This is a genomic window from Gracilibacillus thailandensis (assembly GCF_010994055.1).
Lineage (GTDB): Bacteria > Bacillota > Bacilli > Bacillales > Amphibacillaceae > Gracilibacillus > Gracilibacillus lacisalsi.
Genome location: NZ_WJID01000040.1, coordinates 1 through 57671 on the forward strand (window position 1 = coordinate 1; position 57671 = coordinate 57671).

The window sequence follows — 57671 nt, forward strand, 5'->3', positions numbered from 1 at the left end:
AATTAAAACCGCCGGTTCTACCGGCGGATACTTACTTCCAGGGAAATAGTCACTCGGTCGAAACGTCTACCTCTATATAAGAATTCTCTCCTTCCTTTAGTTCAACATTTCCACTAGTCAAATCTGTTATCCAGTCTGAGAAACCAGCTTCTTCACCAACTAAAGTACGGACGTGAAAGGTTACTTTGTCTAAATATTCCGTTTCTTCTAATAAATAATCAGATTGGCGTAATTCATTTTCCAATTTACCTAATAAAGTATAGTCAACTGTTACAAAAAACTTCTTCATTCGTTTTCGCTCGACAACACCTGTCGTATTGATCGCCAATGAGGTTGTACTGGAATATGCGCGAATCAGCCCACCAGCCCCTAGCTTAATCCCGCCAAAATATCTGGTAACTACGACTGCCGTGTCTTTTAGTTGTCGTTTCTTTAATACCTCTAATATGGGAACACCAGCAGTACCATTCGGTTCGCCGTCATCATTAGCTTTCTGAATTTGGTCATGTTCGCCAATCATATAGGCAGAGCAGTTATGGGTAGCATCAGCATGCTTTTTTTTGATAGCTTGAATAAATTGTTGGGCCTCATCTTCAGTTGTTACGCGTTTCACATATCCTATAAATCTAGATTTTTGAATGACCTGTTCATCAGATCCTTCTAGTTTTACAGTAAAATAGTGGTTAAGCATATATAAATCCTCCTAAATACGAATAAATTTGTGTTCATGAAATAAATACGTGTAAAATAATTGTAATAGGGAATAAAGAATATTATGATAACCCCCTAAAAAAGAACTATATATTTCGTATGGTATAAAATGAAACTAGGTGGTGAGGTTTAGTATATGAAACATACAGATCGTACATTAGATTATATAATAGACGAGATGATAGATACAGTAAAAAACAGCAAGGATGAAATCTTTGAAATCGCCGAAGATTCTCGTAAGGAATATCAAACATTAGAGCAAGAATTAGCCGTGTTAAAAGAAGATGTAGCAGTCGTTATTGATGAAGGGGATGCCCTTGAAAAGAAAGTAAAACTAGCTAGAAAAAAACTAGCGGAAGTAAGTAAAAACTTCAAAGAATATTCAGAAGAAAAAATTAGGGAAGTATACGACCAAGCCCATCAGCTTCAAACAGATTTAGTGGTGACACGTGATAAGGAAAAAGTGCTAAGGGATAGACGAGATGAAATTGAATTACGGCTTAAATCAATCGAACAAATGGTCGAACGGGCAGAAGGATTAGTAGGGAAAATTTCGATTGTCTTGAATTATTTAAATGAGGATTTTCAAGAAGTTTCTGATTTGATTAGTGATGCTTATGAAAAACAAGAATTTGGTTTGAAAATTATTGAAGCACAAGAAGAAGAACGTCGTCGCCTTTCAAGAGAAATGCATGATGGCCCAGCACAGATGCTAGCAAACATTATGTTGCGTTCAGAAATAGTCGATCGTACTTTTAAGAAAGGTGATGTTGATAGCGCAGTTCGAGAAATGCGTAATGTTAGAGTAATGATTCGTGATTCTTTATATGAAGTAAGGCGGATTATCTATGATTTACGCCCAATGGCTCTGGATGATTTAGGATTAATACCAACTATTAAAAAGTACATAAGAACATTAGAAGATCAACACCCTAACATTCGCTTCCAGTATCAATCGTCTGACGAGCGATTACATAGTCATTACGAAGTTGCTTTATTCCGTTTAATCCAAGAGTCGATTCAAAACGCAATAAAACATGCGGAAGCTAAACTGATTTTGGTGGAGTTAGACATTTCTTGTGATAGAGTAGTCGCTACCATCACGGATAATGGCAAGGGTTTCGAACAATCCGAGAAAAAAGATAAATCTTTTGGTATAATAGGCATGCACGAGCGAGTCGATATTCTCGGTGGAGACTTAGACATTACCAGTAAACAAGGGGCTGGCACAAGAGTTAACATCACAATCCCTCTTGAGCATGACAATAATACTGCAAATTAACCTGAATCAGGTATAATGGTAGGGATAGGAGTTAATCGCACTATTACATCGATGATGATATCAAAAAATAAATAAAATAGTATATAGGAACTTGAGGAGGAGTAATCATGTCAACTAACATTGTATTAATCGATGATCACAAATTGTTTCGCGAAGGGGTTAAAAGGATATTAGAATTAGAGGATGGTTTTAATGTTTTAGCAGAAGGTGACGATGGTTCCATGGCTGCAGAGCTTGTGAAAAAATACAAGCCTGATGTAGTACTAATGGATATCAACATGCCTGGTGTTAATGGGGTAGAGGCAACAGCTGAGCTATTGGAACGTTACCCTGGCGTAAAAGTCATCATCTTATCGATTCATGATGATGAAAATTATGTTACCCACGCTTTGAAATCTGGTGCACAAGGTTACTTACTAAAAGAAATGGATTCTGATGCACTAATTGATGCCATTTCTGTTGTATCAGAAGGTGGTTCTTATTTACACCCGAAAGTAACCCATAATTTGGTGAAAGAATATCGCAGGTTAGTGACAGAAGAAGATGCATTATATGATTCTGACACTTCCCTTTCCAAATTAAAAGAAGTAGAGCATCGTAAACCACTTCACTTACTGACACGACGTGAATGCCAAGTGTTGCAATTACTGGCAGAAGGTAAAAGTAACAAAGGGATTTCAGAATCTCTTTATATAAGTGAAAAAACCGTAAAAAACCACGTAAGCAGTATTTTACAGAAAATGAAAGTAAAAGACCGTACCCAAGCTGTTGTTATAGCTATTAAAAAAGGTTGGGTAGAAATCTTATAAGTTTTATCCTGAAGCGGACATTTAATCCTCTATTTTTGTACATAAACGATAATGGTTAGGTTTAACGGACATTTGATCCTCTATTTCACCTATTTTATGCTTTTTAATAAGAAATAGTATGAAATAACGGAATAGATGTCCGCGAAAGTTACCAAACAATCGTTTTTGATACAAATAACGGAATCAATGTCCGTTCGTTTGTCTGGAGACGTTCATGATCGATCAGGGACTTGTATTTCTTTCCATAAACCTTTCTCAACTTAAGACTATGCAACGAACATAATATTAGGTAAAATAAAATATAGTAATCTAAAAACTAGTAGAAAGGTTAGATATAAATATGAGAGTTGCTGTCATTACCGATAGTACGGCATATATTCCAGATTCGTATAGAGAAGAAAAAAATATACATATGGTCCCTCTTAATGTGGTAATTGGGAACGACTCCTACCAGGAAGAAATCGATATCTCTACTGAAGAATTTTATCAGAAAGTAAGAGAGGTAGAAGATTTCCCCAAGACTTCACAACCATCTATCGGCCTCATAACGGAAAAATTAAACGAACTCGCCAAAGATTATGATCAAGCCATTTTTATTACATTATCCAGCGGTATTAGTGGTACTTTTCAATCTATTGTTACAGCACAATCAATGGTAGAAGGAATGGAAATCTTTCCATTTGATTCTGAAATAAGTTGTATGGCGCAAGGATTCTATGTGCTGGAAGCAGCAGATTTGGCACAGAATGGCGAAGATGCCCAAACCATTATGTCACGCTTGCATGAGATAAAAGAATCACTTCGAGCATATTTCATGGTAGACGATTTAAGTCACCTTCATCGCGGCGGCAGATTGAATGGTGCTCAAGCTTTGCTTGGTAGCATGCTTCAAGTCAAACCCATTCTGCATTTTGAAGATACTAAGATCGTGCCATATGAAAAGATTCGTACTAAGAAAAAGGCATTAAAGCGAATTTTCGAATTATTCGAAGAAGATGCTTCAACAGGCGTACCGATTCGAGCAACTGTTATACACGCCAATCGTGAGGCTGAAGCTGAGGAAATTAAACAGGAATTAGAAACACGTTTTGACAATGTAGAAATATCCGTAAGTTACTTCGGACCAGTTATCGGCACACATCTCGGTGAAGGATCACTAGGGATGGGATGGTATAAGAAAAGCGGAAGCGCCCGGTAAGCGACGAATGGACTGGACTGAGTCGTAGGAGATAAAGGAAACACGATGAGCTAGAAAGCGAATCGATGTTGACTTATCGTACGAAGGCGATGGAAGTCACACTAGTCGTTGGGCGCTGGAGCTGAACACAAGATATAATATGGTGGGGCTTGTCCCCACCAATCATACAGGAGGCTTGCCATGAATTTTTCCCAACTCCTCGCAGGAAAGCTTATGTTAACCTCGGAACTTCCACTTACCAAGCCAACAATTGATTATCTACTCCGCACTGATCAAGTAAAACAACTTCCAAGTATAACGACCAAATATGGACGTCACCAATGTAACCGCTGTGGCAATAAAAATCAACAGTTGTTTGCCAATATACTCTGTGCAAGGTGTAATCACACCCATCTATACTGCCGTCATTGTCTCCAGACAGGTAGGGTGCTCCAATGTGATACCCTGATTACATGGAATGGGACAACTCCGTCTTGGCCACTTCAAACACAGCCATGTCATTGGATAGGCACATTAACTCCTCCTCAACAAAGAGCAGCACAGGCAATTGTACAAGCAATCAGCACCCAACAGAAAGAACTACTGATTTGGGCTGTATGTGGTTCTGGTAAAACAGAAATGCTCTTCCCAGCGATAACGAAAGCAATTAAAGAAAGGAAACGAATCTGCATTGCCACGCCAAGAGCAGATGTAGTAAGAGAACTGTTTCCTCGTCTTCAACAAGCTTTTCCAGAGTCAGAAATCGAAGCGTTGTATGCAGATTCTCCAGATCGAACCGATAAAGGACAGCTGATCATCAGCACTACCCATCAATTAATCCGTTACTACCAAGCTTTCGATGTCATGATTATCGATGAGATTGACGCGTTTCCTTTTCATCATGACAAAACATTACCCTTTTTAACCGATCGAGCTTGCAAACAGGACGCCACCTCGATTTATTTAACCGCAACTCCGAGACCAGAGCATAAACGAAAAATCCACCAAAGGAAATTACCTGTCCAATTTGTACCGATTCGCTTTCATGGCCATCCACTGCCAATCCCCAAACTCAAGATCGAAATAAACTTACGGAAAAAACTCCAACAAGGAACAGAGCCAAAAGCTCTACAACAATTCCTCACTAAAAGATCAACTTCCCGCCAGTTATTACTGTTTGTCTCAACGATCGCTTTACTAAAGAAAGTCGCCGATCACTATCAGGCAGTTGCTGTACATGCCGAAGATCCAGATAGAAAAGAAAAAGTGGAACAATTCCGTCAAAAAAAGATCAACACCCTCGTTACCACAACGATTCTTGAACGAGGCGTAACCTTTCCTTCGGTAGATGTCGTGATTCTTGATGCTGGACACCATGTCTTTGATGAAGCAGCATTAGTCCAAATTGCAGGAAGAGCAGGAAGAAGTCCGGATGACCCCGATGGAAATGTCCTGTTTATCCACCAAGGCAAAACCAATGCGATGGAAGATGCCATAGCGCAAATCAAAATGATGAATAAGAAAGGAAAGAAGCTATGACATATTGTTTAAAATGTCAGGATTGGATTAATCAGCCTGTTACTTGGGGCACGCTTTTTCTTCCAAGCGAACAGAAGAACTTATGTGATAACTGTACTTCACAGTTGGCTAGAATTAATGGTACTATTTGTGAAAGGTGTGGAAGACAAATGCCGGAGAAAACGATATGTGATGATTGCAAAAAGTGGAAATCCAGCGCAAAGTTTCGCGATGTATTACAGTATAATCGATCGCTTTTTTCTTACACTCCGTTTATGCAAGAAGTCGTTACCCAGTGGAAATATCGTGGTGATTATCAACTGAAAGAAATATTCACACCGTACATCCAAAAAGAGATGAGAAACTTTTATCCGATCGAATCCCTAACAATTGTACCAATTCCACTAACAGATGAAAGACTGCAGGAGCGAGCATTTAATCAAGCAACAGCTATTGCTGAAGTGATTGCTAAGCACACTAAAAACTTGGTGATAGCCGCACTTTCAAGAAAGCCAAGTCAATCAGAAAAACAATCCAAGAAATCAAGGCAACAGCGAATATCAACGAAAAATCCATTTTTCTTGACCAAATCACTTGAAACTGATGTCTTACTTGTCGATGATATATATACAACTGGTATGACGATTCATCATGCGGCAACTTTACTTAAAGAGGCAGGATGTCCTAATATATACAGTTTTACATTGATTAGATAGTCTATCAAATAAAGAGAAAGAGGTGCTAGCAATGGGAGAATTAGCAAATTGTGCAAGGTGTGATAAAGTTTTTGTCAAAACTACAAGATCGATTTGTTCTGATTGTGTGAAAGAGGATGAAAAACAATTTCAAATCGTCTATGACTTTCTTAAAAAACGTGAAAACAGACGAGCAACCATTCCTGAAATTGTCGAGGCTACAGGTGTGAATGAAGATGTTATCCTACAATTTGTAAAAGATAAGCGGCTACGATCTACTCAATTCCCTAACTTAAGCTATCCATGCGAACGTTGCGGGGAGCCGATAGCCAGAGGGAAAATTTGTGTAAACTGTACGGATGAAATATCTTCAGACCTGCGTCATCAACAGGAAGTAGAACAAGTTAAACGAAGAAACGAACAAGAAGAAAAACAAAAAGCACAAACGTACTATACGAGAAGTCGCAAAAACTAAAACCTCCATATTTAGGAGGTTTTTCAAATTATGGTTAATCCATAAGACCCAAATCTACAACTTTAGACATCTTCTCAATGGCTCCTCAAACCGATATACTAAAAGAATATTAAACATTTCAAAGAACCGTCCGATATAGATAATAAATACGTATGCACGAGAAAAAGGAAAGAGGTGAAAGGTCTTGAAAATACATGGACCCAACCATTCAAATATGAATCCCTATCAAAAACAACAACATATCCAACAGAAAACAGCATCCAAGTCCCGTTCACTGAAGCCCGATCAATTAGAAATTTCAGATAAAGCATTAAAAATGCAACAAAAGGAGTCTCGCCAGACTTATGTGAACGAAATTAAACAACAAGTAGATAATGGCGAATATCAAGTCAACAACAAAGAAACAGCGAAGAAGCTGTTAAACTACTGGAGAGCCTAATACTATGTAAGAAAAAAGGAGCAAAGCCCTTATGTCCGTTCAGCCTATTATCCAACAACTAAATAAATTGATTGAGTTACATGACAGTCTACTGCAGGTTTCAAAACAAAAAACAGAAATTTTAAAGGAAAATAAAACAGATGCATTGCAAAAGTTACTGGTCAAAGAGCAGAAACACGTACAAGCAATCAACCAGATCGAGGAAAAGCGAATTGAAGCAGTAGCAAGCTGGGCAACCACACAGAATCTAGACCCAACAACTGTCACGGTTTCAACAATCATTGAAGAACATACAACTGGAGCGGAACAAAAGCAATTGAAAGAAGTAACCTTACAATTAGCGGAACAATTAGTAGAATTACGTAGCCAAGAGGATTTAAATAAACAATTAACCCAGCAGTCCTTACAATTTGTTCAGCTGTCATTAGACATGATGCAGCCAACCATGAAAAATTTAAATTATGGAAATAACAAGCATCAATCAAAGCCGTCTGCACCAAGGCGTTCGGCATTTGATTCGAAAGCGTAAGTAGGAGGAACAAACATGCCATCAACTTTTAACGGATTAGAAGTAGCAAAACGAGCACTTCATACGCAACAGACAGCATTGTATACAACTGGTCATAACATTGCCAATGCCAATACGGAAGGTTATACTAGACAACGAGTGAATATGACCGCAACGGCGCCATACCCAGCTGCATCGAGAAATAGGCCGGAAATTCCTGGTCAAATTGGAAGTGGAGTTGAAGCGGGTTCGATCGAACGAATTCGTGACAGTTTCATCGATAAGCAATATCGCCAGGAAAATTCTAAAGTTGGTTTCTATGAATCAAAAGCGGACACGATGTCCAAACTAGAGTCGATTCTGAACGAACCAACAGATCAGGGACTATCGCAAACGTTAGATTTATTCTGGAAATCGTTACAGGATTTATCAGTAAACCCAGAGGATTCAGGTGCGCGTTCCGTTGTAAAAGAACGCGCTAACGCCTTAGCTGATGCTTTTCAATATATACATGGTTCTCTACAAGATGTGAGAGCTAATTTAAAAAATGAAATAGGTGTTGATAACACGAAAGTTAACTCATTAATTGATCAAATTAATCAGCTAAATGGTCAAATAAACAAAATTGAGCCTCATGGCTATGTGCCCAATGACCTCTATGATGAACGTGATCGGTTAATTGATGAGTTATCAGGCTACGCCGATATTAAAGTAGATTACCGTAAAAGTTCAGGTCAACCGAGCCCAATTGCGCAAGGTATCGCAACGATTACACTGATTACCGATAATGAAGATGTCGAAAATGGAAATGACGAACCAATTAAACTAGTAGACGGCAGTGTAGATGTTCAACCTGGAAGTGAGGAAGCGGTAAAACATATTTTTGCTGACTTTGATGATGATAATAATTTGAAAGCAATGTTTTTCGCTCAACCGGATCGTGATTTAACAGTAGAAGAACAAACTGATAATTTAGTAGCAAATTATAGTGATGAGATTCATATTTACGCATCTAATTATGACGTACAAGGGAAATTAAATGCGTTAATCGATGGATCTGGTTACTTAAAAGATTTTGAATATGGCACAGGTGATGAAGAGGGAACAGCAGCTGGTGAAATTAACGAAATGCTAGCCGATTTAGATAAAATGGTGGAGCACTTTGTTACAGAATTTAATGCAGTACACCAGAATGGTTACACCTTATCAGATGATCAACCACAAGGTGGGGAGTTTTTTACGGGAACAACAGCAGATACCATTGCACTTTCAGAAGCTATTGCCAATGATGTTGACTTAATTGCAGCTAGTTCTTCTGGAGCAGCAGGTGATGGTGAAAATGCCACAGAACTTGCGAATGTTTACACGAAACGTGTTGAACAATTTTTGTCCTATGATGATACCGATCCAGATCAACTTGATGATAAAGCAACCATAAAAAGTTACTTCGAATCGATAATTGGTGAAATGGGCGTTGTCGCAGAGGAATCCAATCGAATGAAAAACAACTCTGGCATTCTTCGTCAGCAAGTTGAGGAATCTCGCCAAGCGATTAGTTCAGTATCATTAGATGAAGAAATGACTAACTTAATTCAATATCAGCATGCCTACAATGCAGCAGCGAGGAATATGACAGCAGTAGACGAAATGCTTGATCGAATTATTAATAATATGGGCTTAGTAGGGAGGTAAGTAAGATAAATGCGTGTTACTCAAAGTATGTTAACCAACAATATGCTGCGTAATTTAAGCAGCAGTTATCAAAGTTTAGGTAAATACATGGATCAACTATCAACCGGTAAAAAGATCAATCGACCCTCTGATGATCCTGTAGTCGCCATGAAAGGAATGGACTACCGTACTCAAGTAAACCAAGTCGAACAATTTAAACGTAATATTGGCGAAGTACATAACTGGATGGATAACTCAGATTCAGCACTTGAGAAGGTACAAAAAGGGTTGGAACGTCTTCGTGAATTAGCTGTCCAAGGCGCCAATGGTACGTATGAAGAAGGGCAAAGAGGCAATATTGCTTCAGAGGTTGAACAAATAAAAGAGCATATGTTGGAATTGGCTAATACAAAAGTAAACAACAAATTCATTTTTAGCGGGGCAGAAACAACTGGTAATGCTGGTGATCCACCATATGAATTAAATGATGACGGTACTTTTGTAAACCCGATAAACAATGATGATGTGCGAATTGAAGTTTCAAGTGGAACAAAAATCAGAGTCAATGTAGAACCAGACAGTATATTTAATGAAGAACTATTTACAGACCTTACCGAGTTTGCCGAAACTTTACGAGATGGCACAGATGATGAGGCTATTGGTGAGTTTATCGAAAGAATCGATACACATATTGATAACAATGTAAACGCACGTGCAGACTTAGGCGCCCGTCAAAACCGGATTGACCTAATCGAAAATCGTGTAGAAGAACAATTAGTAACAGCAAAAGATATGATGAGCAAAAACGAAGATGCGGATTTGGAACAAGTGATTATGAACCTAACCTCACAAGAAGCAGTGCACCGTGCTGCACTAAGTGGTGGCGCACGGATCATTCAACCAACATTACTAGATTTCCTACGTTAATTGACAAGCCTTACCTTGGAAAAGGTGAGGCTTTTTTCTAAAAGGAGGGTAAAATAGTGCAGATACCTCAACTACGTATCCAACAACAAAATGCGATGATCGGAATACGAACGATCGATGCAAAGCTGGATATTGAACAAGGTCCAGCGAAACAATCGATCCAACAACCTCAAGCAGATTTAAACATAACGACAAAGCCAGGTAAATTAACGATTGATCAGTCAAAAGCGTTAGCAGATGTCGGCATTATACCTACTGAAGAATCGGTGGAAAAAATGGCCAATGAGGCAATGCAAACGGCAATAGAAGGCTCTAAAAAAAGACGTCGTCAAGGTGATATGTTGATGAAAATCGAAAATGGAGGAAATCCACTGGCTCAAATAGCGAAGGAAAATGGACAGTGGCCAAAACATCAATTTAATATTGGTTGGATACCATCTGGAGATGCCGTACAATTCGATTATCAGCCTGCAGAAGTTGATATAGACGCAAGAGCTAATAAACCAATTATTAATGCAGAACCAACTAAAAATCAATTTCACTATCAACGGGGTGGAATTGATGTATATTTAGAACAAGAAAATTGGATAGATATTGATTTTGATAACGTGAAATTTGTGGGTAATAACTTCGAATTGGAGATATAGAAGGGTGAAATTATGCGAATAAAAACGAAATATTTTGGTGAGGTAGACGTAAAAGAGGAAGAGATCATCCATTTCCCTCAAGGTATACCTGGATTTTTGGAAGAAAAAGAGTTTGTGTTATTAAGTTTTGAAGAAAGTGGATTGTTTCAAGTGCTGCAATCAACTAATGGAATGGATCCAGCATTTGTTGTAGTAGATCCATTTCTGTTTGTGAAAGATTATCAATTTAAATTAGATGATACAACGTTAGAACAATTAGAGATAAATGAGGAGAAAGATGTTCTGGTACTAGCCATTGTTACTGTTAAAGACCCATTAACATCTAGTACAGCAAATCTACATGCACCAATCATTATCAACCAAACTAAAAAAGTAGCCAAGCAGTACATTACTAAAAATCAAAACTATACAACTAGAGAAGCAATATTTATAGCAACCTCCAAGGAAGAGGAGGAGTAACATGTTAGTACTAACTCGGAAAATTAACGAAGCGATTCAAATAGGTGATGAAATTGAAGTGAAAGTAATTGCGGTAGATGGTGATCAAATTAAGTTAGGAATTAATGCTCCTAAAGATGTCGAGGTACATCGAAAAGAAATCTATCAAGCTATACAGCAAGAAAATAATCAAGCAGCAAATCTTTCAACAAATTTATTAGATTTAATTAAAAAAAATGATAAAAAGTACTAAACATCTAGTAACATTGACCGATAGTATTATTAGGAACTAATTCTAGTGATTGGCGGCCGCTTTCACTAATTAGTATACAACCACAAGGATGTGGAGAAATTTCAAAACTCAAGGAGGAAATAAAGTATGATTATTAACACTAATATTCCAGCGATGAATACATATCGTCAGCTAGGAATCAACCAGGGTGCGATGCAAAACTCAATGGAGAAGTTATCTTCTGGTCTTCGTATTAACCGTGCAGGAGATGACGCAGCAGGTCTTGCTATCTCTGAAAAGATGCGTGCGCAAATCAAAGGTTTAGATCAAGCAAGCCGTAACTCTCAAGACGGTATTTCTATGATCCAAACAGCAGAGGGTGCACTACAAGAAACACAAAATATCTTACAACGTATGCGTGAACTTGCAACTCAAGCTGCTAACGATACTAACGTGGATGTTGATCGTAACGAAATCCAAAAAGAAATCAACGAATTAACAACAGAAATCAATCGTATTAGTGAAACTACAGAATTTAACACGCAAAAAATGTTAAATGTAAGTGGATCAGCAGGTTTTGAGGCAACTTTCCAAGTTGGTGCTAATAATGGTCAAAGCATGAAGATATCAATTCAGGACATGGGTGCTGAAGCACTTGGCTTAACTGGAGCTGCTAGTGGTGCTCATTCAGCTGGTTCCTCTGTAACTGAATTAATGGGTAGTGGAGATTACGCAGCTGTATCAGGCGCTACTTACGCTTCTGATGGAGGAGTGCTATTAGAAGATGGAACTAGTGGCTCAACTAACGCATTATCTGTAGCAGACCACGAATCTGCAACAGCAGCGATTGAAGCGATCAATGATGCAATTGAAACTGTATCTGCACAACGTTCTAATCTTGGTTCATTCCAAAACCGTTTAGAACACACTATTTCTAACTTAGACAACTCATCTGAAAACCTATCTGCAGCAGAATCTCGTATCCGTGACGTAGATATGGCGAAAGAAATGATGGAGATGACTCGTGCAAACATCCTTTCACAAGCATCTCAGTCTATGCTTGCACAAGCAAACCAACAGCCACAATCTGTTTTACAATTATTAGGTTAATTAACAAATATTTAATCAGAGATCTCGACAAAAGTCGGGATCTTTTTTGTTTGTAGACTTTATTTTACAAATATTATGACGATATAATATAGTAAGATATTTAATTTGAGAGGTAGATTATCCTATGAAATTTATAATTGGTAATGATGCTTATATGTTCGAAAATACTGTAGATAAAGTGGAGGAAATTTATAAAATTACGAATGACAAATTAAAGGATGAGACTGTTTTTTTTAGTCATTTTATTATAGACGGTAAAGAAATATATAATGAACATGATCAATACTTGTTAAATGTTCTAGATTCCATTGAGGAAGTTCACGCTATATTACATACTTCTGCCCAATTAATTGAGAGTGCCATCACATCTTTAACTGGATACTTAGAAAGAAGCCAACCAGAGCTCCAACAGTTTATTAATGATCTTTATAATGGTGTTAAACAAATTGGAGCACCCAACACCTTCCTCTTGTTAGAAGGTCTTGAATGGGTAAAAGATATGATTGTGAAAATAGATGCATTAAAACAAAGACCTGAAGAGTGGCATTTACTTGTAAATCAGGCCACAGAATTGACAGAAATCTTGGCTGAAATGGAGGAAGTATTCCAACATAATGACCCTATTGTTTATGCGGATATGCTTCAATATGACATCATACCTTTATTCCAAAACCTAAAAAATTCTTGTGAACAAATTGAAAAGAAAGGATTGTAGATATGGTTTTAGTGGATAATATAAATTTGTTAAGGAAGAAATTCCCTGACGTTCGTAATAGTACAAAAGATGTTTCACACCATCACATTATATCATTACAAAAGTCTAAAACTAACTTACCCACTATTACTATCGACGTCCATGGTCGTCAAGCTTTTTTGCATAGTAAGTACGATCCAGAGAAAGAAGCACAACGTTTTATTGAGGCGAATATCGAAAAGATTAGGGAAAAAAAACATGTATTTATTTATGGAATGGGACTTGGTTACCATATTGAAGAGATAATCAGACGCTTTCCTGATATTTCGATTACAGTGTATGAACCGAATATTGATGTCTTTCACAAGTTAATGGAATCACGGAAGTTAAGTAATATCTTAAAAAGCAATGTGAAAAGACTGTATGTGGAAACTACTTTAGAAAGCAGAAGGCAAGGGTTAATTGATTTTGCAAATATGGTGTTAGATGACGTTTTTATCTTAATATTACCTAGTTATGAACGAGCTTTTTCACAAGAAACACAAGCGTTTATGTCTATGTTTACTGAAATAATTAAACAAAAAAAGCAAAATTATTTAGCCAATTACACATTTGAAAAGAAATGGGTATATAACAGTATTTATAATTTATATGAAACATTGTCGTCGCCTACATTTTTTAATATAGATAAACGTATTTTAACCGATAAACCAGTAATTCTAATTGCGGCAGGGACCTCTTTAGATGATGAAATTGAAAACTTAAAGTTTATAAAAAGTAATAAATTAGCCTATCTATTTTCTGTTGGTTCAGCTGTGAATACACTCCTTGCAAATGATATCTATCCAGATGGACATTTTAGTTATGACCCGAAATTTGATAATCAGGAAAAAGTATTCAAAGATATTTTGGAAAGAAATCTAGATTCGATTCCATTAATATTTGGTACAAGTATTGGGTTTGAGAAATTATCGGAATATCCTGGGGAGAAATACCATGTGGTAACTAGTCAGGATACGGTATCTTCATTTTACGTAAATAGTGAGAGTGAGATTTTAAAGGTGAGTGATGCACCAACCATATCTGTTATCGCATTACAAATACTATTTCATATGGAAGTAAGTAAAATTATTTTAGTTGGACAAAACTTAGCGTTTAGGGGAGAACATAGCTATTCCAAAGCGATCTATTATCGTAATACTAAAGAAAAACGACAGCATAGAAAGAAAATTCAAATAGAGACAATCGACGTATTTGGTAATACAATATACACTTCTCCTGCACTTGAACGAATGAAAAAAGCAATGGAAGCTTTAATTAAAGAGTTATCTAGTTCAAAAGTAGAAATTATTAATGCAACAAATGGCGGTGCACATATTGATGGGACGAAATATATACCTCTTCAAGAGGTAATGAAGGATCTATCAGAACAAGTTGTAGATAATGATTGGAGAACAAATGAAACGGTACCTTTAGACTTTAAGTATATAGCTGAAAAGCATCACTACCTAATGTCTGAACGATCTTTATTTATTTCAAAATTAGAAAAAATATCAGATTTAAATCATGAATTTTTAAAGAAACCAAATCACCAGGCTCCAATATTCAAAAATATATTAAGAGAATTTGAAACAGTAATAAAAAATAAATATTTTAGACTTGTAATGAATCCAATGGCCAAAGTTGAGTTCGATTTGTTTATCAAGAATATAAAAAAGATAAATGCAGTTCCACAAGTAGATTATCAAAATTTTCAACGGCAAGTAGAGAGAATCGTAAGTATTTTTAATGAAAATGACAACATGGTTAATTCTCTATTTGCAGACTTTGGTGAAAAAATTCAAGCTTTACAAAGAGGTAATAAGTAATGAAAAACATAAAATTATTAGACTGTACGTTTCGTGATGGTGGCTACTATAATGCTTGGGATTTTGATCAGCAAACAGTACAAAAATATTTAAATTGTATGCGTGATTTGCCAATTCAATATGTGGAAATAGGATTTCGTTCTTTATCGTTAAACAATTACTTTGGTCCATTTGCTTATTCAAAAGATGATTTTTTGAAACAATTAGATATACCTAATAATCTAAAAATTGGTGTGATGATTAATGCAAAGGAATATATTCAATCGACTAGCGGAGTTTTTGAAGCTTTAGATAGAACGTTTAATGATGCTTCATTTTCACCAATTCATTTCGTAAGGATTGCAGTAAATATAGAGGAAATTTATGATGCAATGCTTATTGTGAAGTGGTTAAAAGATAAAGGTTATATGGTTGGTCTGAATATAATGAAAATAACTGATATCCGATTAGATGAATTAGATTCAACGTTAGAACAGTTATCATTAGAGCATGTCGATGTATTATATTTTGGCGATAGTTTTGGCGCATTACTTCCTGATAGAATTGCAGGAATAGTTAACATCTTTAGAAAATACAGTAAAAACCATATCGGCATACATGCCCATGATAATATGGGAAATGCATTATTAAACTCAAAGCAAGCTATTGGAGAGGGAATTGATTTCGTTGATGCTACAATTAGCGGGATTGGCAGAGGTGCTGGAAATGTAGCACTTGAGAATTTACTAGTAGATATGGAATTATTAGCTACTAATTCTAAAGCCTTTCTCTTGTTACTAGATCTTATTAATGAATATTTTGAACCTTTAAAAGCTAAACACAAATGGGGAACAAACATTTTTTATTACTTGGGAGCGAAGAATAATATTCACCCTACATATATTCAAACGCTTTTGAATGATGAAAGATACAATCATGCAGAAATTTTAAACATTATCGAATTCCTGAAGCAAACTGACAGTAGGAAATTCGATTCTCAAAAGCTTGATATAAAGAAAATGTTTTTTAAGAATGAGATTAAAAATACTTGGAAGCCAAGTGACATTCTAAAAGGACAGGAAGTGTTAATTTTAGGAACAGGTCCAAGTATTAACGAACATAAAGATGCTATCGAATCGTATATAAAAGAAAATGAACCAATCGTTTTTGTTCTTAATACGCAAAATGCTATTGATAATAGATTAATTAATTTTCGGATTGTATCTCATCCGCTTCGGGTGATGGCGGATATAAAATTATATCAGCATTTTTCCCAACCCCTCATCACTCCTTTAGCAATGTATACAGATGAAATGATTGAAGAACTTAGGAAAACAAGCGTTTATAACTTTGGTGTGGAATTTAGTGATAGTTCATTTGCATTTTATGATACATATGCAGTGCTACCAACACACTTAGTTATCGCGTATGCTCTAGGTGTAGCTTCCAGTGGAAAAGCTAAAGAAATTACGTTAGCGGGCTTTGATGGTTATGAGGATAATCCCTCAGCTAACGTATCAATGACTAAATTATTCGATACTTATTTGAAAAGTGCAGGTTCATTGCCATTCTTATCGATAACACCCACTAAGTATGCTATTCCTAAAACAACAGTCTATGGATTATTAGGAGGCTATTAACGTGAAAATAACATGTTTTTTACCTTGTAGAAAAGGAAGTCAGCGAATTGCTAATAAAAATATTCGCCCCTTTAGTAACTATCAATATGGACTTTTAGAAATAAAATTAAACCAATTGGCAAAAGTGCAGGAAATTGATGAGATTATTTTATCTACAAATGATGAGGAAATTATCAATTATGCTTCGACCTTAGATATATCAAACTTAATAGTTGATGTAAGGGATGATAGATTATGCTCTAATCAAACGAGCACGGATGAGTTAATAGAATACGCTGGAAAGATTGTACAAGAAGGGCACATTTTGTGGACACATGTAACATCTCCATTTATTACAGAAGAAGTCTATACAAAGGCGATAGCTGAATATGCTGCTGGTTTAAAGGCTCATTACGATTCTTTAATGACAGTATCTACGATTAATGGTTTTATATGGAATGAAGGTGGGCCGGTAAACTATGATTATACAAATGAAAAATGGCCAAGAACCCAAACAATTTCGCCATTATATGAAATTAACAGCGGAATATTTCTCGCAAGTACAAATGTTTATCATGAAAGAAAAGATAGAATAGGTGATCGCCCACTCTTTTATGAAACATCCACGATAGAGAGCTTGGATATTGATTGGGAAGAAGATTGGAAGATAGCGGAAGCAATTATGAACCAAGTGTATAATGAAGAATTGAAGATAAGATAATAAAGGATGTTAAGGAATGAAACCACTAGTAAGTATATGTTGTTTAGCCTATAATCATGGGGAATTTATTGAGGATACGATCAAAGGCTTTTTAATGCAAGATGTTGACTTTGATATGGAAATTATTATACTTGACGATGCATCGACAGATAATACTCCAAACATAGTGAAGAAATATGAACAGAAGTATCCGAAACTTATAAGAGGAATCTATCATTCTAAAAATCAAAAACCAGTAACAGATATACCAATGCTCGGAGCATATCTATTTCCAAAAGCACAGGGGAAATACATTGCATTATGTGAAGGGGATGACTTTTGGATAGATACTGCAAAGTTAAAAAAGCAGGTAGAAATACTAGAAAGTAATGAAAGATATACACTATGTTCACATGCTACACAGGTAAAAAATTATATAGATGGTGAACATGATTATACGATTCAACTTATGTCTAGCAGTTCGACTATACCATTAAAGAAAATTATTCAAGGGGAAGGAATGCCACACACGTCATCCTTGCTTTTTAGGAGAGAATTAGTAGAACAATTACCTGAATTTTATAAAGAAAATAATAATGGAGACATTCCATTAGTATTGTTATGTGCTTCGAAGGGTGAAGTATACTATATCGATAAAATAATGTCCGTTTATAGAAAAGGTATAAATGGATCTTGGACTAGAAATGTGAAATTAAATCCATTCAAATATATAGACCATACATTGACATATATTAAGATGCTTTATAATTTTAACGAGTTTACAGATTATAAATATAATGAAATGTTATTAAAAAGAATTGAATCTTTAAAACAAAGAATTGTAGATAATGCAAAATTACTATAAGAATAAAAAATAGGATGTGTAGTACAAGTTATGGGAAAAGGTTGTAAAATATTTTGTATTGGACAAAATAAAACTGGAACAACGTCTATAAGAAAAGCCTTTGAAGATTTAGGGTTTGATGTAGGAAATCAACGAGTTGCTGAGAACTTATTAATAAACTATTTGGAGAATGATTTTGAAAGTATAATAGATTATTGTAAGACTGCTAACGTCTTTCAGGATTTCCCTTTCAGTTGGCCAGAAACTTATAAACATTTGGATAAAGCATTTCCGAATAGTAAGTTTATACTGTCAGTTAGAGACAGTGCTGAACAATGGTATCAATCATTAGTAAAATTCCATTCGAAAAAATTTGGTGAAACGAATGGTAAACCTAGTAAAAAGGACTTAATGAATAGTAACTATATTTTTAAAGGTAGACCATGGCTCACACATAAAGCACTTTTTGGAATAACTGATGAAAATACTTACGATAAAGATATTCTTATTAATCATTATCATACATATAACTCAGAGGTTAAAGAATATTTTAAAAATAGAAATGATCTATTAATTATTAATATTGCTGAGGAAAGTTCATATAAATTATTTTGTGATTTTATAGAGGCTGAACCAAAATATAGTAAGTTTCCTTGGGAAAATCAGACTGCTAAGTTATAAATATCACGAGACAAATTTGAGGTGTATACAATGAAGGGAATCATTCTTGCGGGTGGTTCTGGAACAAGACTTTACCCATTAACAAAATCCATTTCTAAACAAATGCTCCCTATTTATGATAAACCAATGATTTATTATCCTTTATCTGTATTAATGTTAGCAGGTATTAGAGAGATATTAATTATCTCAACACCTAGAGATAGCTGTTATTTTAAAGATTTACTAGGAAATGGTGAAAAATTAGGAATTAATATTTCCTATGAAAATCAAGAACGTCCTAACGGTTTAGCTGATGCATTTATAATAGGAGAGAACTTTATTGGAAATTCGCCTGTTTGTTTAGTTTTAGGGGATAATATATTCTATGGTTCTAATTTTGGAAATATAGTACAAAAACATGCAAAACTTTCAGAAGGCGGATTAATTTTTGGCTGTTTAGTTAAAGACCCAAGTAGATATGGGGTAGTAGAAGTGGATGAACAAACAAATGTGTTATCTGTGGAAGAAAAGCCAGCCGAACCTAAATCTTCTTATGCAATACCTGGTCTTTATTTTTTTGATAGCAAAGTCGTAGATTATGCAAAAAAAGTTGAACCTTCTGAAAGGGGAGAATTGGAGATTACCTCTATAATTGAAAGGTATTTACAAGAAAAGAATCTAAAGGTACAGCTTTTAGGAAGAGGTTTAGCATGGTTAGATACGGGTACACATGAGTCACTTCTTGAAGCCTCTAACTTTGTAGAAGCAGTACAGAAACGCCAGGGGTTATACATATCTTGTATTGAAGAAATCGCTTATCGTCGTGGATATATTAATGAAAAACAATTAAGAAATTTAGCAAAGCCATTACTAAAAACAGACTATGGTAAGTATTTACTAGATATATTAGAAATGGATGGAATAGTCATATGAAAATTTTAATTACAGGTGGAGCAGGATTTATTGGTGGTAACTTTGTTTCTTATATGATCGACAAATACCCTACATATGAAATATATAATTTAGATGCACTCACGTATGCTGGAGATTTAGCGAAACACGAGGCCATTCGGAATTATAAAAATTATCATTTTATTAAAGAAAACATTGTGAATAGAGCGGCTATTTATTCATTATTTCAACAAGAAAGATTTGATTGTGTCGTTCATTTTGCAGCAGAAAGTCATGTTGACCGATCGATAGAAGACCCTGAAGTTTTTACCAGGACGAATGTTTTAGGGACTCAAGTGCTCTTAGATGCAGCTAATGATATTGGTATAAAGAAATTTATTCATATCTCTACGGATGAAGTGTATGGCGATTTGGAATTAGACTCAAATACTCTTTTTACAGAAACAACACCAATACAGCCAAGTAGCCCCTATAGTGCAAGCAAGGCATCTTCTGATCTTTTAGTCCATTCTTATTATCGTACGTATCATTTACCAGTAAATATTACGAGGTGTTCCAATAATTATGGACCATATCAACATGCCGAAAAGTTAATTCCGTTAACGATATCGAAGGTTTTAAATAAACAAAAAATCCCGGTCTATGGTGATGGCAAAAATGTTCGGGATTGGCTTCATGTTTATGACCATTGCGCTGCAGTAGATTTAGTACTTCATGAAGGTGTAAACGGAGAAGTATACAATATTGGTGGAAATAATGAAAAATCGAATATTGACATAGTATCTTCAATTATAGAAATGCTGGACGGATCACTAGATTTAATCGAATATGTAACTGATCGATTAGGCCATGACAGAAGATATGCCATAGATTCATCTAAAATAAGCAAATTAGGCTGGAAACCAATGTATAAATTCAATACAGGATTGGAAAAAACAATTGATTGGTATGTAAGAAATCAGAACTTTTTTAAAGAGAAGGTTAATGAAAATGGAAATGTTTAAACATCCTATATATGTTACACAACCACTAACTCCAAATATTTCTGAGGTAACAAAGGAAATTGAGAAAGTAATCGAAAGTAAGTGGTTAACTAATTTTGGTAATAAGCATGAGCTACTAGCAGAAGAATTAAAAAATTATTTAGAAGTAGACCATTTATCTTTGTTTAACAACGGAACAATGGCTCTTACTTTAGGTTTAAAAGCATTGGAGTTAACAGGTGAAGTAATTACAACTCCTTTCACTTTTCCTGCAACAGTTCAGGCATTGGACTGGAACAATTTGACTCCAGTATTTTGTGATATTGAAGAGCATTCTTTAAACATTGATCCTGATAAGATCGAAGAAAAGATAACAGATAAAACAACTGCTATCTTAGCAGTTCATGTATTTGGTAATCCTTGTAACGTTCAAAAAATACAACAAATAGCCGATAAATATGACTTAAAAGTAATTTATGATGGCGCCCATGCCTTCGGTGCACAATACAAAGGGGAACCAATTGGTAATTTTGGTGACATGACAATGTTTAGTTTTCATGCAACAAAATTATTTAATACGATTGAAGGAGGGGCATTAGTATATAGTGATGAGCTATATAGTGAGAAATTAGGTATGCTGGTTAATTTTGGATTATCAAGTCCCGAAAAAGTAGAAGTATCAGGTTTTAATGGAAAAATGAATGAAATACAAGCAGTGATTGGTCTAGGAAATTTAAGAGTATTAGAAGAAGAAAGAACAAATAGAGAGAGAATTAGGCAATCGTATGTTGATGAAATTTCAAAAATTCCAGGAATTCGTATTATAACAAATAGAAAGAATAGAGAAAGTAGCTATCAATACTTTGTAATTGAAATTAATGAAGATGAATTTGGTATATCAAGAGATGAGCTTTATTACGGACTTAAGTCGTACAACATTTTTGCTAGAAGATATTTTTATCCTTTGTGTAGTGAATTTCCTTGGTATAGAAATTTAGATTCAGCCAAACGAGGAAATTTACCTATAGCTTGGGAAAAAGTTAACCAAGTTTTAACACTACCATTCTATGGGGATTTAGAAAACGAAAAGATAAAAATAATTTGTGATGCAATTAAAGAAATACAATTTAAGAATGTGTTGTAGAAGGAGTAATATATGAGAAAAACAGCTATTATGCAACCATATTTATTTCCGTATATTGGTTATTTTCAACTTATACATGCAGTAGATACTTTTGTGATATATGATGATGTGCAATTTATTAAAAGAGGCTTCATTAATAGGAATAAAATATTAGTAAACAAGAATGAACATTTATTTACTTTTAGTGTAAAAAAAGCACCTAGAGAGTATAAAATTAATGAGAGGTTTTATTCAGAAGATTTTTATGAGCAAAAAGAGAGATTTTTACAGACAATAAGTAGAAACTACAAACATTCTAAAAATTATAGTGAAATATATGGAATATTAAATAATATCTTAGAAGTAGACATTAAGGATAATGTAGCAAAAATTAACTATTTCACTATCAAAGCTATAGCTGAATATTTAGATATAAATACTAAGTTTTTATTTTCTTCTGATTTAGATATTCCTAAGGGTTTAAAAGGACAAGATCGAATATTAACAATTAATTCATTTATGAAAAGTAGACAGTACATTAATGCGATTGGTGGGAAAGAATTATATTCAAAAGAAGACTTTTTAAAATTCAATATGGATCTTAAATTTCTTCAAACTAAACGTATAGAGTATAATCAAGACACTAACCAATTCATACCAAATCTTTCAATTATAGATGTCTTGATGTATAACAGGAAGGAAGAAGTTAAAAAGTTTTTGGATGCATATAAACTAATATGAACTACTTAAACAGACATTATATTGAAATAACAAAATAATAAGGAGTGAAATCCATGTCAACTTCTGATGAAATCAGAGAAATACAATTTGAGAAAAATATGGATTTAGAAGATTTACTGAATGAAGTTAACTCTGATTTAAGAAGTTCTGAAGAAAGATTGCTATCTGATGTGGCTACGAAGTACCCTATCATATTTGTAGTTGGGCCATTGCGATCAGGTAGTACATTAATGTTACAGTGGCTAGCTAGCACTAAACAGTTTTCTTATCCATCTAATCTCCTTTCAAGATTTTATGGTGCCCCAATAATTGGAGCAAAGATTCAAAGATTGCTTACGGATCCAAAGTTTAATTTCAGAAATGAAATTTTAGATTTTCAGTCTAGTATTGATTTTGTATCTGAAAATGGGAAAACAAAAGGAGCAATATCCCCAAATGAATTCTGGTATTTTTGGAGAAGATTTTTACCTTTCAAAGATATTGATTATTTACCTGATGATATCCTATTCGATCAGGTAGATATAGATGCCTTTAAAAATGAATTATATGGTATTTCCAATGTATTTGAAAAGCCTTTTGCATTAAAAGCAATGATTTGTAATTATAATATTGAATTCCTTAATGAATTATTTGAAAAAGCAATTTTTATTTATATTAAAAGAGATCCATATACAAATATTGAATCAGCACTTAAAGCTAGAGAACGTCAACTAGGTTCAAGAGAATTGTGGTACTCTTTTAAAATTCCTGAATATTATGAATTGAAAAAAATTAACGATCCAGTTAAGCAAACAGCCGGTCAAATTTATTGTATAAATAGAGCTGTAGAAAAGGGACTAGCAAAAGTACCAAAAAATAAAAAATTAGTTGTAAAATATGAAGAATTTTGTGAAGATCCTGAAAAAATTTATGAATCTTTAGCCTATAAAATGAAAGTGCAAGGATACGAAGTAAATGAAAAATATCATGGTCCAAAGCATTTTAATGTTACAAGAAAAGAAGTTGGAAATACAGAAATTCCTAAAGCATATAGTGAAATAGTCGAATTATTTCAAAATAAATAATCTAGCCACTATTATTATGTTTACAAGGTAAGAAATAAAAACTATCAGGAAACTTTTAGATGAAATAAACAAATATTAAATAGATAACAGGGTTTTTATTGAACCAATTGGAAATAATGACAACAACAAGTGCGCACTAGAACGTGAACACTTGTTGTAAAAGATTATTTTTTTACCATACTATTCAATATCCTCTTACCCTCAGGCGTTAAATAAACTTTACTATCGGAAAGTAATTGCTTTGCTAAATTCGCTGTCATCGGTTTTGATTGCTTTGCCAATCGCTTTCCTCCTTTCCGTTACATATCAATATAATATGTACAAGTTAAAAAGCTTGTAAGAGGAAGATACACTAATATAAATGTGGATTTTCATATAAAAAAGCAAGGGGACTTACCCCTTGCTTAAAACCCATTGATCACTTCAAAATCATACAAAAACTGTTCACTAATCTCAGAAAATGAACCTTCCTTTAATTCTAGTTCATCCTCCATCTCCATCTCCTTCAAGTTTATCTTTTTTACCGAAGAATTCACAGTCGTTTCAAATACGTACAAATCATTACCAGACCAAGATGGAAAAATATATAGGCTCTCATCACTTGTTTCCGGTACATCATACGTAGTTTCGAGTTCTCCGTTTTTGTTAAATTGATACAAGCTACCTTGTCCATCTAAGAAAAATAATTGGTTATCTGACCAGTGAATACTATTGTAGACGGAATGAGGTAAATAGGTTGACATGTTTTCATTGGAATCGAATGATAAAAAGTTATTTTCATTGACTTCACCAGTATCTTTATCGATCATCAAGACGGAATATTCCTGTTGGACATCAACGATACAATAAATGTATTCTTCCGTAACGATCATATCAGTTAAGGGGACAAGTTCGTCGGTTTGATAATCTAATGATAGCAATGGATTGTCTACTGCAGTCTCATCCAACACAATTTCATGCAGGACCATGTGTTCATCCGTTTCTTTTTCTTCTAAAATATAAAGCGAATCTTCATAGATACCTGCTGTTGTAACAAAATAGGGTAGATCTTGATACTGCATTGTGCCGTCATGTTGCCAATACAGATGAGAATGATAAGTTCCATTTTCATCATAACCACTGTTGTATAATTCGACCCGTTCTTCATCATCCATATATTCAGCGAAAATCGCGGTATATTCTTTATGTTCTCGCGTTTCTTCACTGATATCTTCATCGATCAGATAACTGTGTGATACATCATTGACGATCACGGTATCATTTTGATGATATATTTCTCCTAACTCCAAGCCTTCTGTTTCTAATACATTGGAAACATTACCGGATGAATCGATTGTATAGAGACTACCTTTTCCATTACTTTTATCTATAGAGGTAGAAAAATATAATAGACCGATTGATTCATGAATACTTTCATATTGTGTATTTCCACATCCGCCTATTAAAACGATCGATACTAGTAAAATGACATAGTGTAGAAATTTTTTCATAGACTCTCCTAAGCTTATTGAATGGTGTTATACGTAACAGTATAAGAGCTATCTCGAATGTCTGTAGGATAGACACCGAAGCCTTGATTTTTGTCTAAGTCAATGTTTGCCTCTAACATATAAGCACTCCATATTAATTTTGAACAATTTTTATCTCCATATTTACTTGTATGTCGGTTTGTCGCAAAGTTATAGGAATATGCATCTACTCCTACTCGAGAATTAGCCCAGTCAGCAGCTTTATCCCGATTTGTTTGCGAGGATTGGACAGATTGCATAACAGCATCTTTTTCGACGTTTCTGGCATTGTATTTTATTTTTCTAACACCTGTGTCAGGGATTGATTCTACGATATTAGTAGTAGTGTGATAGATTCCATTATGTCCGTGCTGGATACCTAACGTTGAGGAAGGAGTATAGAATAAGTCCCCTTTGTTTCTAGCAGGTTCTAATTTATAGGCACCGGAACTACCGCCCATAACGGAAAAGGAGGTATCTTTTTCAGAATTTTCCTGTTTGATCGCTTGGTTTAGTTCATTTAAAGCTTGTTTGGCAATAACCATTTCTGATTTTTGGGTTTCTTCTGCAGCTAAAGCAATAGCTTCTTTCACTTCTTCAGTAGTTATGCCAGGTTGTTTTTGGACAAGTTCTGCAACATAGTCATCGTACTTTACTTCTTTCGGGTCAAGATGGACACTAGCGGCAAGGGAAGGGGAGGCAACTAACATAACAATCACCAACAACGTAACAACAGAAACAAACTTCTTCATTTCATCCATTCCTCCAATCTATTATTTTACAAGTCTAGTGTAGCACCATCCATTGTAAAAAGTGTTAATGTTCTATAAAAAATAATAGATATAATGTTAATTAGTTTTAAAAAATTCAGTTTCCCCCCCTGTTTTGATTAGCTTCTTTCGTATAGGTAGTAGAAAAGGGAGAAACCAGCTGCCAAGAGAGAAAAAAGAAGATGGAGGTGAGACGTTGAAACAAGCAATGATGATCACCTGTTTGTTCTTGTTATGTGCTTGTGGTCAAGGCGAGGATGCTAGAAATGATGATGGCAATTCTGGACAAGCAGAAACAGAAGCAGTGTTGTATGAAAATGACGTTTTCCAAATAGAAGAAATAGATGGTTGGTCAGTTGATGAAGAGGCAACTGCTGAACAAGAGCAAAACGTGGTATTTTCTAATGGGACAACCAGATTAATAGTCTCGATCGTAAGCAAAGAACAAACGATTGATATCTTGAAAAAGGATGTACTAGCATCATTTTCTAAAAAAGTAGAATTAATAGAAGACGATGAGAATTACATAGCACTGCTTACGAACCGAAAAGAAAATATTCGTGGGGATGTTTACTTTTACCAAGGTTCGGAACACCAATTAATTTTTACTTATATGACACCTGAACAACATTATCAGGAAAGCAAGAATCAAATTAATGCATTCAATGAAGTCATTACTATATTTTAAATGGAGGGAATAGCAGATATGAAATTAAAAACATGGTTATCACTAGCAACTATTAGTGTATTTTTTGTAGGAAATACGGCGTTTGCAAATGAAGCAGAGGAAACGGTAACTCCTGATGAGGAATTATATGATACATCGATTTTAATTGAGGAAACAGAGCTTGCACTAACAGAGGATCAAATGGAGAGAGCGTTATTATTAGATGAGTTCGCTAATGATCGCTTAAGTGAAATAGAAGCAACTATTGAAGAAGGTAATCTCGAGGAAGCAGAACAGTTAATTGAACAATATGAGGAATATTTGGAGCGTTTAGAAAGTGAATTAGAAGAATCAGAGGAAGAGCAGGAAGCATCAGAAGAAGAAGCAAATGAAGAGGATGACGAAGTAGAAAGAGTAGAATTACCTGAAAGTGACGATAATGATGAAAATGAGCAAGGAGAAGACTCCGATGAAGAAAATCAAGAAGAAAGTGCGGAGGATCAAGATAAATCAGAAGAAGAATTAAGAGAAAGTGCCAAACAACGTACAATCAAACTTCAAGCTTTATTAGAGCGTGAAGATTTACCAGAACAAGCAAAAGCAGGTATCGCAAAAGCGCTTGAAAATCAAAAGCGTGCAGAAGAAAACTATCTAAGAGCGAAAGCGGAAAAAGCTGTATCAGACGAAGACGAAGATGAACAAGAGCAAGAAAAAGAAGAAGAAGAAAGAGAATTACAAGAGGAACGTGAAGAAGAGGCTGCAGAACAAGTTGAGGAAGAAAATGATAAAGAAGCGGAAGCTGTTGTGAAAGCTGAACAAAAACAGAACAAAGCTGAAAAGAAACAACAAAAGGCAGAAGAAAAGGCTGAAAAGAAACTACAAAAGGCTGCTGAAAAAGCAAAGAAAGCTGAGCGAAAAGCGCAAGAAAAAATAGAAAAAGCAGAAGAGAAAGCTAATAAAGCAAAAGAAAAAGCTCAAGAAAAGCGGAAAAAAGCAGAAGAAAAGGCTCAAGAAGAGCAAGAGAAAGCTGAAGAAGAAGCCGAAAAAAAGCAAGCTAAAAAAGCCCAAGAAAATCGTCAAAAGCAAGAAAAGGAAAATGGTAAACCGAATCATCAATAAGTGGGCGAAGAATTCAATAGTTGTTGCAAAATAAAACAAATTCCGACAAAATTCTCGAAAATATCTTTACCCGTCGCTATTTATAGCTTACATTAAATATAGAAATGCTTTATCTTTCTACATATTTTAAGACTGTTGAAGGGTAAAGCTTTCTTTTTTTAGTAGTGATAAGGGAGAGGAGCAGATGAAGCAAGAAGACATCGAGCATATCATCAATGAGATACAGAAAGGCAATGAGTTACGTCGAGAACAGTTGATTCAATATTACCAACCATATATATTGAGTGTGGTTGGAAAAGTATGTAACAAATTTAAAACATGGAATGATGACGAGGCGAGTATTGCCTTAATTGCCTTTAATCGTGCCATTGACACCTATGATCCTCAAAAAGGTAGAACATTTCTAAACTATGTCTATTTAATCATTCATCGAGAATTGGTTGATTTTTTCAGAAGAGAAAATCATTACCAAAACTTGATGAAAAAAGGGGATAAGCTTTTAGAAGCAAACCATGTAAAAGAGTCGGTAAAACAGTATCATCAAGATCAACGAATAAACAATATAGCTGCTGAAATTATTGATTTAGATGATCAGTTGTCACAATTTTACATACGTTTTGAAGAATTAGAAGCACATAGTCCAAAACAGAAGCGAACACGAAAGAAAGTACTGAATATTGCAGAAGAATTTATTCAGAGAGATACACTTGTCGAACAATTATTTAACCGAAAACAATTTCCGATGAAGGAATTTTTAAAGGTAGCCAATTACCGTGTCAAAACAATCGAAAAGTACCGAAAGTATATTATCGCCATTATTATTATTTTACTACATCCTGAATGGAAAAATTTACAGACGTTTTTACGTAATAAGGTAAGGGGGGAGAAAAAGTGAAGCAAAAAATCAAAGGTGTTGTCATGGAGGTTCAAGAAAATCAGGTTGTTCTAATGTGTGATGATGGTACATTTCGTAATGTTCCTCATGATCAACATGACATTCCAGCTATTGGTGAGTATGTGACATATCGAGTAAAGAAATCCCCTTTACTGTTAGGAAATAGAAAGCAAGTATTACCATTAGTAGCACTAGCTGCAATCTTACTATTTGCGATTATGAATGTTTCTCTTTTTCAACCGCAACAACCAGCTTATCTGCTTGCGGTGGATATTAATCCAAGTATGGAATTATCACTGGACGAAGATCTAGATGTGATAGAGATAACGGGATTAAATGAAGACGCAAACCGTGTCATTAAAGACTTGGACGTGAAAGGTCAAGATATTGACAAGGTGATTAATGAGATCGTTGTTCGACTAAAAAATGATAAATATTTATCCGCTGATACACCTGCCATCATTACCGCGACGTGGATTGAGTTGCAGGACCATTCCATATCAAAAGATTTACGTTCAGTGGAAGAAATATTTAATCATTCTCTTGGGGAGAATCATGTTGAAGCAGAAATGGAAGTTTATGTTGAAAATGAAGATTATTATAAAAAGGCAAAAGAGGTGGACCTTTCCGTCAATTCTTATCGAATGTACCAAGAAATGAGTAATGACGAAGTGGAAGTTGATATTAAAGATGTGCAAAATAAGTCGGTAAAAGAACTTCGTCAAATCGCTGAAAAAGAAGCTGAAAAGGCAAGCGAAAGGAAAAAATCAGAACGTGATAAGTCATCACCTTCCCCAGATAAAGAGGAAGCAGCCAAAAATACAAAAGTGGAAACGGAAAACTCATCGTCAAGGCACAATTCTAGTACTAGTGTTCCAAAAAAAGAGGATGAAAAGCAGTCTGAAAAAGAGAAGAACGGTTTCCTGTTTTCGACTCGACCTGGCTAGGTGCTTGGCAAAATATTGATCCATTTTAACAAAGTCAGGTTGTAATTCGACGATGGCCTGCAGGGAGGAAACCCCTTTCCCGACATCGTCTATAGCAATTAAATAGCCTTCTTCCTGTAATTCATGGACCGTCGTGCTGAAATAGTCTACATTTTGAATGATTTCCGATTCATTAATTTCAATCATAACTTGATTCGCTGCTAAAGTTGTTTCTCCTAATATTTTATTTAATTTCCCTAAAAAATCAGGGTCTGCTAGGTTAGTAGGAAAAACATTGATCAGAATATTTTTGTTGTTATATGTACACCGATTAATCGTATCAAATGAATGAAGCGCTTTTTTTATCGAACGCATTTCTAACTCGAAAAAACGATTGGTATGACTTGCTTTTTCGAAGAGAATTTCGGGATTCGTAAATAAATCAGTTCTCAATAATGCTTCATATCCAATAGGAGTTAAAGTATTCAAGTCATAGAGCGCTTGGAAATGGTGCTCAAATTTCTCGTTAACAATTAAATCATTGATTTTTGCAATAGACATCCATCCATCCTCCTCGAACATAACAAATGACATCATTACTATTGATCATAAAGTCTACTATGCATAGCTGTTACAATGTACCTATCATTTTACAACATTATCTATTTATTTTCTATACTAATTACAGATTTCTTAGGATAACTACCTAGCACTTTTCTTAACGCGAAAAAAAGAATAGGTGATAGAACCTATTCTTCAGCAAATTTATTCCTTTTAAGATAAAGCAGGATAAGCGATCCTACCAGTAATAGAACCCCACCAATCAATAGGATGTTAAACATAACCGTTGCAGTGCTTGGAAGTGATGAACCACTCGTTGGTTGACTATCAGTAGCGATCGGAAAGCTAGATGTTTCGGTCTCAGTGTCATCGAAAGCTGTTATAATAATTTCCGCGGTCGTCGTTAATCCTTGATATTCATTTCCTGATTCAGGCGGAAAGGTTAGCGTGAAATCTAGCTTTTCTTCGCTATTTGTTCGTAAAGGCAGTTCAGTAAGTAATGAAAAGTTGGCTAATTTATCATTAAATAAGACTTGATCACCTTGCATGATTTCTAATGATAATTGATTAAAGAAGAGTTCAGACCCTTCTATATAACGAACATCAATATCATAGATAATATCGTGATCTGTCTGATTACTTATCGTGATTTCACGCTCAGCCCAATCACCAGGTTTTAGATTATCTAGATTAAACAAATTACCATTTTCACTAAATGTACCGTCTAGATCGATAATATTCGTGTTAGTAGTCGCCTGTAGAATCGGAACAAATAAAAGGAAAAACAGTAGAATTGCACTGAAAATTATTTTCGGTTTGCTCAATTGAATTCACCCGCCTTTTTAAGGAAGCTATATGAAAGGGACATATAGCATTAATTTTTCTGAGTGTTTATAAAATATTACTTCTGTTCGATCGTTTCTTTAACTTTTGTCTCAGATGATTGTTTGACATCTAATTGAGATATCGCCTGCCAAATGGTAAATGCTGCGTAACCTAACAATAAAATACCAGGTACGATTAATAAAATGGCACTGCCCGCTTGTGAATGAGCGAAATTGACGACATATCCTAAATAAGGGATGGTGAACCCTTCATATTCGGCCACAACATTATCAGACAGAACTGGGGTCGGATCAGGCGCATTATTGTTATCGCCTTTTGTTTCATACATGATATGCTCACCGCTTTGAGTGACATCGACAACACGGTGGGTGATCAAATTTTCATCCTCGTTAATGAAGGTAATGACATCTCCTTCATTAAACCTTGTCATATCGCCACCTGGTTTTACGGCGATGATCGATCCCGTTTGAATGTCAGGTTCCATGGATCCTGATAACACAGCTTTAAGCTGGTATCCCATGATTTCAGGTTCTCCACCTGAGGCTTTTGATGAGATCGTGATAAATACGGTAAATACTAATGTTAAAAAAAGTACTGTGGTAATAAGAAAACTAATCGTGCGTCTTATTGGTTTCCATATGCTTTTTTTCATTCTTGTTCACCTTCTTTTTCAACTTGAGAATTTTCCTGTTCTTCAGCATCAACAGGTTTTTCTTTTGCTATTTTGTTAGTTACTGCTTGCTTCGGTTTGTCAGCTGTTTCTTTACTAGCTTCGCTTGAACTTGCTTGTTTCTCTTTAGGTTCAGGTTCCGTTGTTTCCTTTTTGTTATCCGTTTGTTCTGACGATTTATCTGTTTTTTCTTCTGTTTCTTTGGATGATGGCTGTTCTGTACTATCTTCTTTACTATCTTTTTCTGGTTGCTCTTCGGTTGCTTCGTCCGATTGCTCTACTAAATCTTCTTCATTAGATTCTTTTTCTAGATCTTCACTCTCTAATGATTCAACCTGATCAGCTTGTTTTTCTTTCTCGTTCTTTTTATCTTTCTCCGGACATTTCACTTTTATCTTTTCGCTCCAAATAACTTTTTCTGCTTCCCCTTCATAATCAGGATGCTGATAAGCTTTTACTACGTAAAATCCCTCTTCTTCAGTTTGATAAGATATCGTGGTAATTTCGCCAGCTTGCATAGCTTCTAACGTACCTTCTGATATTTTTTCACCATTTTTGGGATTGCCGTTCTCGACATAAAAGATTTCATAGTTGGTCGGGCCGATCATGCTGTAACCATTGTTTTTAATTTCTACTGAAAATTCTACTGGAGGACAGGCATCATTGAGATTTTGATTTCCTTTTCCAGTAAAAAGCAAATCACTTCCGTCCCACCATGATCCAGCCGGTATCGAAAAATTTACTGCACTCGAATGATTAAAAAAAGCACTAGTATTGGAGGTCAGTTGAGATATAGAAAACAAGGCGGCATATAAAATGATTAATATTTGCACCGCTATGATTCCCTTTTTATATTTGTTTCGATACTTTATGATTCGTTTACTTCTCATAGCCATTCCTCCATCTTGAAAAATTTATTTATTTTCGCGAACATACAAACTGGTTATACATTCACGGTAATAAATAAAAAAGGTTGGAAAGGTGAGGTTGTCTCACCTTTCCATGAAAATTATCTAGCTTCGCCTGCTTCTTGGTTAGCAGTGAATGTCCATTCAAGTTCTAAAGAGTCCCCTTGGAATTCGTTTTGGTCCTCGCCATTATCAACAAATTCGAATTGAACGTAAAGCGTGTCACTATCACCAGCTTCTAGTCCACCTCTTTCTTCAAGCCATGGTACAAAGACATTATTTGCTACCGTATCAGGGGACATATCTTTTAGTTCGGAAAGAGTCGTAAAGAATACAATCTGGTCAGGAGATACCGGACCTAAAGTAGTTTTATCAGCATTCCAGAAGAAATTAACACGAATGTGATCACCGAAATCCTCTACATTGTTTCCATTCGCATCCGTTACTGTATAATCTGTGTCAAGAATTACCTCTGAAATATTTAATGAACCATCATTAATAAGCTCAAAAGAACGGTTCATCCAATCACCGGGCTTTAAATTGTCTACATCGATAATAGTAGTAGGATCTACTGATAAATCTAATGTACCAGCTGCGAATGTATTGTTCGTAACTTCAGTATCATTAAAATACGCATATGTACCTCCTCCCACTAACGCTAAACCAAGTGCCGCTGACGCTACGCCCATACCTAATTTCTTTTTTAAAGACATAAATAAATCCTCCCTTATATTTTGTTCTTTATTAAGAACTACAATTGCATTGTACATCTAGATATACTTTTTTAAAAGTCCGAAAAAAGGGGAAAATCCGCCTTTTTGATCGTTATAAAGAACAAATGCTTTAAAATCCTTTGAAAATCAATGAATTTTAGAATTTTAGATATTTTTTGTTCTTCAGAAAGAACGATAGCTGATAAAAAACAGACATGCTATTCAACATGTCTGCATTTCCTTTAATGTCGTTTATTCAACCAAAGAACACCGGATTTTGCCAAGCGTGGTAAAAGTCCTGTTACTGGTTGACGGTACATATTTCCGAACCCGTCTGATTTACCGAGCGAACCGAGCTGCCCTTTTAGCTTAATTTCTCGAGGTTTACGTGGTTCATTGCCTGTTAATACATTCGAAAGAATATCACCGATTTGTTCCCCTTGAATCCCTGCAAGCTGGGCACTTGGAGAATAATCAGATACAACACAGTCACCAACAACATAGACATTAGGACTGGAAGGGACTTGATAAAATTCATTGACGATAATTTTTTCATGACGATCCTTTTCGAAAGGGAGGCTGCGTACCAAATAATGAGGTCGCACCCCTGCTGTCCAAATGATGACATCACTTTCGATACCTTCACCATTATTATAGAAGATACCTTCTGCAACTAATTCTACATTACTGTGATGTAAGATTTTTACTTCGTTTTTGCGGAACCAATCTTCTACATAGGTTTGGATTTTTTCATCGAATGCGGACAAGACAGATGAACCGCGATCTAATAAGCGAATATTCAAATCTGGTCTACTTTCTCTAATTTCAGATGCAACCTCAATCCCACTTAAACCGGCACCAACAACAGATACTTGACTATATGCAGGCAAATTATTAACTTTTATGCTTGCCTGACGTGCTTTCGCGATTGTTTGGACACTTTCGGTATATTCCATTGCACCTTGAATACCGTGATAATTATCTTCACAGCCTAACCCGATTAACAAGTAGTCATATTCGACAGGTACTTCATTGTCTTTCAGGCGAATCTGTTCGTTTTCTGTGTTAATCTCTACAATTTCACCAAATATGTATGTGATTTGTTCATGTATCGGGAAGTCAATGCGAACTTCCTTGTCTGATTTCGTACCTGCAGATATCGCATAAAATTCAGTTTTTAATGAATGATATGGATTACGATCAATCACTGTCACCTGCACATCACTCGGTATACCGTTATCAATTAATTGGTGTAAGGCGTTCATTCCCCCGTAACCGCCACCGATTAAAACAACCCTTTTCATCTTTTCAAAACCCCTGTCTATCATAAAATCGATGTTCATTAAAGATAGTTTCCCAATCTTATCTATAATTAGACTACCAAAATTAGTGCAATAAAACTATACAAAACCATAAAAAATCTGGATAAATTAAAATGTTTGATTATTCTGAAAATGTAATGGAAATTTTTTGCCTATTAGTTGAAGAAATGATATAACTGTAGCATAGTATCTTGTAAGCGCACACATATTTGTAAAGGGGTTTTTAATTGATGGAATTAACGGAAATTCAACAGATAACGAGCAAAATAAAAGCGAATGTCAATCAGGTTGTAGTAGGGCAGGGGGATACAATTGACCTGCTATTAGTGGCGATGATTTCCTCGGGGCATGTTCTTCTGGAGGATGTACCGGGAACAGGAAAAACGCTGATGGCAAAATCATTGGCAAAATCATTGGCGGGGGATTTCAAGCGGATTCAATTCACCCCCGATTTATTGCCAACTGATATTACTGGTATCCATTTCTACAGCCAGAAAAAAGGCGAGTTCGAATTTCGTCCGGGACCGATTTTTACCAATATATTATTAGCAGATGAAATTAATCGTGCGACACCACGAACACAGTCCAGTTTACTGGAAAGTATGGAAGAGCGACAGGTAACGATTGACGGAAATACACATACATTAGCAAAGCCTTTCTTAGTTATCGCCACACAGAACCCGATCGAAAGTCAAGGTACCTTCCCATTACCGGAAGCACAGTTAGACCGTTTTTTATTAAAAATCAATATGGGTTATCCAAGTCGAGAGCAAGGCCTGGAGATTCTTAAGCGATTCAAGGCGGAGAATCCATTAGATGCATTGCAGTCGATTGTTAATGTGGATGAGATTGTGAAGATGCAGGAAATATATAGTGAAGTGGACATTAGTGAAGATGTGCTTGGTTATTTGATTGATGTGGTAGAACAGACACGCGAGCATGACAGTGTAGCGTTGGGTGTTAGCCCTCGAGGAAGCCAAGCATTGTTAAAAGCAGTACAGGTATATGCGTTATTACAAGGCAGAACGTATGTGATTCCCGATGATATTAAGAAAATGGCAAAGCCTGTTTTAGGCCATCGTATTGTCCTTGCCCAAAGGATTGGTGTGAAGCAGGGAGAAGTCGATAGTGTACTAAATGATGTTTTACGTCAAGTTGCTGTTCCTACAGAGTCTGAAAAGGAACTGATCCGAGAATGAATATAGCCTGGATCATTGTAGTACTACTAATCATTATTTTCTTACAAGGTATGCTGTATAGTAAGTTTGGGTTAAAAGGAATAACATATCAACGTGCTTTTAAGCAGGATGCGGTCTTTGAAGGAGAAACAATCGAAATGGTTGATGAAATTGCCAACAAGAAACTGCTGCCTATTCCATGGATCCGCTTAGAATCGAAAATGAGTCCCTATCTCATTACCCAATTGAAAAAAGAGCAACTGCAGCAGGGAGAAATGTTCCATCGTACACTGTTCAGTTTGTTACCCTACCAAAAAGTAACACGCCGACATCGGTTGATCGGAGCGAAACGGGGCTATTATCCTTTAAACACCGTTTCGGTTACAACAGGGGATGGTATCGGTTTTGGTGAAGTTTTTGATTCTTTTGAGGCAAGTACAGCGGTCACCGTATATCCGAAACTGGTACCATTGGAAGATATTCCGTTACCATCCCATAGCTGGTTAGGAGATATTACTGTAAAAAGATGGATCGTCGAGGACCCTTTTTTACAAGCAGGGATTAGAGAGTACCAGCAAGGAGATCCACTCAATTCGATTAACTGGAAAGCAACTGCAAGAACACAATCATTACAAATTAATAAGAAGGATTTCACCGCTGATCATCATCTAATGATCTACGTTAATTTTGATACGAACGAAGATATCCGAATGCCGATTGAACAACCTGAAATGGTGGAGAAAGGATTATCCTATGCAGCTTCTTTAGCGAACTATGCGATAGAACAGGGGATTTCTACCGGTTTCGGCTGTAATGGTTATTTTGTCGAACCATTTACGAATACAACAGATCGGATCAAACCGTCTGTACGTGTGGCACCATCGAACAGTGGTCAGCAAATAGCATATATTTTAGATGCCATCGCAAAAGTGAAGATGGACCGTAGCCGAAATTTTCGTGCCTTTTTGCAGGAAGATATTGACCAAGGGCTAACCAAGACAGATATGATTATTTTTGCTATTAGAAGAACGGAAAAAATGGAAAAGCAGATTGCTCAGTTAGAAGGCCTCGGCAATGCAGTAGAATTGGTTATAATTGGTGAAGAGCAAGAAAAGGGGGCAGAGGCCGATGCCAGCTAAACTAAAACAACATATTCCCCCGATTATGCACGGAGTGATTGAGTTTATCGGATTCTTCCCGGTGTTCTTAATCATAGGTATTCTTGTTTTTGCTGAGCCTGATTTGTACTATTGGTTTCTGTCTTTACTTCTTTTATTTACTGTCTCTTATTTTGTTCGTTGCTGGCTAAATAATCGCGGGAAGGTACTGATTAGTGCAGCGGTTATCACTATGATCATCAGTTGGAGTGTATCACCAACTATTTGGGCATTTATTCCTGGACTGCTGTTCAGTCTAGTCATTTCTTATCGGGGAATTCAGCACGCTGAAAACGAATGGCAAGATATTTTACCGAGTAGGATCTTTTGGGCAGTGAGCATGCCTGTCTATTTCGTTGGTTACCTTGTTTTTATTAATATTGATTCCTTGGAAGGATACCAACATTGGATCAGTTATCCGGGCTTTTTGTTTATCATCATCATGTTATTTATCACCAATCAAGAGCATTTGCATAAAGAGTCGCTAGCTAAAGATAAGCAGAAAAAAATGGCTCCAGAAATTATAAAATTAAATCGAGTATATTTAATCATTACTCTGTTAGTTGTATTTGCGATCACCAATTTCCAAGTTGTCCAATCAGCGCTTTATCATGGTGTACGATCGATCATTCAGTCGATTATGTGGCTTGCTTCATTGTCTGAAAATGATAATGAAATCATCGAGGAGCCCCAACAAGCTAATGAAATGCCTGCATTTCCAACTGCAGAAGAACAGGAGCCTTCTAGGTTTGCGGAGTTGATGGATGCGTTAACATATATTATGGGATTAGTACTAGTAGCAATTTTGATTCTCTTGTTTATTGCAATTCTTTTTAAGAAATTCCGCAGATTGCTAATTAGAGCAATCCTTTCATTATGGAGAATGATTCAACAAGTATTCGGAAAGAAACATGTAGCAGAAACAGCGACAGACTATCAGGATGAGAAGGAAAACCTTTTTGACTGGAAGAAATGGCGAAAAGAAAATCAGGAAAAAATAACGGAAGCCTTCCGTCAAATAACGAAAAGGAAGCCGAAATTTGAACGATTGACAAACGAAGAAAAAGTGCGATTTCTATACCGCCGTATTGCCCGTGATGTAAAAAAGCAAGAAAAATGGCGTGAATCGCTGACTGCACATGAAGTATTAGCATTAACGGAGAAAAATCAGCAATTAGAACTATTAGAAACATTGTATGATAATGTCCGATACGGAAAAGGAATTATTCGTCAAGATAACCTTCAACAATTACAAGAAATATGGAGGTATATGAATTTTAATAAATAGCTGCTTATGATAAGCAGTTATTTTGCTTGTCCTAAAAAATATATTGATATTTATTAAATATATTATTACTTTATCCGATAATAGTATTAAAAGGTTATCAAAAAAGGACGTGGGATAATGAATAATATGCGTGTTACCGGCTTTGCTAGTGGTATGGATATCGATTCGATGGTTAGAGATTTAATGAAAGCTGAACGAATGCCGTTACAGCGAATGGAACAACAAAAGCAGGAACTAGAGTGGAAGCGCGACTCGTATCGTGAAATGAACACTTTACTACTTGATTTCAGTTCAAAACTTACACAAATGAAGTTAACGACAAATTATCGAGCTAGACAAGTCTCTTCAACAAATGAGGATGCTGTCACTGCTACAGCTTCAAGTGCTGCAAGCCAAACTTCCTTTTCGCTAACAAAAGTAGACCAACTTGCTAAATCTGCCTCTTGGGTGAATGAGGGAGCTATTTCAGCTGATTCTACAAATAAAATAGATGCGAGTAAAAGTTTAATCAATGAATCTAGCAAATTAGCTAGCCCTGTTAATTGGGATCAAGGCGTGATTAAAAATAAGACAGTAGATATTGATGCAGCAACAACTACTGTTTCATTAGGTGAAACTTTAAAAACTGATTCATCTTTGAGTGTCGAAGTGAATGGTAAAGGTTTTAAACAGTCTACCGATCTAGCTAATTTAGCAGAAAATGAATTTTATGTTGACTATGCTACTGGTGACATTACTTTTGCCGATGGTGTATTGAAAAAAGGTGATACAGTTGGAACCCAATATGTTACAGATACAAATACAGTAGCCAAAACGATAAGTGAAGATGTAAAAGCAATCAAAATTGGTGCAACTTCTATTGCTACAGAGGATGCAGACGGGAATAATTTTGCGGATAATTTTAATTTTAATTATGATAATACGAACTATAAAATTGATTTAAGTTCTCAAAATGGTGAGGTATATACCTTAGTAGATGAAAATGATCCGTCTGTATCAATTGGTAAAATAAATGTCGCAACGGGAACAATTGCGTTAGATGCAGCAACAACTGCAGAGAAGGACATAACTGTGGATTATCAGCAAAATTATACATCCTTTGGTGTAGGCGCAAATACCAAAGATGGGGAGTCCTATAAACAATTTTTTGTAACGGGAAATCAATCGCTAAATCAAGTCGTTAATAAAGTGAATAATGCGGATATAGGTGTATCAATGATGTATGATTCATTTTCAGATCAATTGACTCTAAGAAGAAGTGAGACAGGTGACTTTGTTGCTGGTGAAGATGACATTAGTGTTTCAGGCGATTTTATTAAAAGTACTTTAGGTTTTACAGACGCAAAAACGAATTATACGGAAGGACAAAACGCTAAGTTTACTATTAACGATTTAAATACGGAACGTCATAGTAATACATTTCAAATTGACGGTGTAACCTTTAACTTAAAACAGACATTTGACGGATCAGCTACTGGTACAGATCAACCAGTAACTGTCAATGTATCAAACGATTCAGAGGCAGTATATGATAATATTGTAGAATTTGTTGAATCATATAATGAACTAATCGAAACTTTAAATGGGAAAGTTACGGAGCAGTATCACAGAGATTATGATCCATTGACAGATGAACAAAAAGAATCCCTATCGGAAACCCAACAAGAAGAATGGACAGAATTAGCAAAAAGTGGTCTGCTAAAGAATGATGCTATTTTACGAGATACTTTAACCCAAATGCGTAGAGATTTCTATTCACCTGTTGATAATGGTGGAAGCAGTGTAATTAACCAGCTTTCAGAAATTGGTATAACAACTACTGCAAACTATATGCAGGGTGGAAAATTAGAAATAAATGAAGCGAAGTTAAAGGAAGCAATTGAATCAGATCCACAAGCAGTAGAAAATTTGTTTCGCGGAGATGGTTCTGAATATGGTGACAAAGGAATTATACGTCGATTAGATGAAACAATTGATGGTGCAAGAGATCGCATTACGGAAAGAGCAGGAAGAGCAACTTCCACTAACTATCAATTTACTTTGGGGCGAAATTTAAACCAAATTGAAGAACAAATAACTCGTTTTGAAAATAGGTTAACACAAGTAGAGGAGCGGTATTGGAGTCAATTTACAGCAATGGAGCAAGCGATGCAAAAGGCAAATCAACAGGCTGCATATATGCAACAACAATTAAGTGGAATGAGTATGCGATAGTAAAGCAACCTTCTGAAAGGGGGCTCTAATATGGATATAGCAGCAATGTCAATTGCGATGAATCAATCTCAAGTGAAGCAACAAGCAAGTGTTTCCTTGATGGACAAAGCGCTAGATCAAGCAGAATCTCAATCTAGTGATATGATCAAGATGCTGGAGTCATCTATGCAACCACATCTTGGTAGTAACATTGATATCAAAGGTTAATATGGGGAAAAGGAATCTAAGTGAAGGTCACTTAGGTTCCTTTTGTGCTAAGGTAAGAAAGTATAAAATTAGGGTATTTGTCTAGCTTCCTGCGCCCAGAAACTAAACGACTTCACGAATTGTCTTACGATAAGTCATCATCTCTTCGCTTTTCTCAGTGATTTCTTTATCTCAATTAATTCGTGCTAGTCGCCACGTTTCTATACCGGGTACTCTGCACTTTTCTTATTAAGAATATTGCAAAAGCACTAAACCTTTTATCGAAGATTCCGATATTAATAGAAACAATTACATAAGGAGATGAAATTTGTCATGGAAGTTGGTAAAATGATCACTGGATCTCCACTCATGCAACAGACTGAATCTACGCTTGAATTATCCACATCCGCAAGAGAGCGATCCAATAACCATGAACAAACAAAACAACAATTATTAAACGGGAACGGTGAGTTAAATAAAGACCAATTACAAAGTATGGTAGATGGGCTTAATTCCTTTCTAGAACCATCTAACACTAGTATTCGGTATGAATTACATGATAAATTAGATCGGTATTATGTAACCATTGTAGATCGAGATACAGAGGAAGTCGTTAAAGAAATTCCGCCTAAGAAAATGCTCGACGTCTATGCATCAATGGCAGAATTAATGGGATTTATCGTAGACGAAAAAATATAGGAACAATGAATAGAGGAGCGTACGTTTTATGGCTTATCAACAATATCAAGCATATCAAAACAATTCCGTTAACACGGCATCACCAGGTGAATTAACATTGATGTTATACAATGGCTGCCTTAAATTTATCAAACAGGCAAAGAAGGCCATAGAATCACAAAATTATCAATCTAAAAATGAAATGATCCAGAAAACGCAGGATATTATCCGTGAATTAATGGTAACGTTAGATCAAGATGCTCCTATAGCAAAAGAGATCATGCCTTTATATGATTTTGCATATCATGCGTTAACCCAAGCAAATATCAAAAATGATCTGGAGCAATTGGAACAGGCCCGAGAAATAATCGAGAATTTCCGAGATACATGGAAAGAAGTGATTAAACAAGAACGTATTCGACAGCATGGACAAGGTGTTAATTCATGATAGACTCACTGAACAAATATATCGATAAAACCAAAATTATGTTGCAATTGTTAGCAAAGCCATTAAATAATGAGCAACGAGAAAATGCGATTAATAGAATAACCCAGCTAATCGATGATCGTGAAGCACTAACAAAAGACATAAAACCTCCTTTTTCTTCAGAAGAGCAGGAATTAGGTAAACAAGCGATCGAACTCGATCAGCAACTTAATCATGAATTAACAAAGGTATTCCAACATATAAAAAAAGACATGCGTAATGCAAAAAAACAATCGCGCTCTAATCATTCATATTTAAATCCATATAAAAATGTCGCAAGTTTTGACGGCAGATTTTTAGATTCAAAGAAATAACCATTGCAAACGGTGCAGTGGTTATTTTTTTGCGGATCAAGTCGTCCTTTTTTGTGAACATACCTGCCGAACGTTAAGAAATTGTAAAAATATTATGAAATTTATTCACAATTTACTCGTTTAATTTTTACAAACTGTGGTATTATAGATATATAGCTTATTATAGCTTGATAGTTTGAAAGGAGGACACTTTCATGAAATATAACATCCGAGGAGAAAATGTAGAAGTGACAAGTGCCATTAAGGAGTATGTCGAACGGAAAATAGGTAAATTGGAAAGATATTTTGACACTCCGCCCACTTCTGATGTAAATGTGAATATAAGTGTCTATAATGATGAGCAACAAATCGAAGTAACGATTCCAATGACAAATTTATTACTGAGAGCAGAAGAAAATCATATTGATTTATACGCTGCAATCGATCTTGTTGTTGACAAACTAGAAAGGCAAATTCGTAAGCATAAAACAAAAGTAAATCGTAAATTCCGCCAGCAAGGTGCACCAAAGCACGTATTTGCGGAACTCGAAAGGGAAGCAGTTCAAGTAAAAGAAGCAGAAGAATTGGAAGATGATGAAATAGAAATCGTTAGAACGAAGCGTTTTGATTTAAAACCAATGGATTCTGAAGAAGCAGTGTTACAAATGGATATGTTAGGACACGCATTCTTCGTTTTCGAAAATTCAGATACAGGGAATACCAATGTTGTATATAAACGCCGTGACGGCAAATATGGCCTGATCGAACCAAGTTAATTATACTTAACTACAATGGATATCATAAAGAGAAAGCCGTTTCGAATGAATCGAAGCGGCTTTTTTGTTGATTCAAACTATTCAAATGTAATCTTTTCTTTTTCATCCAAAAAATGCAAAATTGCTTTTTTAAAGAACATAAATTAATCAAAACAAGAAAACATACAAATAAAAAACTTGTTTTCTACTACCTCCAAATTATGAAAATCAAAAAACAGCCATTTTGCTTTGCGATTGAGTTGTGTTATAAAAAGGGTAGCTCCTTTTTATGGGGGAGGTATCACCCCCACTCTTCCTTTCAATTGAGAAGCAATCATCACCCCTCCGATTGCTTCTCCTTTCTTTTAGAGGTTGTTCAAAAAGTCACCAAATGATAAGCGGCGAATCTATTTGTTGGCTTGCTTCTCCGTTCCTTGGAAAAGAAGAACACTTTTCCGACGTGCGATGTAGTTCTATGAAGCTTTCCTTTGTGCTCACGTATATAAAAGCATACGTTCCACTACTCGAAACTTCACCACCTCGACCTTCTTGCTTCTAAATTGGCAACTTTTTGAACATGCACTTTTAGCGGATTATTGTAATTTTTATCATCCAAGTGTTATGATAGAGAATGGAAATTTATTTTAGAAAACATGTATCGATTTTAAGATAAAGAGGAGCGGCTACAATGCGTGGATTATTAAAAAAAGTATTCGGTGATGGTAACCAACGTCAACTCAAAAGTTTAGAAAAAATTGCAGATGAAATAGAAGCGTTAGAGCCATCGATACAGCTATTATCTGATGATGATTTAAAAAATAAAACGGAAGAATTCAAGGAACGCTATCAAAATGGTGAATCCTTAGACGACCTACTAGTTGAAGCATATGCCGTAGTTCGTGAAGCAGCGAATCGTGTGTTAGGCATGCGACCATTTTATGTACAACTAGTCGGTGCGATAGCGATGCATAATGGCAATATTGCAGAAATGAAGACAGGGGAAGGGAAAACGCTCGCTTCCACGATGCCCGCATATTTAAATGCGATAACCGGTAAAGGTGTCCATATTATCACAGTCAACGACTACTTAGCTGATCGTGATGCCAGAGAAATGGGAGAATTATATCAGTTTTTAGGCTTAACGGTCGGATTTAACCAGAACGGAATGCCTAAAGAGGAAAAAAGAGAAGCCTATAATGCAGATATCACCTATGGTACAAATAATGAATTTGGTTTCGACTATTTGCGTGACAATATGGTGTTATACAAAGAACAAATGGTACAACGCCCATTACACTTTGCCATTATCGATGAGGTCGACTCGATTTTAATTGATGAGGCACGTACTCCCCTCATTATTTCTGGTACGGCGCAAAAATCGGCAAGCATGTATCAGCAAGCGAATTCTTTTGTTCGCACATTAAAAAATGAAGAAGATTATACGTATGATGAAAAATCAAAAGGTGTACAGTTAACAGAAGAAGGGATGAATAAGGCAGAACGTTTCTTTAACATTGAGAATCTCTTTGACTTGAACCATGTCACATTGATGCATCATATTAACCAAGCTTTAAAAGCGCATGTTGCAATGCACCGTGATACGGACTATGTTGTGGAAGAAGACCAAGTAGTGATTGTCGATCAATTCACTGGTCGTTTAATGAAAGGTCGTCGTTATAGTGATGGTTTACACCAGGCGATTGAAGCAAAAGAAGGCTTACAAATTCAAAACGAGAGCATGACCCTAGCTTCGATTACATTCCAAAACTATTTCCGTATGTATGAGAAGCTTGCTGGTATGACTGGTACCGCGAAAACAGAAGAAGAAGAATTCCGCAATATTTATGCAATGGATGTTGTGGCGATTCCGACGAACAAGCCGATCATCCGTGAAGATAAAGCTGATTTAATTTACAAAACGATGGAAGGTAAGTTTAGAGCGGTTGTTGAGGAGATAAAAGAACGTTATGAAAAAGGTCAACCAGTATTAGTTGGTACAGTAGCGGTTGAAACGTCAGAATTGATTTCTAAACTGTTGAAAAAAGCTGGTGTAAAACATAATGTGTTAAATGCGAAAAATCACTATCGTGAGGCTGAAATTATTGAAAATGCCGGTCAGAAACACGCCGTAACGATTGCTACCAACATGGCAGGTCGTGGTACCGATATTAAATTAGGTGATGGTGTGAAAGAGTTAGGTGGACTTGCTGTTATTGGTACAGAGCGTCACGAGTCTCGCCGTATTGACAACCAGTTACGTGGTCGTTCCGGTCGTCAAGGGGACCCAGGTGTAACACAATTCTATTTGTCAATGGAAGATGAGTTAATGCGTCGATTCGGATCCGACAATATGAAAAATATGATGGAACGACTTGGGATGGATGATACTCAGCCGATTGAAAGTAAAATGGTATCACGTGCAGTAGAATCCGCACAAAAACGGGTAGAGGGTAATAACTTTGATGCACGTAAAACGATTCTTTCGTATGATGACGTATTACGTCAACAGCGTGAAATTATTTACAAGCAACGATTTGATGTCATTGATTCTGATAATTTACGTGAAATCGTTGAACAAATGATACAAACAACCGTGGAAAATGCTGTTAATACCTATATGACAGAGGATATTCCAGAGGACTGGAACCTAACTGGTTTAATCGAGTATATCCATGCTACTCTACTTGAAGAAGAATGGATTACCGAAGATGATCTGAAAGGTAAAGAAAAAGATGAAGTAACCGACTTGATCATGGCCAAAATCAAGGAAAAATATGATCAAAAAGAAGAAGAATTTACGTCAGAGAGAATGCGTGAATTTGAAAAAGTCATCGTTCTTCGTACAGTTGATACGAAGTGGATGGACCATATCGATCAAATGGACCAGCTTCGCCAAGGGATTCATTTGAGAGCCTATGGTCAAAATGATCCACTGCGCGAATACCAGATGGAAGGTTTCGCAATGTTTGAACAGATGATTGATGTCATAAATGAAGAAGTAGCGAAATACGTAATGAAAGCACAAATTCGTGAAAACTTAAAACGAGAAGCAGTAGTGAAAGATACCCAAGCTGTTTCAGGTGGCGATCAACAGAAGAAAAAAGTGAAAAGACCGTTTGTCAAAGCACAAACAGTAGGTCGTAATGAACCTTGCCCGTGTGGCAGTGGTAAGAAATATAAGCATTGTCATGGAAGATAAGGTTAAATGAGGTGGAAGAAAGATGGAACTAGTAGAAATTAAACAAGAATTAGACAAAATGGCTAAGCGATTAGCGGACTTCAGGGGGTCTCTTTGACTTAGAGGCAAAGAGAGCCCGGATCGCAGAATTGGATGAGATGATGACAGATCCGAGTTTTTGGGATGATCAACAAGCAGCCCAGAAAATAATCAATGAGGCAAATGGTTTAAAAGAGTTAGTGCAAGCTTTTGATAAAAACGAAGAATCATTGGAAAATGCAGAAGTTTCTTATGAATTAGTCAAAGAAGAAAATGATGACGACCTTCGTGAGGATTTGGAAAATGAAGTACAATCTCTTACCGATGCACTTAATCGATTTGAATTATTTATCCTTTTAAGTGAACCATATGATAAGAATAATGCCATATTGGAATTACACCCAGGTGCAGGTGGTACGGAATCACAGGACTGGGCAAGCATGCTTTTACGTTTGTATACAAGGTGGGCAGAATCTAAAGGATTTAAAGTAGAAACATTGGATTATCTACCAGGTGAAGAGGCAGGGGTCAAAAGTGTTACCCTGCTAATCAAAGGTCATAATGCCTATGGTTATTTGAAAGCAGAAAAAGGGGTGCACCGTCTTGTCCGAATTTCACCGTTTGATTCATCCGGACGTCGCCATACATCGTTTGTCTCCTGTGATGTAACTCCAGAATTGGATGATGATATTGATATCGATATTAATACTGAGGATTTAAAAATAGATACGTACCGTTCGAGTGGTGCGGGTGGCCAGCACGTTAACACAACTGACTCTGCTGTCCGTATTACCCACTTACCAACAAACACAGTAGTAACGTGTCAGTCAGAAAGGTCGCAAATCAAAAACAGAGAGCAAGCAATGAAAATGTTAAAAGCGAAATTGTATCAATTAGAAATTGAGAAACAACAACAGGAAATGGCTGCAATTCGTGGAGAACAAAAAGAAATCGGTTGGGGCAGTCAAATACGCTCTTATGTCTTCCATCCATATTCCATGGTAAAAGATCACCGTACAGATTATGAAACAGGAAACACACAAGCGGTAATGGATGGAGAAATAGACAACTTTATTGATGCTTATCTACGATCTGTAATGAATTAATAAGACAATCTTAGCGCACCTAGTTTCTGGGTGCATGGTGTAAAAACTACGAGCAAAAGGGGAGGCTCTCCTTTTGCTCGTTTTACTGTGTAATAAACAAATGAGGAGTGATGCAAACATGATCGCAAGATATCGAAGAAAGCAAATGCCGAATGGCTTACGGCAAATTTTAGATTATTCTTTTGTATTAATCGGTGCATTTTTTGTCGCCATCGCGTTTAACCTTTTTCTATTACCTAATAATATCGCGTCAGGTGGTGTAGCGGGGGTTAGTACAATTACAAAGGCCGTTTTCAATTGGGAACCATCGATTGTGCAATGGGGATTGAACATTCCGTTATTTATCGCAGGCATTGTTATTTTAGGAAAAAATTTCGGTGCGAAATCCCTTGTTGGTACGATAATTTTACCATTTTATGTATTTTTGACGAGAAATCTGCAACCAGCGACGGCAGATCCACTGCTGGCAGCTATTTTTGGTGGGATGATCGTCGGAATAGGGATTGGCATTGTCTTTCGCGGAAAAGCTTCTACAGGTGGAATGGATTTAGCAGCACAAATATTACATAAATATACTGCGTTGCCCCTTGGTATATGTTTAGCGGTGTTTGATGGCTTAATCGTTTTAACAGCGTCCTTTGTTTTCTCGATTGAAGAAGGTTTATATGCACTAATCGGTTTATTTATTACGAGTCGAACGATTGACTTTGTGCAAGTAGGTCTAAATACCTCTAAGAATGTTATGGTTATAACGAATCAACCTGAAGAAGTTCGTCGAATTTTGTTGAATGATATTGATCGGGGTGTTACTATTTTTAAAGGATCTGGTGGTTACACAGATGAGGATCGAAAAGTATTAATGTGTGTCGTACAGCAAAATGAATTCAGTAAAACGACGCGTGCTGTCAAATCGATAGATCCTGATGCTTTTGTTATTGCAATGAATGCCACAGAAGTGCTTGGAGAAGGTTTCAAACGATGATTTCCATTAATTGGTTTATATACCTAGACTTAGGTATGAAAGTTATGGTTTCTTAACATCTTGAAATAAAATTGTAATAAAAATTAAGGTAAAAAATATCGAAAATGATGTTATAATGTAGACAGTGTGGAATAGATCGTCGAAATTTGATTGGATCATTCGAGGAAATGTTAGATAAAACGATAAAAAGGTGATTACTTTATGATAAAAATGCAAGAGGTATATATGACTTATCCTAATGGGGTTGTTGCTCTTAATGGAGTGGATGTAACCATTGAGCAAGGAGAGTTTGTCTACATAGTCGGACAAAGTGGTGCTGGGAAATCAACCTTCACCAAAATGTTATTTCGAGAAGAGGTACCAACAAAAGGTTCCGTTGTTGTGAACAATACAGATATAACAACACTAAAGTGGAAGGAAGTACCTTATTTCCGAAGAAATATAGGTGTTGTCTACCAAGATTTTCGTTTATTACCTAAATTAACAGTTTATGAGAATATTGCGTTTGCTTTGGAGGTAATTGAAGAATCACCAAAGAACATTCGTAAACGGGTGATGTCTGTACTAGATCAAGTAGGGTTAAAAAATAAGGCCCGTTTTATTCCGGATGAGTTATCAGGTGGAGAACAGCAGCGTGTCGCTATTGCAAGAGCGATGGTAAACCATCCTGCTTTATTAATTGCAGACGAGCCTACTGGTAATTTAGACCCAGAAACATCATGGGAAATTATGCGAATACTAGAAGAAATTAATGCAAGTGGTACAACGATTTTAATGGCAACGCACAGCAAAGAAATTGTGAATACAGTAAAAAGACGTGTCATTGCTATGGAAGACGGTATGATTGTACGTGACGAGCATCGAGGAGAGTATGGATATGAAGTTTAGTACGTTAAAGCGACATTTCAAAGAAGGTGCTAGGAACACGTGGCGCAATGGTTGGATGACAATCGCATCTATTGGTGCTGTAACGACCACGTTAATTCTAGTCGGGGTATTTCTTGTATTAATGCTGAATTTAAATCACATTGCGAACGAGTTGGAAGATGATGTTCAAATTAAAGCATTAATCGAGGTAACTGCTGAAGAAAGTGATGTAGATCAATTAGAAAAAAATATTAGCAGCATTTCTGGTATTGAAAGTATAGATTTTTCGACCAAAGAAGAAGAACTGGAGAATTTAATTGACAGCATGGGGGAACAAGGACAAGCATGGGGGTTATATGAACAAGATAATCCGTTAAATGATGTCTTCATAGTGAAAGCGGAGGATCCGCTTGAAACAGAGAGAATTGCAGCGGAAATTGAAGAGTTTGATTCTATTTATCGCGTGAATTACGGACAAGAATACGTCGATACCCTATTTAAATTTAATGAATATGCTAGAAACGTAGGACTAGTTTTGATAGCAGCACTAGTATTCACTGCCATTTTCTTAATTTCTAATACAATCAAAATTACGATTTTAGCTCGTAAAAAAGAAATTGGCATTATGAAATTGGTTGGTGCAACAAATAACTTTATCCGCTGGCCATTTTTTGTGGAAGGTATGTTTTTAGGGGTATTGGGAAGTGTTATTCCGATAGCTGTAATATTAATAGGTTACTATTTCTTAACACAGAATATGGCGGTATTGCAGCAATTTGACTTTATGACGATTTTGGACTTCTACCCATTCGCCTTACAAATTTCACTGATTATCGTTGGTATTGGTGCTTCTATTGGTATATGGGGAAGTCTCATGAGTGTTCGGAAATTCTTAAAAGTTTAATAGAATACGAGAAATTGTCAGATTAGAGAGGGGAAATTCTATGAAACGGTGTTATTTAATCCTAACTGTACTTGTCATCAGTACTATTTTCTCTTCAACCTCTGTTTTTGCAGAATCAGCGAATGAATTGGATAAAAAACTAGATGAATTAGAAGAGAAAAAAGAACAAATTAATCAAGAAGCTAATGAGGTAGAAAGTAAAGTAAATGAAACAGAAGAAAAAATTAATGAAAATCGAGAAGAACAACAAGAGACAAAAAGTGAAATGGATGAAATTAATAGTGAGATAGCAGACACACAAGCTAAACTACAAGCAAAAGCAGACGAAATAACAGCAACAAATAATAAAATAACAGAAACGGAAGATGAAATAGCAAAAACAGAAGAAGAGATAGAGGAATTAGAGGAAGAAATTAAACAACTTGAAGAAAAAATTGCTGATCGAGAAGAATTATTAAAAAACAGATTACGTGCTATTCAACAGAATGGTGGTAACACGAGTTATTTAGAAGTAATACTAGGTGCCCAAAGCTTTGGAGATTTTATTAACCGAGCGACAGCAGTAACGAAAATCATGGATTCTGATAAGAAAATCATGGAAGAACAACAGTCAGATAAAGAACAACTGGAAGAAAATAAGGTGGAAGTAGAAGAAAAAAAGGTATCTCTAGAAGAAAATAAACAAGAATTAGAAGATACTAAGTCTACACTTGTAGCTCAAAAACAAGAATTAGATGCAATCAAAGGAACCTTAAATCAACAAATGAATGAAAAAGAAAATTTAATAGAAGAGCTAGAAGTAGAAGAAGAAGAGTTAAATGAAATAAAATTATCAGCTGAAGAAGAACAACAATTAATTGATGCTAATGCTGCCTCTGTACAAAAAGCAATAGAACAAGCTGAAAAAGAAAAACAACGGTTAGAACAACTAGCAAAAGAAGAAGCAAGCAGTAATAATTCGGGTGCTAGTGTTAGTAGTGGTGGAAATGGAAAATTCATTAAGCCAACAACAGGTAGGGTGACTTCACCTTTTGATCCAAACAGACTACATCCGATAGATAATGTTGTAAAACCTCATAATGGTACAGATTTTGGCTGGAGAGCTGCAGGTGCCACAAATATCAAAGCTTCTGCTAGTGGTGTTGTATCTTATGCTGGTTGGATGAGTGGATATGGAAATACAATAATGATTACTCATTCAATCGATGGTCAAATTTATACAACTTTATACGCACATTTGAGTAGTATAAAAGTGTCAAATGGTCAGTCTGTGGAACAAGGACAATCAATCGCTATTATGGGATCTACAGGTAGTTCTACTGCAAGACACTTACATTTTGAAATCCATCCTGGTGGATACAAAAACCCTGTTAATCCGATGAATTATATCAATTAATGTTGATAGTTAAATCTACATACAAACTACAATAGTAAAAAATAAAAGACATCACAAAATACTTGTGATGTCTTTTTTAAACCTTCATAATATAGAAGTAAAGATATTTTTAGAAAGGATCAAATAACTCAATTCTAAATGGAAAGAACTAAGAAGTGGAGTGTGGGATCAAGAAGCTAACTCTGCTAACCATCTGAGGTGTTAAAATCCTGATGGTAGTCTCACTTTATTTAAGGCTATGGGGTGGAATAATGAATATTAGAAAAAGGTATCTCGTGTTAATTTTGTTTGTAGCGATTGCTTTAGGAGCAGTTGGTACTTATGTAGGCTTGGCTTTCTTTGCAGATGGAACTAGCCCAAGCGGTAATTTAGCAAGTTCAGATCGGGATTTGCTAACAGAACTAGCTGATCAACAAGAAACGATAGAAGAAAATATGGGAAAACTGTCTAAAGTAGTAGATGCTTTTTCCATTATTCAAGAAAACTATGTGGAGGAAGTTGAAGATAAACAATTAATTGAAGGCGCGATTCAAGGTATGCTTCAATCTCTTGATGATCCTTATAGTGTTTATATGGATCAGGAAACGATGGAGCAATTCAATGAACAAATTGAGTCTTCTTTTGAAGGGATTGGTGCTGAGGTTTCGATGACAGAGGGAAATGTGACGATCGTTGCACCGATAAAGGATTCTCCTGCTGAAAAAGCAGGCTTAAAGCCTAATGACCAAATTCTTTCTGTTGACGGGGAAAGTGTGGAAGGATTAGACCTTTATGAAGCTGTCAATAAAATACGTGGTGAAAAAGGTTCACAGGTCGTATTGGAAATCAGGAGACCTGGCGTAGATGATTTGTTAGAGGTAGAACTGACTAGAGATGCGATACCGTTAGAAACGGTTTATGTCGATACAAGAGAAGAGAATGGAAAGTTAATTGGTATTATTGAATTAACCTCATTCTCGGAAAATACTGCAAGTGACTTTGAGAATGGATTAGCGGATTTAGAGGAACAAGGTATTGATGGATTAGTCATTGACGTGAGAGGTAACCCTGGTGGTTTGTTACCTTCTGTCCAAGAAATTTTAAGTAATTTTGTTCCTGAGGATACCCCTTATCTTCAAATTGAGGATCCTTCAGGCAAGAAAACAAGATATTTCTCTGACATAAGCTCTGCTAAAGAATATCCAATTGTCACATTAATTAATGAAGGTAGTGCTTCTGCTTCTGAAATCTTAGCCGCTTCATTAAATGAAGCACTAGATTATGATATTGTTGGCGAAACATCTTTTGGAAAAGGAACGGTTCAACAAACTGTCTCAATGGGAGACGGTAGTACAATCAAAATTACCCGAATGAGATGGTTAACACCTGAAGGTAATTCGGTCCATGAAGTCGGGGTAGAACCAACGATTGAACAAAAAATGCCAGAGTATTATTACACCAATCCTGTTCAAGTTGAGGAACCATTAACCTTTAATGAGAGTGACGACAAAATTGAAAATGTGCAAATTATGTTGGAAGGATTAGGATATGATCCCGGCAGAACGGATGGCTATTTTAATAAAGAGACTCAAGCGGCAGTTGAGGCGTTTCAGCAAGATCAAGAATTGAATGTAACTGGTGAAGTAGACGAAAAGACTGCAGAAGTATTGCAAACAACGATCATCGAAAAAATCCGAAACAACGAAGATGATTACCAATTAGAAAAAGCAATCGACACCCTAACCGAATAAGCAAGCACTTAAGCTGTCATAGAATCCACTATGACAGCTTTTTAAAAGTGTCCAATAAATGGCCGAAAGTGTCCAGTAAATCAAGAAAAGTGTCCAATAAACCGTATAAAGTGTCCAATAAATTATAAAAAGTATCCAGTAAATACTCAAAAGTGTCCAATAAATCTTCAAACTAGTGTTTAGTGTAATAAAATAATGTAAATCCATTTTAACTAAAATGAAGTTATGGGTAGCCAAATTTGATTTTTTTTATCATAATAGAAGTAATATACATATTTTTTACCAAGATAGATAAAAAACTAGATTTCGCCACTACATGAGGAATTGGCGAATGTTTCTTATGACGTTTGTTGGGGAGGGGTTGTTTGGGATGGATTGGTTGATTGAATTTGGCGGGGTTATCGCACGTGTTTTTATGCAGCCGTTTATCTATTTATTTGTACTGCTCCTAATGCTGAGCGGTTATTGGCGCATTAAAAAGGATCGTCAAAATTTTGGAACGAAAGTATATGCTTATTTTCACGAGGCAAAACATACATGGTCGATATCGATCATGGTAGGATTGATCCTATCGATTTTAGCGATTGCGTTTGGTTTTGTCATTTCCATACCATTTGCTCTATTATTAGGCCTCGTTATGTTAATCGTTGCAATCGGTAACCGGTTCAGTTGGCTATCAGCAGGATACTCGTTAGCAATTGTGTCCGCAATGATGTATTTTCTCAACATTTATGGAGAGGATTATCTTCCAAGTAATTGGCTCAACTTATTAGATGCAACAGATTTATTTTATATACCTTTTATTATCGGTATCTTGTTACTAACAGAAACGTGGATCTTAGCCAAAATACAGCATGATGATACATTTCCGGAACTGGTAAAAAGCAGTCGCGGTAAATATTTAGGTCAGCATCGAATCAAAAAACTGACCATTATCCCATTTATGGCCTTAGTACCTGGTGGGTGGATAGAGCCTTTTGCGGAGTGGCCGTTATTAGAGATTTCTGGCGAGTCTTTTGGAGTGATGATTTTACCATATGTTTTCGGTTTTGAATATATCGTGAAGTCACGATTGCCACGTGATGCAACCAAATGGCTATCCAAAAGGGTTACATTACTTGCGATATTGATTTTACTAATTGCAGCAGGCAGTTACTACGTGCCATTTTTAACTGTTGTTGCGCTTGTTGTAGCATTCGTAGGAAAAGAATTAATACAGCTTGTTTACCGCTCCTCAGAAGAGCGACATACACCATATTTCCGCCCAGCTAAAAAAGGACTATTAGTACTTGGCACATTGCCAGATACACCAGCTGTCGATTTAGGTTTAATTCCTGGGGAAAGAATTGTGAAAGTGAACGAAATATCAGTAGAAAATGAAGAAAGCTTTTATCAAGCAGTAAATCAAAATCGAGCTTTTTGTAAATTAAGTGTGAAAGACTTAAACGGGGAAATCCGCTTTGCGCAACGAGCATTATATGAAGGCGAGCATCACAAACTAGGAATATTGTTTGTGAAAGAAAATGATAGTTATGTTCAAGAAAACATATTAGAAAAACAAGAGAGCTGATGATCAGCTCTCTTGTTTTTCATTAAATTGCAATAGTTCGCGAATCTCTTCTTCTGATAATTTTGATAGCAACGTTTCGCCTGGCTGAATAATTTGATCGACAAGTTCGCGTTTCTTTTGTTGCAGTTGATAAATTTTTTCTTCAATTGTTCCTTCGGTAATAAAGCGAATCACTTGTACTACGTTTTTTTGACCGATTCGGTGTGCTCTACCTGCAGCTTGTTCCTCCACTGCTGGATTCCACCATAGATCATATAAAATGACAGTATCTGCTCCTGTTAGGTTAAGACCTGTTCCACCAGCTTTGAGAGAAATGAGGAAAAATCCTTTTTCTCCTTCATTAAACGCTTCGACCATCTTCATTCGTTGTTCTGAAGGAGTGGAACCGTCTAAATAAAATACTTCCTGACCATTAGCTTCCAATGTATCACGGATAATTTCCAACATACTGGAAAACTGTGAAAAAATCAAAGTCCGCTTGCCATTAGCTTCCAATTCAGTTGTTAACTCCATTAATTGCTCAAGTTTACCTGACTGTCCGCTATAATTTTCCAAAAACAGGCTCGGATGGCAACAAATTTGTCGTAGTCGGGTAAGACCTGCTAAGATTTGCAGCTTGCCACGGTCAAATCCTTTTTCTTCAATGGTTTCATCTAGTTCATTTTGGATCCGTTGCAAGTATCCAATATAAACTTCTTTTTGTTCCTTCGTTAGTTCGGAATATTGAACAGACTCAATTTTGTCTGGTAGTTCATCCAGTACTTCTTTTTTCACTCGTCGTAGAATAAATGGCCTAGTAATCTTGGCGATATAATCTGTATCCAGGTTACTGAATGCTTTTTTGCTGCCGAAAAGTCCGGGTGATATCGTATAAAAAATCGACCATAATTCATCCAAAGCATTCTCGATAGGTGTACCACTCAGTGCGAAAAATTGTTTCGCTTGTAATGATCGCACCGCTTTTGCTGTTAAGGTTAAATGATTTTTAATTGCTTGTGCTTCATCTAAAATGATGCAATCAAACAAATGATTTTCATACAAATCCTGGTCTTTCCTAAGCGTTGGATAGGATGTAATGAGAATATTGGTATTTTGATGTTCTTGCAACAATTTTCGTCGATCCTGTTTAGGTCCGATAATGACACCAGCAGTCAATGTAGGTGCGAATTTTTCAACCTCTTTTTTCCAATTGTATAACAGGGACGCAGGAGCAATGACGAGTGCTTGATAATGTCCTGCTTTATCATTTGCTTCTGACAGAATGTAGCTGATCGTCTGCAATGTCTTTCCTAATCCCATATCGTCTGCTAAAATACCGCCTAAATGATAATGCGATAATGCTTTCATCCATTGAAATCCAGTGACTTGGTAGTCGCGGATATCCGCTTCTAATTGATCTGGTAACTCAAATTGTAATTGCTCGGGATGCTTTAACTGCTCCAGCATTTGCTGAAATGATTCACTATAGCGGTGATCTGTCTTATTCAATGCTTCTTCGACCTGAAAACTCCGAGCAGCTGGAATCGATATTTTGCCATCTTCCATCTGCTTTTTAGTCAAGTCTAGCGTCTTTTGCAGCTTTTGAAAGGAAGAAAAGTCATCTGATTCTAGACGGATAAGTGCTCCATTCGGGATCCGATAATATCGCTTTTTTTCGACTAAAGCTTGCAAGATATTTGCGACATTTTCGTCTGAAATACCTTCCAGGTCAAATTCGATATCTAGCATTCCTTCAGACGGACGATAATCGACATTGGATTGTAAGGTAATTTGATCAATGCCTTCGACCATTTGTTTAACACTTCTTGAAAGGAAGACAGATGCCACGTTTTCCATATGATAGACACCTTCATGGATGAACGAATAAATTGCATCATCATTAAACAAATAAAACGCCTGGTTCATTTCGATAAATGCTTCATCACGAAGCATTTGCATTATTTCCTGCTCCTTGTGTGTTTCGCGCTTTACAATTGTTTCTCCTGATCCTTGTTCAGAGTATGGGGTAAATACGGACTCACCATAGTGATATTCCACTTCAGCTTTTAAGGCTCCATCGATTTCGTCGACATAGATTTTCGTCTGTAAAGGTGCCGTGTTAATCTGCTTTTCCATTCTTTCCGTCATATTTAATGTACCAACCTGTTCAAATTGCGGCATGACATTTTTGACGAAGACATCCATTTCATTTGGCGAAATCATTTGTTTTTTCTTATTTTGAAAAGGGATCACACGGAACAATTTTTCTAAAATCATTTTCTGTTGATACGTTATTTTGTAAAAGTGATGTTCATGGATTACGTATCGATAACTATCTAAAAAGTAATATTCAGATAGATCGGTCATTTCTAATATATAATTATTGGACTGTTGATAATCAAGATGAAACTCTAGCTGATCATTCATATCACTTACTGCTATTGCTGGATATTCCTTACTGTTTTTATGCCGAAATACATAGTCCATTTCCGTTAGTTGATCTAACAATTGGTCAATTAAGCTTGGAGGAATATAAATACTTCTAGGTTGCTCCAGCTTTAAAACATAGCTATTTCCGAATAGGCGCTCTTGTTCATAACAAGTCAAAAGCATTTCAATCATTTTTTGATCTTTTGATGTAAAGTAATGAATCGATGGTTCAAAAGTAAAACTTTGATTAACTTTATAGGAGTCACCACTACTCAATGCTTTTAAAAATCCGCGAATATCCCGAATTACATATGGTCTTTTATCTCCGATTTTCACTTCGATACTCAGGGCATACTGAGAGTTTTTATTTGCCTTTGTTAAGGACAAAAGGTATTCCGTCTCCACTACTAGCGGTGTTTCCGTCTGTTCTTTTTTATCACGAAATGTATGTAATAATTGTTTAGCGAACAGATCAGTATCCTGTGTAGGTGCTTGTTGTGCACCACGATCCACTGCGAATTTT

At 35.9% G+C, this 57671-nt stretch carries 56 protein-coding genes (1 of these 56 running past the window's edge); 46 read left to right on the forward strand and 10 right to left on the reverse strand.

What is annotated here, in order from left to right:
* Positions 1-49 precede the first annotated feature (49 nt).
* A complete protein-coding gene (locus GH715_RS12500) occupies positions 50-691 on the reverse strand; it encodes a YigZ family protein (protein ID WP_153835634.1) in 642 nt (213 codons plus the stop codon).
* 156 nt (positions 692-847) lie between these two features.
* Here GH715_RS12500 and GH715_RS12505 point away from each other — a divergent pair, with 156 nt between their 5' ends.
* From GH715_RS12505 to GH715_RS12625, 25 genes are all read left to right on the forward strand, one after another.
* Entirely contained in the window at positions 848-1993 is a 1146-nt protein-coding gene (locus tag GH715_RS12505; protein WP_153835635.1) for a sensor histidine kinase, read from the forward strand.
* A gap of 107 nt (positions 1994-2100) precedes the next feature.
* Positions 2101-2802 (forward strand): response regulator transcription factor, encoded by a 702-nt coding sequence (locus tag GH715_RS12510; protein ID WP_018931049.1) that lies wholly within the window; start codon positions 2101-2103, stop codon positions 2800-2802.
* Positions 2803-3142: 340 nt separating this feature from the next.
* Positions 3143-4000, forward strand: a complete 858-nt coding sequence (locus tag GH715_RS12515; RefSeq protein ID WP_153835636.1) for a DegV family protein — start codon at positions 3143-3145, stop codon at positions 3998-4000.
* A 180-nt stretch (positions 4001-4180) separates the two neighbouring features.
* A complete protein-coding gene (locus GH715_RS12520) occupies positions 4181-5518 on the forward strand; it encodes an ATP-dependent helicase ComFA (RefSeq protein ID WP_194928273.1) in 1338 nt (445 codons plus the stop codon).
* Positions 5515-6213: a ComF family protein gene (locus GH715_RS12525; protein ID WP_153835637.1), complete on the forward strand. Its 699-nt coding sequence runs from the start codon at positions 5515-5517 to the stop codon at positions 6211-6213. The genes GH715_RS12520 and GH715_RS12525 overlap by 4 nt, the downstream gene beginning before the upstream one ends.
* Positions 6214-6244: 31 nt before the next feature.
* The gene (locus tag GH715_RS12530; protein ID WP_153835638.1) at positions 6245-6667 is read left to right on the forward strand and encodes a TIGR03826 family flagellar region protein; all 423 of its coding nucleotides are present in this window, start codon (positions 6245-6247) and stop codon (positions 6665-6667) included.
* Between the two features lie 184 nt (positions 6668-6851).
* Positions 6852-7106, forward strand: a complete 255-nt coding sequence (gene flgM, locus GH715_RS12535) for a flagellar biosynthesis anti-sigma factor FlgM (RefSeq protein WP_153835639.1) — start codon at positions 6852-6854, stop codon at positions 7104-7106.
* A 31-nt stretch (positions 7107-7137) separates the two neighbouring features.
* The gene (locus tag GH715_RS12540) at positions 7138-7635 is read left to right on the forward strand and encodes a flagellar protein FlgN (RefSeq protein ID WP_153835640.1); all 498 of its coding nucleotides are present in this window, start codon (positions 7138-7140) and stop codon (positions 7633-7635) included.
* 15 nt (positions 7636-7650) lie between these two features.
* Complete coding sequence (flgK, locus tag GH715_RS12545) at positions 7651-9306, forward strand: flagellar hook-associated protein FlgK (RefSeq protein WP_153835641.1); 1656 nt, start codon at positions 7651-7653, stop codon at positions 9304-9306.
* Positions 9307-9315: 9 nt separating this feature from the next.
* Positions 9316-10212: a flagellar hook-associated protein FlgL gene (flgL, locus tag GH715_RS12550; RefSeq protein WP_153835642.1), complete on the forward strand. Its 897-nt coding sequence runs from the start codon at positions 9316-9318 to the stop codon at positions 10210-10212.
* A gap of 56 nt (positions 10213-10268) precedes the next feature.
* Complete coding sequence (locus GH715_RS12555) at positions 10269-10859, forward strand: DUF6470 family protein (RefSeq protein ID WP_163578633.1); 591 nt, start codon at positions 10269-10271, stop codon at positions 10857-10859.
* Positions 10860-10871: 12 nt separating this feature from the next.
* Positions 10872-11318 (forward strand): flagellar assembly protein FliW, encoded by a 447-nt coding sequence (gene fliW, locus GH715_RS12560; protein WP_153835643.1) that lies wholly within the window; start codon positions 10872-10874, stop codon positions 11316-11318.
* A 1-nt stretch (position 11319) separates the two neighbouring features.
* Complete coding sequence (csrA, locus tag GH715_RS12565; RefSeq protein WP_153835644.1) at positions 11320-11550, forward strand: carbon storage regulator CsrA; 231 nt, start codon at positions 11320-11322, stop codon at positions 11548-11550.
* Positions 11551-11676: 126 nt separating this feature from the next.
* On the forward strand, positions 11677-12639 hold the full coding sequence (locus tag GH715_RS12570) for a flagellin N-terminal helical domain-containing protein (RefSeq protein WP_153835645.1): 963 nt from the start codon (positions 11677-11679) through the stop codon (positions 12637-12639).
* A 124-nt stretch (positions 12640-12763) separates the two neighbouring features.
* Positions 12764-13354 (forward strand): hypothetical protein, encoded by a 591-nt coding sequence (locus GH715_RS12575; RefSeq protein ID WP_153835646.1) that lies wholly within the window; start codon positions 12764-12766, stop codon positions 13352-13354.
* A gap of 26 nt (positions 13355-13380) precedes the next feature.
* A complete protein-coding gene (locus tag GH715_RS12580; protein ID WP_205601853.1) occupies positions 13381-15201 on the forward strand; it encodes a motility associated factor glycosyltransferase family protein in 1821 nt (606 codons plus the stop codon).
* Complete coding sequence (locus GH715_RS12585; RefSeq protein ID WP_153835648.1) at positions 15201-16820, forward strand: aldolase catalytic domain-containing protein; 1620 nt, start codon at positions 15201-15203, stop codon at positions 16818-16820. Before GH715_RS12580 ends, GH715_RS12585 begins: the two co-directional genes overlap by 1 nt.
* Position 16821: 1 nt before the next feature.
* Positions 16822-17520 carry an acylneuraminate cytidylyltransferase family protein gene (locus tag GH715_RS12590; protein WP_205601854.1) on the forward strand — a complete coding sequence of 233 codons (699 nt, stop codon included), beginning with the start codon at positions 16822-16824 and terminating at the stop codon, positions 17518-17520.
* A gap of 16 nt (positions 17521-17536) precedes the next feature.
* Positions 17537-18364, forward strand: a complete 828-nt coding sequence (locus tag GH715_RS12595; protein WP_153835649.1) for a glycosyltransferase family 2 protein — start codon at positions 17537-17539, stop codon at positions 18362-18364.
* A gap of 30 nt (positions 18365-18394) precedes the next feature.
* The gene (locus GH715_RS12600; protein WP_153835650.1) at positions 18395-19024 is read left to right on the forward strand and encodes a sulfotransferase; all 630 of its coding nucleotides are present in this window, start codon (positions 18395-18397) and stop codon (positions 19022-19024) included.
* A 30-nt stretch (positions 19025-19054) separates the two neighbouring features.
* On the forward strand, positions 19055-19936 hold the full coding sequence (rfbA, locus tag GH715_RS12605) for a glucose-1-phosphate thymidylyltransferase RfbA (RefSeq protein ID WP_153835651.1): 882 nt from the start codon (positions 19055-19057) through the stop codon (positions 19934-19936).
* Positions 19933-20919 carry a dTDP-glucose 4,6-dehydratase gene (gene rfbB / locus GH715_RS12610; RefSeq protein ID WP_153835652.1) on the forward strand — a complete coding sequence of 329 codons (987 nt, stop codon included), beginning with the start codon at positions 19933-19935 and terminating at the stop codon, positions 20917-20919. The genes rfbA and rfbB overlap by 4 nt, the downstream gene beginning before the upstream one ends.
* Positions 20906-22042 (forward strand): DegT/DnrJ/EryC1/StrS family aminotransferase, encoded by a 1137-nt coding sequence (locus tag GH715_RS12615; protein WP_153835653.1) that lies wholly within the window; start codon positions 20906-20908, stop codon positions 22040-22042. Before rfbB ends, GH715_RS12615 begins: the two co-directional genes overlap by 14 nt.
* Before the next feature lie 12 nt (positions 22043-22054).
* The gene (locus tag GH715_RS12620; RefSeq protein ID WP_153835654.1) at positions 22055-22762 is read left to right on the forward strand and encodes a WbqC family protein; all 708 of its coding nucleotides are present in this window, start codon (positions 22055-22057) and stop codon (positions 22760-22762) included.
* A 53-nt stretch (positions 22763-22815) separates the two neighbouring features.
* Positions 22816-23826 (forward strand): sulfotransferase, encoded by a 1011-nt coding sequence (locus GH715_RS12625; protein ID WP_153835655.1) that lies wholly within the window; start codon positions 22816-22818, stop codon positions 23824-23826.
* Between the two features lie 404 nt (positions 23827-24230).
* Here GH715_RS12625 and GH715_RS12630 read toward each other — a convergent pair whose 3' ends face one another.
* Together GH715_RS12630 and GH715_RS12635 are read right to left on the reverse strand one after the other, a co-directional pair.
* Positions 24231-25316: a hypothetical protein gene (locus GH715_RS12630; RefSeq protein WP_153835656.1), complete on the reverse strand. Its 1086-nt coding sequence runs from the start codon at positions 25314-25316 to the stop codon at positions 24231-24233.
* A gap of 14 nt (positions 25317-25330) precedes the next feature.
* Positions 25331-26086, reverse strand: a complete 756-nt coding sequence (locus tag GH715_RS12635) for a hypothetical protein (RefSeq protein ID WP_153835657.1) — start codon at positions 26084-26086, stop codon at positions 25331-25333.
* A gap of 214 nt (positions 26087-26300) precedes the next feature.
* On the opposite strand from GH715_RS12635, the gene GH715_RS12640 reads away from it, so the two are divergent.
* From GH715_RS12640 to GH715_RS12655, 4 genes are all read left to right on the forward strand, one after another.
* On the forward strand, positions 26301-26792 hold the full coding sequence (locus GH715_RS12640; RefSeq protein WP_153835658.1) for a hypothetical protein: 492 nt from the start codon (positions 26301-26303) through the stop codon (positions 26790-26792).
* An 18-nt stretch (positions 26793-26810) separates the two neighbouring features.
* Positions 26811-27890, forward strand: coding sequence for a DUF5667 domain-containing protein (locus GH715_RS12645; protein ID WP_153835659.1), 1080 nt, complete (start codon positions 26811-26813; stop codon positions 27888-27890).
* Positions 27891-28074: 184 nt separating this feature from the next.
* Positions 28075-28785, forward strand: coding sequence for an RNA polymerase sigma-I factor (sigI, locus tag GH715_RS12650; protein ID WP_153835660.1), 711 nt, complete (start codon positions 28075-28077; stop codon positions 28783-28785).
* Entirely contained in the window at positions 28782-29732 is a 951-nt protein-coding gene (locus GH715_RS12655) for an anti-sigma-I factor RsgI family protein (RefSeq protein ID WP_153835661.1), read from the forward strand. Before sigI ends, GH715_RS12655 begins: the two co-directional genes overlap by 4 nt.
* On the opposite strand, the gene GH715_RS12660 is transcribed toward GH715_RS12655, so the two are convergent.
* The 6 genes from GH715_RS12660 to GH715_RS12685 form a co-directional block, all read right to left on the reverse strand.
* Positions 29634-30272 carry an EAL domain-containing protein gene (locus GH715_RS12660; RefSeq protein WP_163578635.1) on the reverse strand — a complete coding sequence of 213 codons (639 nt, stop codon included), beginning with the start codon at positions 30270-30272 and terminating at the stop codon, positions 29634-29636. The two genes, GH715_RS12655 and GH715_RS12660, sit on opposite strands and share 99 nt — an antisense overlap.
* Before the next feature lie 188 nt (positions 30273-30460).
* Positions 30461-31096: an LPXTG cell wall anchor domain-containing protein gene (locus GH715_RS12665; protein ID WP_153835663.1), complete on the reverse strand. Its 636-nt coding sequence runs from the start codon at positions 31094-31096 to the stop codon at positions 30461-30463.
* Positions 31097-31173: 77 nt separating this feature from the next.
* Complete coding sequence (sipW, locus tag GH715_RS12670) at positions 31174-31770, reverse strand: signal peptidase I SipW (RefSeq protein ID WP_153835664.1); 597 nt, start codon at positions 31768-31770, stop codon at positions 31174-31176.
* Positions 31767-32678 carry an amyloid fiber anchoring/assembly protein TapA gene (tapA, locus tag GH715_RS12675; RefSeq protein WP_163578636.1) on the reverse strand — a complete coding sequence of 304 codons (912 nt, stop codon included), beginning with the start codon at positions 32676-32678 and terminating at the stop codon, positions 31767-31769. Before tapA ends, sipW begins: the two co-directional genes overlap by 4 nt.
* 119 nt (positions 32679-32797) lie before the next feature.
* Positions 32798-33409 (reverse strand): CalY family protein, encoded by a 612-nt coding sequence (locus GH715_RS12680; protein ID WP_018931004.1) that lies wholly within the window; start codon positions 33407-33409, stop codon positions 32798-32800.
* A gap of 242 nt (positions 33410-33651) precedes the next feature.
* Positions 33652-34713 (reverse strand): NAD(P)/FAD-dependent oxidoreductase, encoded by a 1062-nt coding sequence (locus GH715_RS12685; protein ID WP_153835666.1) that lies wholly within the window; start codon positions 34711-34713, stop codon positions 33652-33654.
* Between the two features lie 248 nt (positions 34714-34961).
* Between GH715_RS12685 and GH715_RS12690 the strand changes: the two genes are divergently transcribed.
* The 17 genes from GH715_RS12690 (at position 34962) to GH715_RS12770 (ending at position 54739) form a co-directional block, all read left to right on the forward strand.
* Positions 34962-35930 (forward strand): AAA family ATPase, encoded by a 969-nt coding sequence (locus tag GH715_RS12690; protein WP_153835667.1) that lies wholly within the window; start codon positions 34962-34964, stop codon positions 35928-35930.
* Positions 35927-37048, forward strand: a complete 1122-nt coding sequence (locus tag GH715_RS12695) for a DUF58 domain-containing protein (protein ID WP_153835668.1) — start codon at positions 35927-35929, stop codon at positions 37046-37048. Before GH715_RS12690 ends, GH715_RS12695 begins: the two co-directional genes overlap by 4 nt.
* Positions 37038-38354 carry a DUF4129 domain-containing protein gene (locus GH715_RS12700; protein ID WP_153835669.1) on the forward strand — a complete coding sequence of 439 codons (1317 nt, stop codon included), beginning with the start codon at positions 37038-37040 and terminating at the stop codon, positions 38352-38354. Before GH715_RS12695 ends, GH715_RS12700 begins: the two co-directional genes overlap by 11 nt.
* 117 nt (positions 38355-38471) lie before the next feature.
* On the forward strand, positions 38472-40568 hold the full coding sequence (gene fliD, locus GH715_RS12705) for a flagellar filament capping protein FliD (protein ID WP_228760307.1): 2097 nt from the start codon (positions 38472-38474) through the stop codon (positions 40566-40568).
* Positions 40569-40598: 30 nt separating this feature from the next.
* Positions 40599-40775 carry a YjfB family protein gene (locus GH715_RS12710; protein WP_018930998.1) on the forward strand — a complete coding sequence of 59 codons (177 nt, stop codon included), beginning with the start codon at positions 40599-40601 and terminating at the stop codon, positions 40773-40775.
* 312 nt (positions 40776-41087) lie between these two features.
* Positions 41088-41453, forward strand: coding sequence for a flagellar protein FlaG (gene flaG, locus GH715_RS12715; protein WP_153835670.1), 366 nt, complete (start codon positions 41088-41090; stop codon positions 41451-41453).
* Positions 41454-41481: 28 nt separating this feature from the next.
* Positions 41482-41880 (forward strand): flagellar export chaperone FliS, encoded by a 399-nt coding sequence (gene fliS / locus GH715_RS12720; protein ID WP_153835671.1) that lies wholly within the window; start codon positions 41482-41484, stop codon positions 41878-41880.
* A complete protein-coding gene (gene fliT, locus GH715_RS12725; RefSeq protein ID WP_153835672.1) occupies positions 41877-42233 on the forward strand; it encodes a flagellar protein FliT in 357 nt (118 codons plus the stop codon). Before fliS ends, fliT begins: the two co-directional genes overlap by 4 nt.
* A gap of 194 nt (positions 42234-42427) precedes the next feature.
* Entirely contained in the window at positions 42428-42988 is a 561-nt protein-coding gene (gene hpf / locus GH715_RS12730; protein ID WP_018930994.1) for a ribosome hibernation-promoting factor, HPF/YfiA family, read from the forward strand.
* A gap of 667 nt (positions 42989-43655) precedes the next feature.
* Complete coding sequence (secA, locus tag GH715_RS12735; protein WP_153835673.1) at positions 43656-46166, forward strand: preprotein translocase subunit SecA; 2511 nt, start codon at positions 43656-43658, stop codon at positions 46164-46166.
* 22 nt (positions 46167-46188) lie between these two features.
* A protein-coding gene (gene prfB / locus GH715_RS12740; protein WP_153835674.1) for a peptide chain release factor 2 occupies positions 46189-47290 on the forward strand; the annotation gives its coding sequence in 2 pieces (ribosomal slippage) (positions 46189-46260 and positions 46262-47290; 1101 coding nt in all).
* A 118-nt stretch (positions 47291-47408) separates the two neighbouring features.
* On the forward strand, positions 47409-48272 hold the full coding sequence (locus GH715_RS12745; RefSeq protein WP_153835675.1) for a YitT family protein: 864 nt from the start codon (positions 47409-47411) through the stop codon (positions 48270-48272).
* Positions 48273-48473: 201 nt separating this feature from the next.
* Positions 48474-49160 (forward strand): cell division ATP-binding protein FtsE, encoded by a 687-nt coding sequence (gene ftsE / locus GH715_RS12750; protein WP_153835676.1) that lies wholly within the window; start codon positions 48474-48476, stop codon positions 49158-49160.
* Positions 49150-50043 carry a permease-like cell division protein FtsX gene (ftsX, locus tag GH715_RS12755; RefSeq protein ID WP_153835677.1) on the forward strand — a complete coding sequence of 298 codons (894 nt, stop codon included), beginning with the start codon at positions 49150-49152 and terminating at the stop codon, positions 50041-50043. Before ftsE ends, ftsX begins: the two co-directional genes overlap by 11 nt.
* 40 nt (positions 50044-50083) lie before the next feature.
* Positions 50084-51439: a murein hydrolase activator EnvC family protein gene (locus tag GH715_RS12760; protein ID WP_153835678.1), complete on the forward strand. Its 1356-nt coding sequence runs from the start codon at positions 50084-50086 to the stop codon at positions 51437-51439.
* A 251-nt stretch (positions 51440-51690) separates the two neighbouring features.
* Positions 51691-53169, forward strand: coding sequence for a S41 family peptidase (locus GH715_RS12765; protein WP_153835679.1), 1479 nt, complete (start codon positions 51691-51693; stop codon positions 53167-53169).
* Positions 53170-53539: 370 nt separating this feature from the next.
* Complete coding sequence (locus GH715_RS12770) at positions 53540-54739, forward strand: PDZ domain-containing protein (protein WP_153835680.1); 1200 nt, start codon at positions 53540-53542, stop codon at positions 54737-54739.
* 3 nt (positions 54740-54742) lie between these two features.
* On the opposite strand, the gene GH715_RS12775 is transcribed toward GH715_RS12770, so the two are convergent.
* On the reverse strand, positions 54743-57671 hold the 3' portion of the coding sequence (locus GH715_RS12775; RefSeq protein ID WP_240469390.1) for a DEAD/DEAH box helicase. Its footprint extends 332 nt past the window's final position; 2929 of the gene's 3261 nt are visible here — the last part of the coding sequence; the start codon falls outside the window, past its right edge; it ends in the stop codon at positions 54743-54745.

Coding starts and splice junctions, on each gene's coding strand:
- GH715_RS12700 (WP_153835669.1), top strand. CDS start 37,038: ATGCCAGCTAAACTAAAACAACATATTCCCCCGATTATGCACGGAGTG.
- flgL (WP_153835642.1), top strand. CDS start 9,316: ATGCGTGTTACTCAAAGTATGTTAACCAACAATATGCTGCGTAATTTA.
- GH715_RS12710 (WP_018930998.1), top strand. CDS start 40,599: ATGGATATAGCAGCAATGTCAATTGCGATGAATCAATCTCAAGTGAAG.
- GH715_RS12515 (WP_153835636.1), top strand. CDS start 3,143: ATGAGAGTTGCTGTCATTACCGATAGTACGGCATATATTCCAGATTCG.
- sigI (WP_153835660.1), top strand. CDS start 28,075: ATGAAGCAAGAAGACATCGAGCATATCATCAATGAGATACAGAAAGGC.
- rfbB (WP_153835652.1), top strand. CDS start 19,933: ATGAAAATTTTAATTACAGGTGGAGCAGGATTTATTGGTGGTAACTTT.
- GH715_RS12540 (WP_153835640.1), top strand. CDS start 7,138: ATGTCCGTTCAGCCTATTATCCAACAACTAAATAAATTGATTGAGTTA.
- GH715_RS12635 (WP_153835657.1), bottom strand. CDS start 26,086: ATGAAGAAGTTTGTTTCTGTTGTTACGTTGTTGGTGATTGTTATGTTA.
- fliT (WP_153835672.1), top strand. CDS start 41,877: ATGATAGACTCACTGAACAAATATATCGATAAAACCAAAATTATGTTG.
- GH715_RS12530 (WP_153835638.1), top strand. CDS start 6,245: ATGGGAGAATTAGCAAATTGTGCAAGGTGTGATAAAGTTTTTGTCAAA.
- GH715_RS12760 (WP_153835678.1), top strand. CDS start 50,084: ATGAAACGGTGTTATTTAATCCTAACTGTACTTGTCATCAGTACTATT.
- tapA (WP_163578636.1), bottom strand. CDS start 32,678: ATGAGAAGTAAACGAATCATAAAGTATCGAAACAAATATAAAAAGGGA.
- flaG (WP_153835670.1), top strand. CDS start 41,088: ATGGAAGTTGGTAAAATGATCACTGGATCTCCACTCATGCAACAGACT.
- GH715_RS12770 (WP_153835680.1), top strand. CDS start 53,540: ATGGATTGGTTGATTGAATTTGGCGGGGTTATCGCACGTGTTTTTATG.
- secA (WP_153835673.1), top strand. CDS start 43,656: ATGCGTGGATTATTAAAAAAAGTATTCGGTGATGGTAACCAACGTCAA.
- GH715_RS12595 (WP_153835649.1), top strand. CDS start 17,537: ATGAAACCACTAGTAAGTATATGTTGTTTAGCCTATAATCATGGGGAA.
- hpf (WP_018930994.1), top strand. CDS start 42,428: ATGAAATATAACATCCGAGGAGAAAATGTAGAAGTGACAAGTGCCATT.
- ftsE (WP_153835676.1), top strand. CDS start 48,474: ATGATAAAAATGCAAGAGGTATATATGACTTATCCTAATGGGGTTGTT.
- GH715_RS12645 (WP_153835659.1), top strand. CDS start 26,811: ATGAAATTAAAAACATGGTTATCACTAGCAACTATTAGTGTATTTTTT.
- GH715_RS12625 (WP_153835655.1), top strand. CDS start 22,816: ATGTCAACTTCTGATGAAATCAGAGAAATACAATTTGAGAAAAATATG.
- fliW (WP_153835643.1), top strand. CDS start 10,872: ATGCGAATAAAAACGAAATATTTTGGTGAGGTAGACGTAAAAGAGGAA.
- GH715_RS12520 (WP_194928273.1), top strand. CDS start 4,181: ATGAATTTTTCCCAACTCCTCGCAGGAAAGCTTATGTTAACCTCGGAA.
- GH715_RS12765 (WP_153835679.1), top strand. CDS start 51,691: ATGAATATTAGAAAAAGGTATCTCGTGTTAATTTTGTTTGTAGCGATT.
- GH715_RS12680 (WP_018931004.1), bottom strand. CDS start 33,409: ATGTCTTTAAAAAAGAAATTAGGTATGGGCGTAGCGTCAGCGGCACTT.
- GH715_RS12695 (WP_153835668.1), top strand. CDS start 35,927: ATGAATATAGCCTGGATCATTGTAGTACTACTAATCATTATTTTCTTA.
- GH715_RS12685 (WP_153835666.1), bottom strand. CDS start 34,713: ATGAAAAGGGTTGTTTTAATCGGTGGCGGTTACGGGGGAATGAACGCC.
- GH715_RS12510 (WP_018931049.1), top strand. CDS start 2,101: ATGTCAACTAACATTGTATTAATCGATGATCACAAATTGTTTCGCGAA.
- GH715_RS12570 (WP_153835645.1), top strand. CDS start 11,677: ATGATTATTAACACTAATATTCCAGCGATGAATACATATCGTCAGCTA.
- GH715_RS12500 (WP_153835634.1), bottom strand. CDS start 691: ATGCTTAACCACTATTTTACTGTAAAACTAGAAGGATCTGATGAACAG.
- GH715_RS12660 (WP_163578635.1), bottom strand. CDS start 30,272: ATGTCTATTGCAAAAATCAATGATTTAATTGTTAACGAGAAATTTGAG.
- flgK (WP_153835641.1), top strand. CDS start 7,651: ATGCCATCAACTTTTAACGGATTAGAAGTAGCAAAACGAGCACTTCAT.
- GH715_RS12620 (WP_153835654.1), top strand. CDS start 22,055: ATGAGAAAAACAGCTATTATGCAACCATATTTATTTCCGTATATTGGT.
- GH715_RS12690 (WP_153835667.1), top strand. CDS start 34,962: ATGGAATTAACGGAAATTCAACAGATAACGAGCAAAATAAAAGCGAAT.
- rfbA (WP_153835651.1), top strand. CDS start 19,055: ATGAAGGGAATCATTCTTGCGGGTGGTTCTGGAACAAGACTTTACCCA.
- GH715_RS12575 (WP_153835646.1), top strand. CDS start 12,764: ATGAAATTTATAATTGGTAATGATGCTTATATGTTCGAAAATACTGTA.
- GH715_RS12585 (WP_153835648.1), top strand. CDS start 15,201: ATGAAAAACATAAAATTATTAGACTGTACGTTTCGTGATGGTGGCTAC.
- sipW (WP_153835664.1), bottom strand. CDS start 31,770: ATGAAAAAAAGCATATGGAAACCAATAAGACGCACGATTAGTTTTCTT.
- GH715_RS12615 (WP_153835653.1), top strand. CDS start 20,906: ATGGAAATGTTTAAACATCCTATATATGTTACACAACCACTAACTCCA.
- fliD (WP_228760307.1), top strand. CDS start 38,472: ATGAATAATATGCGTGTTACCGGCTTTGCTAGTGGTATGGATATCGAT.
- csrA (WP_153835644.1), top strand. CDS start 11,320: ATGTTAGTACTAACTCGGAAAATTAACGAAGCGATTCAAATAGGTGAT.
- GH715_RS12525 (WP_153835637.1), top strand. CDS start 5,515: ATGACATATTGTTTAAAATGTCAGGATTGGATTAATCAGCCTGTTACT.
- GH715_RS12600 (WP_153835650.1), top strand. CDS start 18,395: ATGGGAAAAGGTTGTAAAATATTTTGTATTGGACAAAATAAAACTGGA.
- GH715_RS12745 (WP_153835675.1), top strand. CDS start 47,409: ATGATCGCAAGATATCGAAGAAAGCAAATGCCGAATGGCTTACGGCAA.
- GH715_RS12630 (WP_153835656.1), bottom strand. CDS start 25,316: ATGAAAAAATTTCTACACTATGTCATTTTACTAGTATCGATCGTTTTA.
- GH715_RS12505 (WP_153835635.1), top strand. CDS start 848: ATGAAACATACAGATCGTACATTAGATTATATAATAGACGAGATGATA.
- ftsX (WP_153835677.1), top strand. CDS start 49,150: ATGAAGTTTAGTACGTTAAAGCGACATTTCAAAGAAGGTGCTAGGAAC.
- fliS (WP_153835671.1), top strand. CDS start 41,482: ATGGCTTATCAACAATATCAAGCATATCAAAACAATTCCGTTAACACG.